We start from the raw sequence: 57671 nt of genomic DNA on the forward strand, positions 1-57671 counted from the left end.
GATTTGACACGACAATTTCTAGCTGGAAAGGGTTCAATTTTCTAGGGATTATAGTTATTGGACTAAAAAAATTTATGAAAATCAAAAAAGTCTAGATGACTTCAATAACAAAAAAGGATCGAACAACAAACTGCTCGATCCTTAAAATTATATATTCGTATTTAGTATTCTTCATTAAGCTTTTACGCCATCGTCTTTCACTACACCCTCTTTAATTGCTTCCACAATTGAAGGGTCCAGTAATGTCGAAGTATCACCGAAGTTGTCAGTCTGACCTTCAGCAACTTTTCTTAAAATACGACGCATAATTTTACCTGATCTTGTCTTAGGTAAACCTCTTACGATTTGTACCTTATCAGGTCGTGCGATCTTACCGATTTTGTCAATTACGACTTCGAGAATTTGCTCTTTCAGTTCTGTAATTGTGCTTACCTCAAGTTCTGCTGAGTCACAAACTACATAAGCGTAGATACCTTGACCTTTGATATCGTGAGGATAACCCACTACTGCAGATTCTACTACTGCATTGTGCATGTTGATGGCATTTTCTACTTCTGCAGTTCCTAATCTGTGACCTGATACGTTCATTACATCATCCACACGACCGAGAATTCTGTAGTAACCGTCCTCATCACGACGACAGCCATCACCTGTGAAGTACAAACCTTTGAAAGTAGAGAAGTAAGTCGACTTACAACGTTCGTGATCACCCCAAGTGGTTCTCAACATTGAAGGCCAAGGGTATTTCACACAAAGGTTTCCTTCTACACCTTTTCCTTCAATCTCATTACCTTCGCCATCCACTAATACAGGCTGAATACCCGGCAATGGAAGAGTTGCGTAAGTAGGTTTGGTCGGAATAACGCCTGCTATAGGTGATATCATGATTCCACCCGTTTCAGTTTGCCACCATGTATCTACAATCGGGCATCTTCCTTTACCAATATGTTGATGATACCACTCCCAAGCTTCACGGTTGATAGGTTCCCCTACTGTACCTAAAACTCTGAGGCTATCTAATTTATATAATTCTACATATTCCAAACCTTGTGCCATCAGTGCTCTGATTGCAGTAGGTGCAGTGTAGAAGATGTTTACTTTTAATCGATCTACGACTCTCCAAAAACGGCCTGCATCCGGGAAAGTAGGAATACCTTCAAACATTACTGAAGTCGCACCTTCTAACAGTGGGCCATATACAATATAAGAGTGACCTGTAATCCAACCGATATCGGCAGTACACCAATACACATCATTTTCTTGGTATTGGAATACATTTCTGAAGGAATACCAAGTATAAACCATGTAGCCACCCGTTGAGTGCACTACACCTTTTGGTTTACCGGTAGAACCTGATGTATAAAGGATAAATAGTGGATCTTCTGAATCCATTACTTCTGGATCACAAACTGAAGGAACCGACTTGATTTCATCATGCCAGTATACATCGCGTTCTGGATCCATTTTTACATCACCACCCGTACGTTGATAAACAATCACTTTGTCCACTTCAGGACATTGAAATAAAGCTTCGTCAGCGATTTGCTTTAGCTCTACTACTTTGTTACCACGAGGTCCTTGATCTGCAGTGATTAAGATTTTTGCACCAGCGTCATTGATTCTGTCTGCTAATGCTTGAGCCGAGAAACCACCAAAAATTACAGAGTGAATGGCTCCTACTCTAGCACATGCCAATACAGCAATCGCTAATTCTGGTACCATAGGCATGTAAAGACAAACTCTGTCACCTTTCCCAACGCCATTTCTCTTTAATACATTGGCAAAAAGACATACTTGCTCATGTAATTCACGATAAGAAAAGATTCTGTCTTTCTCATGGGGATCATTTGCTACCCAGTGGATAGCTGTTTTATCACCTCTCGAAAGCAGGTGACGATCCAAGCAGTTTTCGGTAATGTTAAGTTTACCATTTGTAAACCAACTCACATTGTAATTGTCGAAATCATATTCGACAGTTTTGTCCCATTTTTTTCTCCAGACAAATTGTTCTGCTACTTCTGACCAAAAACGTTCAGGTTCGCTCACGCTTCGCCTATAGGCTACAGCGTAGTCTTCCAAGTTGTTAATTCTGCTAATCATTAGTGTCGTAAAGTTTGAGTAATAGACAGTGTATCAAGCATCAATTCAGCTTAAATACATTACTATTAAAGTCTTAAGTGTTTAAAATATTACTGAAGTTTTCGAATTTGAATATAGATACTGAGAAATAAAAAAAAGAGATTTAACTATACTTACGCTAATTTAGTATAGTTATTTTTTCATTTGCCATGAGATGACCATATACTTATCTCCCACTTGTGTAATGACGGAGGAAGATGTTTTCAGATTTTCCCTATTGATAATATAGGTCAATAATTCACTGTGATTCATCAATTGATAAGAAGGTGCGTAGGCATCTGTTTCTAAACGCGGAATATTATATTTCTTCACCCAGTTCATCACTGAGACATGACTAACCCCTAAAATTCTTTCAATCTCTCTATAACTCACCCCTTCTAAATACAATTGCAATGCTTTGATCACATACTTCCGCTCTACCTCCCTTCCTTTTTTGGCAACGGAAAAATTATAGTGACAGTTCTTGCATTTATAACGTTGCTTTCCTTTCACAAAGCCACTCTTTATAAAGCTATTACTTTCACATTTCGGACAGGATAATTCTGATATTGTCATAAAAATGAATAAGTACTTCTGTATTTCTGATAAATAGAATAGTGCAATAAAGTATACTTAATTAGCATATATATACCTAATTACCAATATTCATGTAATAAATACACTTTTTCTGTATTTTTAACAAATTTAAACGTATAAATAGCACTTACACCACAATAGGTATTTGAAAGGAATTTTAGATAGAAAAATAGTTCAAGTGTAAAAAAAGCTTAAATTTACGATTCAATCACATTTAAATATGAAGTCTCCTTTACTAATAAATTTACTGTTACTCGTACTTCTTGTATCATGCGGTTTTGACCCTAATGATTTTAATGATATTGGTGTAAAGCCTTTGGAATCAAAATCTGTGGCTGTTCCTTTACTGGATGGAAATGTAGAATTACAAGATTTGCTGTCAAAAACAGATCAATCGCATCTGCATACTGATCAAGTTCCTTGGTATCTGGAATATAAATCATGGGAAACTCAAGCTCAGAAAGACACGGTAACTCCTCTTGTGACAGGGACTGAAATTTTAAATGATGAGTACTTCAAACTACAAACAGGATTGCAAGTTCCTCTTCTTACTTCATTTGAGAATATAATCATCAACAAAGAGGTTGTACTTCCCATAAATACTGTCAATCCTTTTTTCGATGTGAACATCCTAACAGTCTCTGATGGACAGTTTAACGCTACCTTCAGGAATAAAGGACTATTTGTATCTTCTTTCATGATGGAACTGATTCAATACAATAACAGTGATACGACTGTTCTCCAAAGAGAAGAATTTCAATTACAACCGAATAATAATAGCTCACTCACTTTTCAAATTACAAATGCTGTAATACACAGTTCTAATAATCGAAAGACAGCACTACGATTCAAAAATACAATAAGAGGTAATAATGCTCCTTATACTATTGAACCTTCCCCTGCACAAGGCATCAGTATTAATGAAGTAGGTGGTATACATTTCACTCCCTTTGTAGATGTTGACTTGAATATCCCTTTCGATGAAAAATTTATGAACATCAGTATTTTTGATAATACACTAGAAGACGGCGGTGTTACCTTATCTGATTTTCAATTGGATGTGGTATCCTATAATACTTTCGGATTGGATATTTTTGCAGGAGAAATTGAAGTTTTTGCTCAAAGTTCAATTGACAGTTCACTTACACCTATTGTGTTTACATCCACACAGATCGGTCGTCCTCGTAATCAATTTAATGAAAAGGTAGATACATTATCAGTCTTAAAACCTGAAGCCGCATTATCTCTTAAGCCTAATAAATTAATCATGAAAGGTAATCTTCAAATAAAAATGCGAAAAGGTGTTGATTATTTTATTGAAGCTGATTCCTATATCAAAGAACAGTTTGTACTTCAAATTCCTTTTAAATTAGGGATGGATAATGTGACTTTCTCTACCACCATCGTAAGACAGCAGGACGTGCAGGAGAGTATAGACATATTGGATTCTGCTACGGTCCGAATCGCAATTAATAACTATTTCCCTATGGATGGCATACTGTCTATTTACACCAAAAACGAGATGGAAGATATAGCGCCCTATCAGATTGATTTAAGTTCAGAAGCCAATCAAAATGATTTTGTATTTATGAAAGCGGCTGTCCTTGATGAAAATGATCTAGTTACTGCACCCACTATGCTTCAAAATACTTTTAGAATAACTAGAGATGATGCACGAAGAATCCTTCAAGCCAATTATATTTATGTTGAAGGAAGGTTCAGTACACCTGACGGGAAGGTGATTCCTTTTGTTCCTGGACATCGCTTATTAATAAAAGCAGGTATTTTTGCATCTGTAACCCTATCTCCTGATGATTTGTAATTTCAAGAAATATATTTTTTTAATCTCCTGTTTTTTAAGTGCTTTTACATGTTTCGGTCAGCAGGAAACCATGCTTTATTTTATGAAAGACATGCCTCAGTCTTTACAGCTCAACCCTGCCCATAAAAGCGTTTATAAAACTTCTATCATTCTGCCTTCGGTTTACTTGAATGCAGAATCGACCACTTTTTCATATAATAATATTTTTACAGAGGATCTAGACGGAACGAACATTGACTTGGAGAAATTTTTTGAGAAGCTTCAGGATCAAAATATAATGGAATCAACAGCGGTTGTTGATCTTGTAGGGTTAACAATTACTTCAGACAAGATCAGTTTCAGCTTGTTTGTTAGAGAAAGGATTTCTAGTGTAATGCAAATCAAAGAGGATGTGGGTGAATTGTTTGCAAAGGGTACTGCGCATCCTGATAACTTGAATAAAGAATTTAATGTGGCTCCTGAGTTTAACTTAAGTCATTATAGAGAATATGGTTTTGGATTCAATTATAATATCAAGGATCGATGGACGTTTGGACTTAATGCCAAATACCTGTCTGGTCTGATGAATATCAGTATGAAAAATGCCAAAATCACTTTACAGACGGAAGATGCCGCCAATTACCCCATCACAATTGCTATGGGTGATGCACCTATCAGAACAGCGGGTTTTAATAAGCTACTGACTTCCGACAAAGAATTTACAACGGCTGAACTTGGTTCTTATCTGGCTGGTGGTGCAGGCAATGGATTTGCCTTTGATTTAGGTTTAACATTTCAGCTTACTGATAGAATATTACTGGAATTTGCTGCGACTAATATCGGACAAATCATCTGGAGTAATTCAAGACAAGACTATCAGCTTGGTGCCGAAAATTACAATACCGTAGTACTTACAGGTTCTAATCCTCAAGACGTTTTCAACAGTGAAAATTTTGACGAGCCTAATCCTCAATACGACTCTTTAGTAAAATTATTTGATTTTCAAGAGCTCCCAAGTGATGGAGGTACTTACACAACCACTCTCCCAATGTATACCAACGTAGCGGCGAGTATTAATTTAGGCCACAAGTTTATTATTGGATGTACAGCTGGCTTTAGTTACTTAGACGGTTATTTCAATCCTAGAGCTTCATTCAGTATGAATAAAAGGTTTGCTGATTTCCTTGGGATTGGAGTCAATTACACTGCCGATAAAAGTGGAATATCCCGTTTTGGTGGAGCTGTATCCATTGGTTTTCCAGGCATTAAAGTATATGCTATTTCTGATGACCTTGTAAAAAACATTACCAATTGGAAAGATTCTCAATCATTAGGTGTGAGAGTAGGTGTAAACCTCAACTTTGGTTATGTCAAGCAAAACTATCTTAATAAAAAACAAACTAGGTCAAGTCAGATTATGGAATGGGAAAGGTAAATACATTGTAATCTAAATTACCATAAACTTTCAATCGATTTTTCTGCAAGCTTTTTATGTTCTTCTTCCAAGCTTACTTCCTCTTCATTTTTCCATTGATGAAAAACGAAGCAAAAAATCTAGGCATTGAAGGCTAAAGTTAAATTCCATTCCTTTCGCATCAATGATTTTAAACTCGCTAAGGCTCAAACAAAAAATCATTTTCAACGGCTCAATACATGAAATTCTTAACGCTTTTCCCTTCAAGGCCGGGATAGCACTTCCAAACGAATTAAGTAAAAAATCTACTGACGCGCATGTTATGTGTTTGTGTCATTCGTGCCTTACTGATCATCTGAAATCTCCTGACTTCTAAATACTATAAATGATGAAAACTTAGTTTACGATATAGTAAATCAACAAAGTGCGTCATTATGGAGCACTTTGTTACTTTCAAATACATTCTCTATTCAATCAAAACTCAAAAATAAACACCTAACTAACTCATATACAAGACAAAACACATCTACGGCTTATTCTTTTCATTAATAATGGTGCGTCACACAAAAAAGCATCAAAATGGACAGAATAATTACAAAAGAAGAAAAACTAAAAGATACAAAGAAGAAATACTTCAGAATCGGTACAGGAATTATTTTCGGGTTAGGTATACTCTATTTGGTAAACGGTTATCTGACAAAGAAAATTGACCGAAAAGATATTTCAATTGGAATTGTAGAAAAAGGCAATGTTGCCTTGACCATCTCAGGAAGTGGTAAAATTGAACCTACATTACAAAAAGCCATTACCTCTCCTTTTTCATCGTTTATTGAAGCTACGCACAAAGGCATCGGTGATGAAGTGAAAAGTGATGAATCTTTACTTCAAATCAATGTAGCAGAAGCGGAAAACACCCTTTCTTCTATGAAGGATGAAGCGGAAATGAAACGTGTGGAAATCAACAAGGAAAAGCTAAGACTGAATAAAGAACTTTTCAACCTGAAAAAAGAAACTCAAATCAATGCTCTTCAATTAAAAAGCAGAGAGGAAGCACTGAAAAGTGAAACAAAGCTTTTGGAAATTGGTGGTTCTACGGAAGAAAAAGTAAAGCAAGCGAAAACGTTATTAGAAATTGAAAATCTGAAGCAGGAACAATTAACACATGATTTAAAAATCAAAGAACAAGGTATTCTTCAGGAAATCAAGTCGCTAGAATTGTCATTATCCATTCAGCTTAAAAGTATTCAAGAGCAAGAAAGAAAACTGGAAAAAGCGAAAACCAAAACTGGAATGGATGGTGTGATCACTTTTATAAAAGATAAAGTAGGTGCTTCTATTGCTGAAGGTGAAGTACTGGCTAGAGTGGCAAATATGGATCAGTTTAGAATTCGTGGTAAAGTATCAGAGCAGTATGTCGCTTCTCTTTCTATTGGAATGGATGTATTGGCAAAAACATCAAAAGCAACATATAGTGGAAGTGTAACCAGTATTTCTCCTTCATCAGAAAACGGAATGATTACGGTTTTAGTGCAAATTGATGAACAAGAGGGATTGCATTTGCTTCGCCCAGATATGATCGTTGACCTGTCCATTATCAGAGAACAGCATGAAAATGTATTGAGAGTTAAAAATAGAGGTGCTTTTAAAGGAGTAAAAGGTGAGAAGTTATTTATGATCAAAAATGGTATAGCCGAAAAAGTGACAATACAGACCGGCTTTAGAAATTCAGAGTGGGTAGAACTGAAGAGTAATGTGCAAGAAGGTGATTCTATTATCATCTCCCCTACTGATAAATTTATCAACTCACCTCATATCGAATTAAAATAATTTTTGACAGATAAATGAATTTCAAGATGAAAAAACTATCATTATTGCCCCTTCTACTTTTTGTAACATCTTCTTTATTTGGTCAAAAAGTATTGAGCCTAAAACAAGCTATCAACCTAGCACAAGCGAATTCAAACTACGTGCAGATTGCAGGTAAAACATTAGAAATTGAAAGAGCAAATTTCAAGTCTTTCCAAACCGATTTACGTCCTCAAATGGTATTGAAAGGCACTCCGACTTCTTATGGTAAAAACTACAATCCTATTACTCAACCCGATGGTAGTGTGGTGTATCAGGCTGTGGAGCAAAACAATATCAATATGCAGTTGAATCTTACACAACAGATTGCCGCTACTGGCGGTTCTATTTTCATAGGCAGTCAAATCAATCGTTTTGATAATTTCCAGGCGTCCAATCATCAATACCAAGCTCAGCCTTTTTATATCGGTTACAATCAGCCCATCTTTCAATACAATCAATTGAAATGGCAGAAAAAACTAGCGCCACTTCAACTACAGGAAGCTGAAAAACAATTTATTGAAGATATGGAATGGATTGCCGTTCAAACTACTCAGTTCTATTTCGACGCTCTTGTATCACAATTGAACAGCAACATTGCACTTCAAAACGTGGAAGACAATAAGAAAATTGTAAAAATCACCAAAGCTAAAAAGGAAATGGGCAGGGCTTCTGAAAGTGAGGTCTTACAAGTAGAACTAAATGTGATTACTGCTGAACAAACCTATGCTTCTGCTAATTTGAGTTATAGAACTGCGATGAGAGCTTTATTGAATTACCTTCAAGTAAGTGATTATGATGAATCCATCATTCAATTATTGGTTCCTTCTAACTTCAACCTTAGTGAAATTAACACTGATCAGGCTTGGGAGTATGCTAAAAGAAATCGTAAGGATTTTATCAATTACCAAAGAAGAATGATGGAAGGAGAATCACAAATTGCGAAAGCGAAAAGAGACAACCGTTTTCAAGCCAATGTGGAAGTTGCATTTGGTTTAAGCAATCAATCTCAAGACATTACTCAAGCTTACAGCAACAATATTCAATCACAGCAATTTAATGTAACATTGGCAGTACCGATTTTGGATTGGGGAAGAGCGAAGGCTAGAATAAATGCAGCTGTAACTAGTTATGAATTGACTCAAGCCCAAATTGAGCAAGACAAGTTGGATTTTCAAAGGGAAGTCATCAACGCCAGTGAACAATTGGAAACAATGGCAGAACAGGTGAATTATATTCAAAAGGCAGATGAGGTAGCTCAGAAAAAGTACTCTATCGCTTTGCAACGCTATGAACTGGGCGATATCAATATCCGTGAGTTGGTTTGGTCAACCGATGAAAAAGATCAGGCAAAAAATGCATATATCAATACTTTAAAATCGTATTGGGTGAGTTATTATCAGTTGAGAACAATTACGTTGTATGATTTTGAGGAGAGAGAGAATATACGTTATGTTATACAATAGTCAGAAAGGGTAATCTAATTTATGGTTATCCTTTTTGATTAAAAATACTTAATCCACTTTGAAGTACTCCTTCTTTTATAGTCAGAAAATTTCTTAGTTGGGATATATAACACTAATGACAGTAAAACCATACACAGCCATATTTGCCAAAGATGATCGAAACCGAAGTATTCTCCTTGGTTTGTTCCGTAGATATTTACCAAGATTTTATAGGCTATTAAAAGTACATATAGATGAAGGATATAAAAGAACATAGGCGCTGATCCATACGTTCTTAAAAACTCAGTCAAACGGTTTTGTACTTTTTCAAAAAGGCATAATAAGAAACATCCGATTCCAATCGTCAAAAGAATAAAATCCAATGAAGGAGGATACTTTTTAAAGTTCAAAAATGACATCACTGACTGAATAAAAGTATCTTGGATCTTCCAAGGTAGAGTCTCTCCATAGATATTAAACCCTCTTATCAACATCAGTAAACTCAAACAACTTAAACCAATTTTAACTAAAGCTTTCAGTCTAGCCTCAGCACTGAATTTCTCTCCAAAAAGAGGCCCTGTAAAATACCCCAACAAAATTACTCCAATCCAAGGCAAAACAGGGTAAGAAGCTTTTATAGCGATAAAATCATTTGGAAGGATAAATCCTCTCTGATATAAAACTGTCCATAATGTATAACCAATTTGATCTTCATTGAGATGAATTGAAGTCAGTAAGTTGTGACCAAAAACAATTAAAAAGCCTAACACTCCAACCCACTTGTGATTCAACTTGCTTAAGAATGCAAGGCTAATCATACTCACACCAATAGCCCAAATCACTTGTAAATAGAGCGTCTGATAATTCCCAAACCAAGAAAAATTAATCAATGTGATTTCAATTAGAATAAGAAATAAACCTCTTTTCCATAAAAAACTACTTGCAGATCGTGATGGCTTTCCTTTAGGGTGAGCATACAACCATGCCGACAACCCCGTTAAAAACACAAATATTGGAGCACACAAGTGAGCCAAAATCCTAGAAAAAAATAATCCAGTGGATGTATCATCAATATTAATAGGGTCTGATACGGGCATATGATAATAGAATCTTTCTCTCACATGATCCAACAACATTATTAGCATTACTAGACCTCTTAATATATCAATGGAAGATATTCTCTTTTTAGCAGTGGGGTTCAATTGGTTTGTACTCATTTTTATTTTTTTAAAACGCGACATAATCGCATTTGTATTTTCAATCAAAAATAGGAAACAACACTCATTTAAGATCGTAATTGTACGGTAATAATTATTAATACTTTTTCAGCTGAAGTAAGAATAAATAGTTACCCTCTAGCCACGTAGCCATGCTTCGTGTTGGTATTTAGAGATTATTATAAATGTTTTTAATAAAATTCTGAAGCCCCTTTGTATCCCACGAGTGTAGTAAGATTATGTCGTTACAAAGTACCGATAAGATCACCTATTCACAAAGTGCTACAAAACGGAACACTTTGCAATTAATCGAATCATTCCTAATCTACTCAAAATACCTAAAACACAACTCAAATACCTATTAATCAGCATTTTAATTATTTTTGAACACTTTTTTCATAAGTAATAGTGAACTTTGGTACAGTTCGTTTGAGTTTTCTACTCGTGTCAAATTAAAAACTAAAAGTCTACCATCATGATCGAATTAAAAAATATCAGTAAAGTATTTAAAACAGATGCCGTTGAGACATGGGCATTAGAGAATATATCATTGAAGATTGAGAAAGGTGAATTTATTTCTATCATGGGGCCTTCAGGTTGTGGCAAGTCAACACTCTTAAGTATTATGGGTCTGTTGGATCTACCTTCTGATGGAACAATTGAGATTAATGGAAATAACCCATTACAACTATCGGATAAGAAACTGGCTAAATTTAGAAACGAACATTTAGGTTTTGTATTCCAATCTTTCCACTTAATCAACGATTTGAGTGTAAGAGAAAACGTTGCAATGCCTTTATTATATAGAAGTATCTCTTCTAAAGAAACAAAGAAAAGAGTGGAAGAAGCGTTGGAGCGTGTGGGTTTATCGCACCGTATGGACCATAAACCTACTCAACTTTCTGGTGGTCAACGTCAAAGAGTGGCAATTGCAAGAGCTATTGTTGGAAACCCTTCGATCATCTTTGCCGATGAACCTACTGGTAACTTAGACTCTGTAATGGGTGAAGAAGTAATGCAAATGCTGATGAAACTAAACAAAGAAGGAGCAACAATCGTGATGGTTACACACGACGAGCAACAAGCAAAAATGACGGATAGAATTGTAAGAATTTTTGATGGTCGTCAAGTATCTGTTCAAGCTAAAAACTCATTTGAAACTGCATAATTATGGTAACGTATATAAAACTCGCTTGGTACTCTTTGAAGAAAAATCCCTTCTTCTCTTTTATCATCCTTTTTGGTATCAGTATTACGATTATGATGGTAATGTTTATCGGGTCTATTTTGGATACCTCTTATGGCCCAAATGGCACCTATATAAATACAGATAGAACATTAATCGCTAACAATATAAAAGTCAACAGAATTGAAGGACATGGTTATTCCAATAGTTCATTATCATACTATGCTTACAAGGAATATTTTTCTAAAATGAAATCTTTTGAGGTTTCAACCATTACAATGAATCACTGGTTTAGTAATGTGTATTACAAAAACTTAGCTAAAAAAATAAAACGTCTGGATATTGATGAAAAATTCACTCAGATCTATCCATTGGAATTTATTAAAGGAAGACCTTTCAATTTTGAAGATCTTAATGAAAGAAGAAAAATCACCATCATCACTGATAAGTTAGCAAAAGATCTATTTGGAGAAGAAGACCCACTTGGAAAAAAAATCAAGACCGACTCTGAAATGTTTGAAGTAATAGGAGTAGTAAAGGCTGTAAATAAATTAAGAAAAAATGCTGCTGCTGACATTTACACACCTTACAATATTCATAAAAAAGTAGATACTGACTGGCACCTTGTATTAGGTAGTTCACATGTTTTTATGAAGTTTAAAGATAAAGACGCTTTGATTAGAGGTCAGGAAGAATATCAAGAAGTTTTATCTTCTATTCCGATTGATGCATCAAAAAATGAAGTAAGCTTAGAAAGTAGAGCGATGACCGAAAAAGTAAATATTTTTTATAACATGCTTGATGTAGAAGATGAAAAAATGTACTACGTATACTTGTATGTAATTGTACTGATCATCATGGCTATTCCTGCTTTGAGTCTTATCAATCTCAATATTACAAGAATTGCTGAACGAACATCAGAAATGGGAATTAGAAAAGCATTTGGTGCTTCATCTTCTGACTTACTAAAACAGCTTTTAGTGGAAAATGTATTTACCACTTTAATCGGTGGAATGATGGGAATCTTATTTTCCTTCATTATGGTTTATCTCTTTAATGCATTCAGTTGGATGGGCGAAGGTGAAACATTAGAAATCAATTACTGGCTTCTAGTATTCGGGTTGAGCTGTACACTTTTCTTCAGTATACTATCAGGCTTCTACCCTGCCCTTAAAGTTTCCAATTTCGGTATTATCAACTCACTTAAATCAGACAAGCAATGATCAAGCATTCATTATATATATTGTGGACCAGAAAAAGTAAAAATGCTTTAATGGTCGCAGAAATCGCCATCTCTTTTATCATTCTGTTTTTATTATTTACGTTGCTTTTCAACAAGTATAAAAACTTTGCACACCCTATTGGTTTCAATACTGAAAACATTATGATTTTGAAACTCAACGGTAGTAGGATGTCAGAAGAGGATAAAAAAGCAGACAAACAAGATGCTCTTTATGATGCCATTTTTCAAACTATCCATCAACAAGAAGAAGTCCTCAGAGCAACTGAGATAGATTATTCTCACCCTTATACTTACTCTAGAAATACTGGTCGTATTGTGATGGACGGAGGGATTGAGTTTGAACCCACTGATCAAAGATTTAGACCTTCAGTATTTGACGTGTTAGAGATTGAATTTATCAAAGGTAGAGCTTTTACTAAAGAAGATGCTCAACATAGCTATATACCAATTGTAGTTAATAATCAATTCTATCAGAAATTAAAACCTTATTTGAGTGATGATGAAACTTTTGTGGAAGACGATAGAGAGTTTAAAATCTTTGGTGTGATGGCACATTACAACAAAGAAAGTGATTATAAAGATGAGGAAGATATAATGATTCAATCAGCGGATTTTCTACACTGGTTGAAAGACAGTCATCAATCAACAATCTTTGTCAAAACTAAAAATGATCCAAGAAAAATTGAAGCTCAATTAGTCAGTGCTATCGAAAGAATCAACCCTAAGTTGGGAGTAAGTGTAGATTATTTTGATAGCATGCAAGAAGGTAGAAATAAATGGGAATTGCTGCCCCTATTCTTGATCTCATTTGTGGCACTTTTCTTAGTCATAAATATTGCATTAGGATTGTACGGAGTATTGTGGTACAACATCAGTAAAAGAAAAAGTGAAATCGGTATTCGTAGAGCAATGGGTGCCTCAGAGGGTGATATTTTCATTCAAATGCTAACCGAGGTTTTTATTTTAGCTTTCTTCGGAATTCTAATTGGTGGAATTTTCGCAATACAGTTCCCTATTCTAGGAGCATTTAATTACACTACATTAGAATACATGACAGGTGCTTTGCTGTCCTTGACTTTCGTATTACTAATCACAATCGCTTGTGGATATTACCCTAGCAAACTTGCAACAAAAGTGACGCCGAATGAGGCTTTACATGAACTATAAAAAATCAATTATGAAATTATCTAACATCAAGTTACTCCTATTTTTATTCCCATTTTTTGTTTCTTGTACAGCAACAAAAAATCAACCATCAAACGAAAAACTAATAGTTAAAACTAAAACTGGTGAATTGGCCATCTTAATTAATGAAGGATCGAATAGACATTTCAGTTGGAGAGATATAAAACCTTCTCAAAATAAATTGAAATGGGATTTAAGTTTCTATGAAACTTCTGAAAAAGTGATCGTCAAATCGGATATCGATAGTGTAGAATTCATTATGAAAAATCACTCTTCAAAAATGGTACAATTTGATTTCGGAAATGACTCTACAGTTGATGTTCAATTTATTTCTGATGACTTTAAAACTCAAGAAATTCAGTTTGATTCAAATAATGGTATAGGATATCAAGTGAAATATCAGGAAACGCCAAGTAAATATTTGAAAGAACTTGAAAAGAAATATCCTATGGACTTGAAAGGTGAAAATAAATCTGATACAGAAACAGTTCTCGAAGTCCTACATTGGGTGGGTTCGAGATGGAAACATAACGGAAGTAATTCACCATCAAAAAGTGATGCTATTACTATATTGGATGAAGTCAATGAAGGCCAACGTTTTCCTTGTTTTGCATTTGCAATCGTTCTTCGAGATCAGCTTAGTGTATTAGGCTATAAGGCTAGAACTATCTATTTAAAAACAGCTGATGCCGCTACGAGTAATTACCCATCAGGACATGTAGCTACAGAAGTTTATTTAGACGATTTAGAAAAGTGGGCATACGTAGATGGTCAGTTTAATGCTATGCCAATGGTAAATGATATTCCTCTTAATGCTGTAGAATTTCAAACAGCACTTACTAATAATTATAAGAATGTAATTGTAAAAACATTAAATACAGAGCCTGTATATAAAAACAATTTTAATGACTTTATATATCCTTATTTATACTATATCGAAACCTCATTAGATAATCGTTACGAAAAAGATAAAAGATTTAAAATCGATGGAAAACGTAATATGATGCTTGTTCCATTAGGAGCTGATAATCTAAAGAAAACGAAATTTTATGGATCTAACATCGATTACTGTGTATACACAAATTCATTAGAAGACTTCTACGCAAAGCCAAATATCGAGAATAAGGATATATAGATTATAAATAATTTATTTAGCGAAACTCTAAGTATTAGTATTAGGACAATAGTAAACGGACATTTTATCCTTTCTTCTGTCCTAGTACTGAAAGTATTTAATATATAATTCCAGTGTCAAATATTTGAGAGCAAAAGTTCTTCTTCATTAAAATGCAATACCTATGAAAACTACATTAATTTCTTTCATCGCTATGGCAGCACTTACTTCATGTGCTCCAACAGCTTCACTTATTTCAGGAGCGAATTATAGAAACGTCAAATTAAGTCAAACGGATGAAGCCATCAATATGAAGTTTAAGTCCTTTTCAGGAAAAGACAATTTCAAAATCAATTGTAGTGAAGGGACAACTGCATTAATACTGAAATCTTCTCATTCAAAAGGAGAATTTAATGTTGTCATTAAGAATGAAAATGGTCAGATAATCAAACAAACTGACAATTCTGAATATGTTGAACAAAAAATTAACCTGGATGGAACAAAGCAGGTAGCAATAGAAATCCAAGGCAAAGAAAGCAGTGGTGACCTCAACTGTTCTTGCATTTAATTACATAAATCTAGTTTCAAATGAGGGGCTAATTATAAAGAGTAAGTCACGATTACGAAAAATTAAAAAACGATAAATCATATTCTTAATATAGTTTAAAACAAAGATCTACTCTATCTTTAAAGATTAACAAATTTTCAAGATGACCAATTCCTATATACTAATTATTGACGACGACGAGGCAGTTCGTAAATCCATCGGTTTATTTCTAAAAATGAATGGTTTCAAACCTATTCTGGCACCTCATCCCAAAGAGGCTTATCCTCTGCTTTCTGAGTTCAAATTTTCATGTGTTCTATTGGATATGAACTTCAAAGTGGAAACTACGGGTGATGAAGGCCTTACTGCCTTGAAAAAAATAAAGAAGACCACCCCTAGCCTTCCTGTTATTCTATTCACAGGTTGGGGAAGTATGCAATTGGCCATTGAAGGAATGAAATTAGGGGCTTCTGATTTTATCAATAAACCGTGGGATAATGACAACTTACTAAAATGTATCAAAGATGCCATTGCGGTCGAAAAGAATAAATTGAAAGCTCAGCCAATAGAGAAATCTCCTACGCGTAAGAAACTGGAAGAGCAATACAATATTTCTAACATTATTGGGCAAGATCCTAAGTTACTGCAAGTATTGGAGACAGTTGGCAGGGTAGCCAAAACCAATGCTCCTATTTTGATTATGGGTGAAAGCGGTACAGGTAAAGAACTGATTGCGGAAGCGGTACATAATAATAGCCCTAGGAATGAAAAGGAATTTGTAAAGGTCAACTTAGGAGGTATTTCACAATCTTTGTTTGAGTCTGAAATGTTTGGGCACAAGAAAGGTTCCTTTACTGGAGCTTACACTGACCGTGAAGGACGTTTTGCAGTTGCTGATCAAGGAAGTATTTTTCTGGATGAAATGGGAGAATTGGATCTTTCCTCTCAGGTGAAACTATTGAGAGTTTTGCAAGAAAGAAAGTTTGAACCTTTAGGATCTTCTAAAACACAAACGGCAGATTTCAGAGTAATATCGGCAACCAATAAGACTTTACCGGAATTGGTAAAAGAAGGAAAATTCAGAGAAGACCTTTTCTTTAGAATTAATTTGATCACGGTAGTACTTCCTCCTTTGAGAGAACGTAAAGGCGATATTCCATTATTGGCACAGCATTTCTTAGATCAATTGGAAACTTCCTATGGAATCACAGGTAAAGCATTTGCTCCTGACACTTTGAAATGGCTACAAAAACAACCGCTCAAAGGAAATATCAGAGAGTTGAAAAACTGGGTGGAAAGTTCTGTTTTGATGAGTACAAGTGATGTACTCCAAATCAGTGATTTTGAAAACAACCCCACTAATATTCACGCTTTCCAGAATGATGAAATCAAAGAAGAGATCGTTCCTAATGGAATGACACTTGAGGAAATGGAAATTTTGATGATCAAAAATGCTTTGGAAGATAACCGTTATAAAATTGCACCATCTGCAAAACAATTGGGAATCTCAAGAAATGCACTTTATAGAAAAATAGAAAAATACGAAATTACGGATGCTCAAGATTGAATATAGCTTACTATCGTTACTTATCGTTGGAACACTTTTAGGCGTTACTTATACAAACAGACTAGAGAGTCCTTTACTTTTTTTGACTGCTGAAGTGGTATCAGTCATTGTGGTATTATGGCTGATCAGACTCTATTTATTTGTGAGCAAACCCCTCAAAGAGCTAAATAATGCCTTAAGGCTACTCACCAACAACGATTTTCAATCAAGACTGCTTCCAACTCCTCATCCTATTGTCAATAAATTAGTGACTGTATTTAACAAGATGATCGATAGAATTCATCAAGAGAGGGTGGAACAGAGAGAACAAAGCTATTTTTTAGAGCATTTAATTAAAGCTACTCCTCATGGCATAATTATACTTGACTACGATCAAAAAATCATCAAATCTAATCCTACTGCTGTTAATATGCTGGAGATGGATTTTGGACAACTTCAAAATAAAGGTTTAGATGAAATTGATGCTCCACTTTTGAATGCAATCCATCAATTACCGCTGGAAGTCGCCCAAGATATTCAGTTTTCAGGGGGTAGAAAGTACAGATGTCACAAATCCTCTTTTATCTTCCAAGGATTTCAACAGCAATTTATCATCATTCAAGACCTTTATTTAGAAGATATTAAAAAGGAGAAACAAGCCTACAGTAAGGTGATCCGAATGATGAGTCATGAGGTCAACAATTCAGTGGGGGCAATTAACTCTTTTGTCGATACATTGAAAATGTTTGCTCCTCAAGAGGATGAAATTAAAGAAGATTATCTAGACGCTTTGAGCATTATTAAAGATAGAAATGAGGCGATGGCTCTTTTTATGAAAAACTTTGCCTCTGTGGTAAAAGTACCTGAACCTGATTTCCAAAAGGTTGATTTATCAGAACTACTCGAAAACCTCACGGACCTATATCAAGCAGACTTAAAACAACATCAGATTGCTATTTCATTAAGCATACCATCGAATACTCATGTTGAAGCAGATAAAAGTCTTCTCGAACAGCTTTTTATCAACATCATTAAGAATGCAAAAGAGGCATTATTAGAGGTGGAAAGTGACAGAAGTATCAAAATTGATTTCAATTCGACAGAGAAAAAACTTCAAATCTGGAATTCCGGACCTGCGATATCAAAAGAAGTAGAAGAAAAACTCTTTACGCCGTTTTACAGCAGTAAGCCTACAGGTCAGGGAATCGGTTTGATGCTCTGCAGAGATATTTTAGTAAAACACAAATGGGATTTTGCATTATTCAGTGATGCAAAAGGTGGGGCTACTTTTGAAATAAAACAGATAAAATAGTTATAAAACGTCTAAAAACATACGCTTAGCAATATTCCAATATCGATTATTCATTTTTTTAATAAATTACCCTAACCCTACGTAAGTATAACTTTACCAATATAATAGTGCATTATATTAGATTGTGAATTTGAAATGAAATTAATTTTGTTTAGATTTTTAAAACATTACACGCTGAAACACTCCAATTCACATCTATAACCCACAAAACTCTATGCACGATATTGATCAGATTACGAATTTAAAATCAGAACTTACCCACGTTCAAAATTTACTCAAACAGAAAGAAATTATCTTTGACAGTATTCTAGAAGGCACGATGGCAGGCTTCTGGGATTGGTATATACAAGACAATTATGAGTACTTAAGTCCTACCTTTAAAAAAATGTTTGGCTATGAAGACCATGAAATGGATAATTCCCCAGAATCATGGATGAAAATTATACATCCTGAAGACTTGGAAATGGTAAAAGTCAACTTTAATAATTACATCAAAACAAGAGGCAAAGATCCTTATGTTAGCGAAGTAAGGTATTTTCATAAAGATGGCTCTTTGATATGGGTACATTGTGAAGGTAAGGTAATCGAATGGGATGAAGATTGGAATCCTATCCGTATGGTGGGGTATCATATTGATATTACAAAAAGGAAAAAAATGCAAGAAGCTGAAACATATACTCATCAGCTTGAAAAGAAAAACCAAGAATTAGAAAAGTTCGCCTACGTTGCCTCCCATGATCTCCAAGAACCCATTAACAGCATTAAAAGTTTTGCAGATTTATTGAGTGCAGACAAAGCCAATGAACTATCAGAGTCTTCAAAGGAGATGCTGGGATTTATTTCTAAGTCTGCTGACCGTATGGGAAAACTAATTTTAGGCCTTTTAGAGCATTCCAACATAGGATTAGACCGTAAAATAGAGATAGTAGATTGCAACTCACTGGTACAAGATGCTTTAAAAGATCTAGATAAAATAATTCATGACACCGGTACCACTTTCACTATAGATGCATTACCTAAAAGGCTCAACGGAAATGCTACAGAATTAAGGTTATTGTTTCAAAATTTGATCAGTAACGGTATCAAATTCCAAACAAAAGGACACGCCCCACACATTACTATTTCATGTAATTCTCTCCCCGAACATTTTCTCTTTGAATTTGTAGACAATGGAATAGGTATAGAAAAGAGAAACTTCGAAAAAATATTCGACATTTTCACTAAGCTCAATATTTATAGAAAATACGAAGGCACCGGTATTGGCTTGGCACACTGCAAAAAAATTGTAGACCTACATCAAGGCAAAATATGGCTTGATTCTACTCAAGGTGAAGGAACAACATTTTATATTAAATTACCCAAATAAGAATGAACGATTTAAAAAAAGTAATGCTTATCGATGATGAAGAGATGTCCATCTTCCTAAACAAAATGATTTTGAATAAAATGGAAGATGTGGACAAAAATATCATAGTTTTTAATGAAGCTAAAAGTGCTCTTTTCTATTTAATGAATGCTGATAAAGAGGAACATATACCAGATATCATACTGTTGGACATCAATATGCCTGACATGAATGGATGGGAATTTACGGAAAGCTACGAGGCTATTCATTTTGATTCAAAACGTCCTCAACTCGCTATTCTCACCACCTCATTAAACCCTAAAGACAAGGAAAAAGCGGACAATCTCATGATTGTTGATTTCTTTATTAACAAGCCTCTAAATCCTGGTAAAATATTAACGTTGCTGGAAGGAGTAAAGGTTTAGAATACTAATCTTTTATTATTGTAAACATAGATACGCTGTTGGTACCTAAACTCTTTCGGTGATTACATTGTTATGACCAAATTTTAAAGTTGATAAACTTCATTAAGTTTTACTGTCAAAAAACAGCACAATAAATTCCTTAGAAAGCCTATATTTGTAGCCAATACAATTATTTAATTCATTATATCAAATAGAGATATGAGTTTAAAACTACGTCTTACCATAATGAACTTTTTACAGTTCTTTATTTGGGGAGCATGGTTGATTACTATCGGAGGCTACTGGTTCAAAACAAAACAGTGGTCCGGAACTGAATTCGGGGCTATCTTTTCCACAATGGGTATTGCATCCATATTTATGCCTGCCCTTACTGGCATCATCGCTGACAGATATATAAGTGCTGAAAAATTAATGGGTATGTTCCATATTATTGGAGCCGGAGTTTTATGTTACTTACCTCAAGTAAATGATCCTTCTACCTTCTTTGTAGTCATGCTGATCAATATGATTTTCTACATGCCTACCATTTCTTTATCAATTACAGTGGCTTACTCTGCCCTTCAGAAAGCAAACTTAGATATTGTAAAAGTCTACCCTCCTATCAGGGTTTGGAGTACAATTGGATTTATCGTAGCAATGTGGATGGTAAGTTTATTGAAAATAGAAACTTCACCAGCACAATTTTATGTGGCTGCAGCCGCCTCTCTCGGATTAGGACTTTACGCATTTACATTACCGAAGTGCGATATCAATAAAGGTGAAAATAATAAAACATGGATTGAAGCTCTAGGTTTAGATGCTTTCAAACTTTTCAAGCAGAGCAAAATGGCTTTGTTCTTTATCTTCTCAATGCTTTTGGGTGCTGCATTACAGCTAACCAACGCCTACGGAGATATTTTCTTACATGAATTCGACAGCAATCCTTTATTCGCTGACAGTATTGCGGTGCAATATCCAGCCATTATTATGTCGATTTCTCAAGTATCTGAAACCTTATTTATCTTGGCTATCCCATTTTTCTTAAAACGTTTTGGTATTAAAAATGTGATGCTGATGAGTATGTTTGCATGGGTGCTTCGTTTCGGTTTATTCGGTATCGGTGACCCAGGATCAGGTTTGGTATGGATTATCATTTCATGTATCGTATACGGTATGGCTTTCGATTTCTTCAATATCTCGGGTTCACTTTACGTAGAATCACAGACAGATGAAAAAATAAGAGCATCAGGTCAAGGTTTATTTATGATGATGACCAATGGTTTTGGTGCTGTGTTAGGTTCGGCAGTATCGGGTGTGATGATTGATCAGTTCTTTACAAGTGCTGATGGTGTAAGAGACTGGCCAAATATATGGTTTGCATTTGCAGCTTACTCTTTAGTGGTTGCTTTATTGTTTGCTGTATCTTTCAAGCATAAACACGATCCTCAAGAAGTGGAGAACTTCAAACACTAAAAAACAATCACCCTCTGGGGAATTAAATATATAATTATTTAAGGAAAACACTACTAGGTAAAATGATACTTAGTAGTGTTTTTGTTTAAAAAAATAATTACTTTTTCAAACAGTTTAATTTTAATTCAAAATTGTATAAAATAAGGTTAAACCAAAAAGTTCATGTTTTAAAAACATTTTATTGTACTCTCATAACAATCTGAATAAATATTTTTATCCTAAGTTTAAAAAACTAATTTTCGTTTTTATCTTCGATAAGTATCAATTTATCATAAACCCTTAAACAATAAATATGTCACGCTTTTTACACCTGATTCTATAAATCCCATACCCAACATAAGTTTCTTTTCACCTATTCTTGTTACCATAACAAAAAAATCACCCTGAATTTTATTTACTAACTCCATAGCATTAAAGAAAACTTATTACGAGGTACTACATTATATTGATTCTGTGTATAAAAAGAGACAGCTTTTCAATAATTTTATTGATACCGACCATCAAATTTGACCCAAAATAACAAAGTTCAACGAATCGAGAAAAGTAAAAAAAGTATTTAATTTTAATATACAAATGGTATTATATTCCAGAGTAAATAAAATTGACAAGAGCCTCTCAAGTATAACTAAGGCACTACTTAATAAAGAGTTAGTATACGCTTCTTTTAATGAAGATCTATTTTTATTTAGCTGTACAGATATGTTTTCAGCTAAATACAATATCACTAGGGATTATAGTCTTTACCTTTTTGATCTTTTCCCTATTGAATTAAACAAAGAATTAGAAAATGCAATCCTTAAGCGCAAAACTAGAGCAATTTTGGAATGTAAAATTCTAGCACCCGACAACAATATTTACTCCTCAAGTTTAGGAATATCTTTTATTAACAATAGAATTCAAATTGCTATTTATGATGACCCACAACTATGATATCATCCTAGTGGATGATGATGCTATTGCCAACCAAATCTCTAAAATCAATCTCCAAAGGTGTAACAAAAATGTCAGTATTCAAGAGTTTGACAAAAGCGTTAACTTCCTCAAGTTTCTGAGACAGAATCGTGAATCAAACAACATCTTACTTGACTTGGACATGCCTTTAGTCAGCGGATGGGATATTTTGGAAGAAATTGACATTGTAGGGTTAAGTGATGTATACAATATCATTGTACTGAGCACTTCAGACCTAGTACAAGATCGTATCCGCTCCAAATCATATGATTCTGTAAAAGCCTATATTTCAAAACCTTTAAATAAGAATAAAACACAGAAAATTTTCCAAATTTTTGAGAACTGCAGGAAAGATCTTCCTAATAAGAATGCTTCTTAATCGAATAAATTAAAATCAGCCTTTTATCCAAAATACTAGTGTCGCTTTATATTTTTTCAAAAATGAAATGAACTTATTTTTCCAATTTTTGAACAAATATTCCAATAGTTTCCTTTTCTGATCACTGATCTTTGTATCATATCAATTACTAAAAACACATTCTATTATGGAAACTATTACATTAAAGTCTGATCTTAAAAAACCTGTAGCATTACGTATCATCATGGTTTCTTTCTTACTGAAAGTATTTATTGCCTTTGGACTTTACTTTGCGATCAGTACTGGAAAATTGGAAATCCCAAATGCAAATCCACAGTATATTCTTTATACGGCAGGTATTTATGTAGTTAATTTAATTGGGTTAATCTACACGGCCCTAAATGGGAAACTCAACCTTTATAGAACGATCATACTATTTGATTTCATTGCTTCTATTCCTGCAAAAGCAATCATCGGATTTATAGTTGCAGGCTATTCTTTATTATTGAGTTTTCATCCTAAAGTGAAAGAGTTTATCAACTCAAAAGCATAGGCCGTAGGATTATTATTGAATAATAATGAAATTGTAAAATACTCAGGAGCCATAACTTCTGAGTTTTTCACTTTCAAAAATTATTCTCAATGAAACCAATTTTATTATTCGGCTTTTTAAGTGTCTTATTCTTCTCTTGTAATTCTGACAAAAACGAAGAGGAAGAGAAAGATATTTATGTTTCACATCAATTAGTCATAAGGCCACTCACTGAACATGTCTATCTGCATACCTCTTTTCTAGAAACTCAAAGTTATGGAAGAGTTCCATGCAATGGCATTGTAGTGATGGACGACGGCGAGGCTATAATTATTGACTCACCTACAACCGAAGAAAGCTCCATTGAACTATTAGATTGGTTAAAGAAAGAAAAAGTAAAGGTGAAAGGTGTTGTGCCTACTCATTTTCATGTAGACTGTGTTGCTGGATTAGAATACTTTCATAAAGAAAATATAAAATCATATGGTTCTCAACACACCGCACATCTTACTGACTCTATCCATTTTACAGCTCCAAAAATTGTATTTAAAGATACATTGACCCTAAACGTAGACGATCATAAAATACTTTTGAAATTTGAAGGAGCCGGTCATACGCATGACAATATTGTGGCTTACATCCCTTCTGATAAAGTGCTATTTGGAGGTTGTTTAGTGAAGGCAAAAGGATGGGGTAAAGGTAATCTTGAGGATGCTGATACTACTGAGTGGGCTAACTCTGTTATGAAAACAATGCTGGATTTTCCGGAGGTTGAAATAGTAGTACCTGGCCATGGTGGTGTCGGGGACATTTCACTTCTTGAAAACACGATCAAGATGTTTAAACAATAACGCTTTATTGTGATCTTTTATCAGAATTATCCTCTATTACTTTTTTATAATAATTATTCTCTTCAATCAAATCCTTTAATTTCTCCATCAGTTCTTTATGCTGTTTATGCAATTCATTCATCTCTATTTTACTTAAAAACAAATTGTCATGAAGACGATCGAAATAAGGCAATAGTTTTTTGTAAAGAATTTTCATATCCTTTTTAAGGATATAACCTGAGGCACCTGCCAAAATGGTATCAGCGGCCAATTCTTCGTCATGAATTTGTCCGGTAATAAAGATTAATGGAGCTCGGTATTTGCTCTTTTTCAAGAAATCCAAAACCTCTAAGCCTGAAAACCCATCCAAATGATAGTCACAAAATATTATATTAGGCAGAAAATCATAAAGTAGCTCTTTTATCTCCGAAAGATCATTTGACACTTTAAAAACTGCCAAAGGTACAATCTTCTGTATATTATATTTAATAAGACGGATATCTGCAGGATTATTCTCAATCAATAATACATTAATTTTCTCCTTTATCATTCTTTTTCTATTTTTAGAATAGATTATTCTGACAATAAATTTATTGAAAAGGGAATTAAATCAAACACTACGTATAGGAAAAGTAAAAAAATACGTTTATAAAATTACATATCACTAACTTTTACTAGCTTCCATTTTTTAATTATTGGATAAAAAAACGAATTGGAATTAGGGTAAAGCATTTAACTTGATGATGACAGAAAAGATAGACAAGAAATTAGATAAAGTATTAATTGTTGATGATTCTGCGGCTGACATTTTTATTATGAAAAGGGTCATCGATAGAGCCGAAGTTACGAATGAAATCGTTGTGAAACACGGTGTTAAAGAAGCACTTGATTATCTTTCTACTAAAGAAAATAATGAATATCCAAATCCTAATATCATCTTCCTTGACATCAATATGCCTAACAAAACAGGTTGGGATTTTCTGGACGAATATGAAACGCTGGACAAGGACATGAGAGCAGATGTGATCATCTGCATGGTTACTACCTCAAAAGATCCTTCTGAAAGAGAGCGAGCTAAAAAGTTTAATGTTGTCGGTGATTTCACAAACAAACCGTTGACCAAGGAAAAGATATTTGAAATCATCGAAGAAAATTTCTTGAATTAAAAGAGAATCAAAAACATATTTGTAAACAGAGCAACTCAGTTCTTTATAAGCTACCTACTACAGATCCTTCGCTATTGTAAAATAAATTTCACTTCCTTCATTCTCTTTAGATTTTATCCAAATTTCCCCACCATGCATATCAATGATTTTTTTACAAAAAGCTAATCCAATCCCACTACCCTCGTATTCTTCAGATCGGTGTATTTTGGTAAACATTTGGAATACAGATTCTAGATTGCTTTCGTGGATACCTATACCATTATCAGCAACACAAAACTGCCAGAAACCTCCCTTTTCTTCACAACTAATTTCAATTTTAGGGTTAGAATCAGGCTTCTGAAATTTAATAGCATTTGAAATGAGATTTTGGAAAAGCTGTTGAAGATATAATGAATGACAGTTTATTTCAGGTAAAGCTGTCTTTTGAATATTCACATGATTTTCTTTTATCAAGAAACTAAGGTCTCTTTCTACTAAACTTATTATAGATGAGATATTACAGTTTTGGAAATTTAATTCTCGACCTATTTTTGAATAAGATAAAAGACTATCAATCATAGTATGCATTCTTGATGATGCGTCTTCAATAAAAGTAAAATACACATTAAGGTCTTCATTTTTAGGGTCATGGTATTCCTCTTTTATAATATCAATGAAGCTGTCCATTGTACGAACAGGTTCATTTAAATTATGTGAGGCTATATATGCAAAGTGATTAAGTTCCTTATTTAAATGTTCTAATTGCTCTTTTTGGGCTGTAGTTTCATAAATAAAGTTATCTATTTTATCATTGAAAAATTTTATCATCACAAAAAGTAAAATCACAGCCATCGGCCCCATGACTACGGCCATTAACATTCGGGTTTTCTCATCCATCTGAATGGTAAAACTCGTTTGGTAGTTTTGATAGCCAATGATCATCATAATAATACAGACCACTAAGTAGAGGTAACTGAAATGGGGAGATTTTTCGGGTTTTATGAGATATGACAATGCTATTACCACAAAAAAGAACATTTCAACACCTACTCCGCTTCCTAAAAAAAGAAGGAAGTAAAAGATGCCTGAAATAAACCCAATCATCAAAAAATGCCTTGCTGCAGTAATTTTCCCTAGATATGAACAATACATACCAATAGGGTAGATCAAAAGAGGGAATAGAAAACCCCAACTTTTCTTCAAGATGGAAACATCAATGATATAGAAAGAAATGAAATAAAAAGGTACTGCACTAAACATGATTACCAAAAAAACATTCGTCAACTGAACTTTCGATTGTTCAGATTTCGACAAAGATGGATTCACTCCAAAGTGGAGAACTTTATTAATAATATGCATTTCAAATACCCTTGTTGGGTTAATTGATATAAGTTAGACTTGGATTTTCTGAAGGAGAATGAACTTTTCAATGAGATTTAAAACAATAAACTTTAATTGGTTAAACTTTTATCTCTTTTATTTTCTGTTGCATCTGATCCGCAATAGATTTCAGTTCTTCTGATGATAATTTTGCTTGAGGAAAAAGCTTTGAAACCCCTTCTTTACTTTTCAAAGCGACAAAAAGATGAAAACCATATCGTTTGCTCGTCATTTGATATAATAAGGGATCAATCATATTATCTACCCAACTTTCACTTTTTTCAATGATAGTCAGTGACTTTAAATCGGAAATTTCAAATTCAAAATCTTCTTTATATCCCAGACTTCTGTTTTTAACAATCACTTTGTCATGATCAATAACAATATCAGAATACCCATTTTTTGCTTTCAAAAGGTTCCATAAAGAAAGCAAAGAGGCAAATCCTCCAACTATAGTCAGTAAACTGTAAGAAAATTTAATATTCGTATTTAATCCATTTGCACCGTTAAAAAGATAAGCAAGAACAGAAGTAAATAGAACGGACAAACCTAAATAGATACCATTGGTAATTATATCTTTAGTACCCCATTTTATTGTAATTGTCGATGCCATCAGTTGAAAAAATTAAAGTCTTTATTAAAACAAACCCATCATCCGTTACATTATAAACTGATGATGGGTCTAAATATATTAAGTTTCAAGTGTTATTTCTAACAAACACTCCAAACAGTTTTTTAAACAATTACCAAGCTTCAATCAAATCCACTAATCTGAAATACACTTCTTTTGAAATAGTAGGGAAGTTGGCAATACGTACTTGAGTCGCTTTATTAGGACCATATCCAGTACTGACTTCCAAACCTTGCTCTGAAAGATACGCCATTAAATCTTTAGCGTCACGTCCTTCTTTTACTTCAATAACAATCACTGTTTTCGAACGAACTCTTTCTTCTTTTACAGCATAGTCCAAATCTTTATGAGCACCAACTGCGGCATAAAGTAACGAAGATTTGTAATCTGATTCACTTCTGATAATCTTCATTTCTCTGCGGATCATATCTTCACATACTTTACCTAAAGTATAGATGGCAATAGCATTAGGAGTAGCAGGTGTCATGTTTTTTGAAGCATTTTTCAACAACGTAAACATGTCATGGTAACCACCCATCAATCTTCCTTCTGCTTTCAGAGATTTGGCTCTGTCAACACATTTTTCGTTGAAGATCCAAACACCCAAACCTGCAGGGCAACCCATTCCTTTTTGAACAGAAAAATATAAACTATCGATTTTTGTAAAATCAATATCCAGATAAGGAATAGAAGAAACTGCGTCAATAGTAATCAAAGCATCAGGATTCTCTTCTCTGATTTTGTAAATATCTTCTACAGGAAACTGAACCCCTGTACTTGTCTCATTTTGAGTAATAGAGATCAAGTCTACATCTGCATCAATTTTATGATCTGCTTCAGAAAAACCTTCACCTAATGGTTTCTCGATTTTTTGAGTTTGATGTCCCCAAGCTTCCGCAAAAGCATGAAAACGTTCTGAAAAGGAGCCATTTACAAAATGAGCACTTTTTTTAGCAATGCAGTCCTGCGCTAGTCTTTCCCATACTTCTGTTGCCGAACCTGTGAAAACCACATGGTAATCTTCTGGTACGCCCAACATTTCTTTCACCTGCTTTACTGTAAAAGCAAAGATCTCTTGAAATGCACCACTACGGTGGGAGATGACAGCAACATTATCTTTTAAAGCTTGTTGAATATGCTGCTCTACAGTAAAATACAGCTCACTTGGTCCTGCTGTTAGATGAAACTTCTTCATATTTGTCTGTTTAGTTAGGTTTTAAGTACAAAGACAAGTACTTATGCCTCTTTTTTTTTCCAATCGGAAATGAGTAATTCGTTTGTATCAATATCCATTGAACACTTGAAGTGACCTTTTGGACATTTTTTATGACCGTGTATACCACAAGGTCTGCAATCGAGTTTTTCTTTGATTTCCACAATTCTCGAGTTGGAGGATAAAGGTCCAAAACCAAATTCTGGAATAGTAGAACAAAAAATGGCCGTGACAGGGGCGTTCATAGAAGAAGCCATATGCTGAGGAGCGGAATCATTGACATAATTCATCACTGCTCCTTTCATCAGTGCGGCAGACTGCAGAAAAGATAGCTTACCAGCCCAATTGCACAAATTACCTCGATCTACTTTTTCTACAATCTCATCACAAAGATCTCTGTCTCCAGGTCCTCCGATCAGAATAATAGCTGTATCTTCTGGCACCTTATTGATAAACTCTACCCATTTATCTTTGTGATGCTGTTTTGTGTACCATACAGAACTAGGACCCATTGTGACATATTTCCCTTCGAATTTGGCTTTATCATAATCAATTTCTCTAGGATATAATTTTGGTCCCACAAATTCAGCATCCGTTATATCTTCTATCAAAGACAAATAACGGCTCACTTCGTGATGTTCTCTTTCTCTCCCCACTCCCACTTCGTACGACTGCTTAATTGAAAAGAACGTACTAAAAGGATTTTTGTCGAAACCTGCAGTAGATTTTGCAGAAGACAAAAAAGTCATCAAGCCTGTGGAAAAAAAGCGTTGCAAATTGATCACACGATCATATTTACGGCGTCTTATTTCCGCAGCGACCTTCAGAAGGTTTTTATTTTTATCTACTTTCTTATTCCAAATAATAACTTCGTTGATATGAGGATTGTTTCTCAATAATCCTTCATTCCCATTTCTTACCACAAAATCGATAGACGACTCAGGGTAAAATTTTATCAACTTCTCCACAACGGCAGTTGCCATAATGACATCTCCGATAAATGCCGTTTGGATCACTAAGAATTTTTTCATGCCGTAAAAATCTCATTTCATAATGAATATTGCAATAAATGAAGTCTTAATCTGCAAAAAATATGGTCAGTTATCCTCTACAATAATTGTTCAATTATTAAGCTCAAAAAGAATAGGTTAATAATCAGCGTTATAAAACTTCTTTTTAAATCCTTTTTTACTCCCTATCTTCATACTTGATTTAGGTAAAAGTAAGTGCCCATTCATGAAATCATTCGAAGAGTTTAAAAGTCATTTCAAAGAAAATATTGCCGATCAGCTAGATCAGATTGAAGACAAAAGGTATTATATGCACAATAAACGTCTACAGTTTGGAGGCTTGACAATGCTGTTGATTTCCTTTGCTTTGATGCTGATGTATCTAGATCAGATAAACGAATACGGGGTATACTTTATGTGTATTTTCGCTCCACTTACTTCCATGAATTATTTTAAGAATAATTTCCATGATGACAGCATTGAAGTTGAATATAAGGAAGTGGTAGTCAGAGAAATGATCCGCTTTATGGACAACAGTTTAAGGTACTCTCCTCAAGGTTTCATTCCTCTAAAACAATGGATTGAAAGCGGTGTAAATCCTACAATACCTGACGATTACGATGGTGATGACTTAATTGAAGGCTCTATAGAAGGCACTTCACTTCAGATGTCGGAAGTAATGGTTCGTCATCTATTACCTCCGACAAAGAAATGGTATGTCAACAAAAAAAAGAAGCAGAAGGAAAAATACCAGAAAGAATTCCATGGCTTTTTCATGATCATTGAGCTCGACAACCCTCCTGATACAGATATTTATATTTTTGAAGATCATATTCAAAAGAACTGGGGACATGTAGGCCGGCTGATCGAGGAAAAAGACGACCGCTATGGAAGGTACATTCCAATTAAGGACCCTGAATTCAGAAAATTCTTTAAAGTATACGCCAATAACAGAGCTGCTGCAGAGAAATCGTTAAAAGATGATTTTATAAAAAGGCTCTATAAAATCAGAAAACATTTTAAAGCGAAGGTGAACTGCGTAATGAAGGGGGGAAAACTTTATGTTTTTCTTGATATCCGAAAAGAATTATTCAAGGTAGACACTACACATTCCCTCAAAAGGTCATTTATTCTAAAAGAGCTTTACCGTGATATGGAAATGATTTTGACAGTAGCACAGACACTCAATGATCCCATTCCTGAAGAAGCTCCTCCAACACAGATCAATAACAACTTTGGTGATTCTACTGAAGATGATCATGTTTATGATGACGCTCCTGTTCAAGATGAAGCAATTATACACGACAGTGAATCTTTCCTTGAAGAAGAAGAACAGTTTGGTGAAGACCCTGATGAAGAGTATGAAGAAGAGTTTGGTGAGGATTACACAGCCTCACAACAACAACTTTTCGGAGCCAGCAGTGACGGTGAAACCCCTCAATTCAATTTAGACGACTTTGAAAATGAGGATTATTATGAAGAGGATGACGACTAAACCTCATTTTATGTATGGCATCTCTTATTTTTTTCCGAAATTTGCACAATACGAAAGTATAAAAAGCCTCTCACCCTACTTTTCTTAGTTTATGAGGCTTTAAAATAAATTAGATCACAAGGAAAATGGACAGTAAAAGACAACATAAATTTTCTCGTTTAATCCAGAAAGATCTAGGCGAAATTTTTCAACAGAATTCAGTTTCTATGTTCGGAGGTGCTTTTATCTCTGTTACACACGTTGAAATTTCTCCTGACTTAGGTTTGGCGAAAGTATATTTAAGCTTTTTGTTAACGAAAGATCCTGAAGGAAAAGTTGAGGAGATTGAGGAACAAAATAAATCAATTCGTAACCTATTGGCACAACGTATCCGTCATCAGGCAAGAGTAATTCCTGAATTACGCTTCTACTATGACAATACTGCTGAGGAAGCAGAGAAAATTGATAAGTTATTTGAAAACATCGACATTCCTGAGAAAAAAGAGGATGACGATGATGACGATATCTACACACGTTAATTTTTGAAGAGCATGTTTGAGCGGCTTCACTGTTCAGACATGCTCTTTGTGTTGTAATCTCAATAGCAACACCTACTTTTTTTTGAATTTATAGGATATACTTAGCAGAAAATGCTGTCATTTTTTAAGATCAACGACCCCTTACGGTTAATCATTCTTTTGTTCCTTATGATCATCATCCGCCTTCCAATTTGGATGGGTGATATTCCTTTGCTTTCTGACGAAATTCATTGGTTTACACTGGGCGACAAACTTGCCGAAGGGAATAGTATGTATGTAGACGTGTGGGACAATATCGCCCCGCTGTCAGCAGGTTTTTACTGGGTGATCGCCTCTTTATTTGGCACATCACAAGCGATCTTTTTTGGTTTTGCTGCGTTTCTGACCTTAATACAATCCTATCTATTCAACTTGATGATGAACAGAAGTGAAGCCTATAAACAAAAAACGTTTATTCCGGGCCTTATGTATCTGCTCTTCTCCAACCTCAGCTACGATTTCATGACCCTTTCCCCAACACTCATCTCTCTGACCTTTCTCCTGTTTGGTTTGAGAAATTTACTGAGAATGGAAAGGACTGATGTCGAGCAAAGTATTTTAAATACGGGTATTTTCTTTGGATTAGCCTCTTTGGCTTATATGCCCTCCTTCTCTTTTCTTTTGATGGGTATTTTTGCATTAGCCACATTCAGGGTGTCCTCATTTAATAGGCTTTTCCTTGCCTTCGTAGGTTTTACAATTGTGTGGGGAAGTTATTTAGTATACCTGTACTATATTGACGGGCTAGAAGAGTTTGTAAACCTCTGCATGATTGCCATCCCAGATTTAAAGCATGACTTCCAATTGACATGGGAACAGATGCTGATGCTCGCTGTCATTCCTGCAGTGATTTTATTATTAGGAATGTTCAAAACCTTCAGCTACAATGCTTTCATTAATTCTCAGCAAAACATCCAACAACTGATGCTGATTTGGGTGATTACAGCCACTTTGAGTATTGTATTCTCTTCTTTCACTATTTCTTATCAACTGATTTTATACGTTCCCGCACTTAGCTTTTTCAGTGCTCATGAACTATTGATCATCCGTAAAAAACTATTAGCAGAAATCACTCTCTGGACGTATTCTCTATTGTTTTTAACCCTCATGATAGGAACAGCCTTCGATATTTTACCAAAGAAAATTGCATCTCCTTACCAAAATGCATGGGCTACAAACGTTCCCGACCTCAAAGAATATGGCGATAAATTACTTGTTTTCGGTATGGACTACAAGTACTATAAAGATCATAAACTCGCAACACCTTACCTTAATTATAATGTAAGCCGTCAATTCTTCAAGAAAATTGACAATTATGATGAAATCCGAACGATCTACAATGCTTTTGAAAAAGATATGCCTGATGTAATTGTAGATACTAATGGAGATGGACAAAAACTACTGGATTATATCACTATCATTCAGAAACAATATGAAAAAGTAGAACTTGAAAATGGTTTAATTATATTCTCAAAAATAAAATAGTCACATTTTATTTATCAAAGTAAAATACAATCAACCTTTTACTTCATATTAAAGTAATAAACAGCAGGAATTTAAACTACCATAACATCCTCATAAAGAGTAAAATACCCTTCTATTTCCACACTCTTCTTGATAAAAGTTTTTGATTGAAGAAACTAATTTTCGTTAGCTCAAATTGAGGGTTATTTCCTTTCAAATTCTATTCATTTTATCATAACAGTATTCTATTCTGTAATGCTAATTTCCTCAATTACTTCTCGTTTAAGAGAAGAAAATCACTCTTTTCATTTAGTATTCATATATAAATTCCTCATTCATTAATGATTTATCTTTATTGATTTAACGAATTATATATTACTTTGCACACAGTTTCTAAATAAGAACTCTCTTTTCACATTACGATCTAAATAATTTTAAAAAACCAATTAAATAATTCCAGCGAAATTTTTTTATCATCATACCTGTGAGGGAGAGGTAGATAATGGAAACCTAATAAAACTATATATTTCAAACACAACAATGAGAAATTTTCTATTACGCTCAATCTGTATTGCTACGTCAATACTGTTCGGGATTTCTTTGGCTTCTTATGCCTACACAGAAAAATACCGTCTTACACTAAGAGACAATCCAGCTACAACAATCACAATTGGATGGAACCAAGTTTCAGGCAGTAACCCAGTTGTTTACTATGGCACAACGGATTACGGCACTAATTACAGCTACTATTCAAACAGTAAAACAGTGGACAGATCCGTGTATTACAAAGGAATGAACAACCAATTTGCTCGTCTCACAGGACTAAAACCTAACACAGCGTACTACTTTGTAATTAGAGATAGTCAAGGTACAAGTAAGCGTTACTGGTTTAAAACTGCACCTTCCTCTTCTTCCGAGAAGCTTTCTTTCGTGGCAGGAGGTGATTCTAGAAACAACCGTACACCCCGTCAAAATGCCAATAGGATTGTGGCAAGACTTCGTCCTCATGCGGTATTATTTGGAGGTGATATGACATCTTCGGGTACAGAATCAGAATGGCAAGACTGGTTTGATGACTGGCAACTGACCATTGGCAGTGATGGACGAATGATTCCAATCATCGCCGCTCGTGGTAACCACGAAAGTTCTAACAGCATGGTTTACACCTTATTTGATACTCCATCAAGCGATGTTTATTATGCCATCACTTTCGGTACAGATCTTTTCAGAGCCTATACGCTTAATACTGAAATGTCAATCAGTGGTAATCAGACATCGTGGCTTGCTGATGACCTGGCTAGAAATTCCAATGTCACTTGGAAATCTGCTCAGTACCACAAACCAATGCGCCCGCATGTAAGCAGTAAGTCTGAAGGAAACACACAATACAGTAGCTGGGCCAATTTATTTTATCAGAACAATGTAAAGCTTGTAGTGGAATGTGATGCTCACACTGTAAAAACAACATGGCCAGTTAGACCATCTACAAGCAGTGGAAGCGATGAAGGTTTCGTTAGAGACGATGTAAATGGTACAGTATATACCGGTGAAGGATGTTGGGGTGCTCCTTTACGTTCTAACAACGATAACAAAGCGTGGACAAGAAACAGTGGTATGTTCAATCAAGTCAAATGGATATTCATTGAAAAATCAAAAATTGAAATCAGAACCATCAGAGTAGACAACGCCTATTACGTTGGCACTGTAAGTGATAATAATATTTTTACCGCACCATCTAACCTTGATATCTGGTCTCCATCAAATGGCTCAGTGGTCACTATCCGTAATGCTAATGCGGGCCTTCCTGATATTGGTTTGATTTCACCTGCTGATCAACAATACTACACTTCTCCACAAACTATTACGCTTAGTGCTTCAGCAAGTGACAGTGATGGTAGTATTTCTAGCGTTCGATTTTATATCAATGGAAATTACGTAGGACAAGATTACTCTACTCCTTACCAAGTAAATTATGCTATTCCTGCAGATGGAAATTATACATTTACTGCCATTGCAGAGGACAACGAGGGTAATTCTAAAACTTCTGAAACGAGAACATTTAATGTTGGCGTAGTTCAAAATACAATCAACGTCCGTATCAGTTCTGGAGATGATGACGTTGAAGAAAGCAGTGGAGGAACTATGTATACTAACAGTTCAGATATTGAACTTGTATACGACGGAAGTAATCAAACTGTCGGTTTACGTTTCCAAGATTTAGCTATTCCACAAGGTGCTACGATTAACACGGCCTACATTCAATTCACTACAGATGAAACGGGCGGGTCTTCTGGAACACTAACAATAAGAGCAGAAGATGTTAGTAATTCTTCAGCATTTAGTACTTCAAGCTACAATGTTTCTGGCAGGTCAAAAACATCAGCATCTGTCAATTGGTCTCCTTCAAGCTGGTCTTCTGTTGGTCAGTCAAGTACTTCTCAACGTACTCCAAATTTAAAAACATTAATACAAGAAGTCGTGGACCGCTCTGGATGGTCAAGTGGTAACAACATGACTTTTATCATTAATGGTAATGGGGAAAGAACTGCAGAAGCTTATGAAGGATCAAGTTCTAGTGCAGCACTTTTAACAGTAAGCTACACTTATGGTAATACAACTACTCCTCCGGACTTCCATACTCTTTCTATAAGTGCATCCAACGGCATTGTTTCAAAATCACCTAATCAAAACAGTTTTGAAGATGGAACAAATGTGACTTTATCTGCTACTCCAAATAACGGTTATGAATTTATTGGATGGTCAGGAAGTTTATCAGGAAGTCAAAATCCTGTTACGGTGACAATGAATGCTTACAAATCAATAACAGCCAACTTCAGAGCAATTGATAATGATACAGACCCTGTAGAAGTTACTATTTCAAAACGAGTAATTTCTAGTTATGATGATGCAGAAGAAGCTGAAAACGGTACAATGTACCTCAACAGTTCAGATTTGGAATTAGTTTATGATTCTCATAATTCTGCTGGTTATCAAAAAGTAGGCATCCGTTTCCAATCACTTAATATTCCAAATGGAGCAAATATCACGGGTGCTTATATTCAATTCACAGTCGATGAGAATATCAATAACTCTGGTACACTTAGCATTTATGCTCAAGACCAAAGTAATGCAGGTTATTTTTCTTCATCTAGTTATGATATTTCATACAGACCAAAAACATCTGCTTATGTCAACTGGAACCCATCAACTTGGTCAACAGTAGGTAGTTCTGGTTCAGCACAGAGAACTCCTGATCTAAAATCGTTGGTACAAGAAGTCGTTAACCGTTCAGCTTGGACAGCAGGTAATCCAATGGCATTCATTATTGAAGGATATGGCAGAAGAGTAGCAGAATCATATGATGGTTCATCGAGTACTGCACCATTACTTGTGGTTACCTATGAAAGTGTTCCAGGTTCAAATGCTAGAAAATTTGTAGAATTTGAAGAAGCGAAGGAGTTCATAGCTTATCCAAACCCAATGAGCCATATCTTAAACTTAGAGTTTGAAGCCATAATTCCAGGTCAGGTTCAAATCTCATTCTTTGATGCTTCAGGCAAACTTGTCAAAAATCATGGGGCAACAATTACAGTGGGGCACAATAAGGTCAAAGTGGTAACAGAAGGTTTGAAAGCAGGTACTTATACTGCTCAAATCATCGGGGCTGGAATTTCTAAAACTATCAAGTTGATAAAATAGAAATCACCATAATGTAATTCTCCATCTCTGAGGGAATCATTTCAAATGCTTTTCTCGGAGATAGTCATTGTTTTTTAAATAGACATATGAAATCGAAAATAAATATTTATATCGCTATAAGTGCTTTTTGTGTTTTCCTTGGAAGAGCAATACAGCACTTAGTTTGGGATGCTCCTTTTAGAACATTGCTTTGGGACGAACAATTATTGAAAGGCCCTGTGGAAAATATATTGGGTATTAATTGGTTTGATTACGTTACAAGTCCTATTGCTGACCAATGGATCAATGCTAGTGTTACTGCTTTTGGAATACTTTATCTATTGGCTGCTTCCTCTATCTTACTACTTCATAAAGGTGGTTTTTTCAAAAGCGTTAGCTTAAAACTTCAAATTGTCGGTGCAATAGGCCTTCTCTTTTTGGCTTTTTTATATTCAAAAGAAAAGTTCATGCAAATTGGACAATTGCTGGAATATTCAGCACAGTTTACAGCTCCTGTTTTTCTTTGGTATGTGATTTCTAATAAAGAAAAAGAGTTTCCAGTATTCTTTGCAAAATGTGTTATTGCTCTGACTTTTATTTGTCATGGATTATATGCGGTTGGCTTTTACCCAGTTCCTGGAAAATTTATTGATATGACCATCGCTACACTTGGGGTAACAGAAAATAGAGCAAAAGATTTATTATTAATAGCAGGCATCCTTGATTTTATTGTTGCCTTTGGGATATTCATTCCAAGAATTGCAAAACCAATGTTAGTATACATGATCATTTGGGGAGCATTGACATCTTTAGCAAGACTTACAGGACATTTCCATATTGACTTTCTTGGAAATACACTTTTACAATGGGTACCTGCAGTGATATTTAGAGCTCCACACTTTTTGCTTCCTCTTATAATTCTAACACATTTAAAAGAAACAAATGGAAAGCATTCTGTGGAGATCACAATACCAACACTAAATCGTAAAGTAGGTTTTGCAAATTCATAATTACCTAAGTACTGTGACAGAAGAGAAGGGATGATTTTAGTTTAATATTTTTTATTCTAATCAAGGCAGATTTGCAGAGCATAGCCTTAGTTACGCGATAAAAATCTAACGAAGAGTAGGATAAAAAAGATAAGATAAAGTGTACCTTTACTTTTGTCACAGTACTTAAGTACTAGGACAAAAGTAAACGAGTGCTTCTTGCACCATAGTTAAACTATGGGCAGGTGATAGGGCAACCTAATCAAAACTAAAGTCTTGAAGGTTAGCAACGTAGACAACACTTTAGCCTTGTTGTAGTCAATATCACTAGCCCATTACTTCAATCACGGTGCACGTTATTATTGTCCCATTCCTAAAACTTAACTACCTGTTTTACAAGTCAATTGCAAAAAACAGGTGGTTTTTTATTTAATGATATAACAAAACTTTTTTTTAATAGTATCATTTTCCTAATTTCTTCTTATTTCAAAATAATTCACTTTTTTCTTTGCCTAAAAAAATTCATTTGTATATTTGCACTACCAATAAACGTATTTTTTACATTTATATTTAATAAGACCAAACATTACCAATTTAAACACATGAAAAACATCCTTGAGAAGCTTTGGGATCAATATGTAGAAATCACACCTTCTGCAGCTAAGATCCAGTCCATTTTTGAGGACAAAGGCGAAAAAATCGAAAACGATCATATTGCTATTCGTACTTTCAACAATCCATTAGTGAATGTTGAGCGTCTCTCTGAACCTTTTATCCGTATGGGGTATGAAAAAAAAGGCGAATATATCTTTGAGGCCAAAAAACTAAAAGCGGCACACTTCCAACACCGTAGCGACAAAGACGCTCCTAAAATTTTCATTTCAGAATTACGCCTTGAGTTATGCAGTGAATTTCTGCAAGATGTAGCTGATTCTGTTATTGCAGCATCTGGAGTAGAAGATATGGAAATTGACCAATTGCTATTAAGTGGTTGTGTTTGGTCAAAGCCTTCTTATAAAATCTACCAGCGTCTTGTTGAAGAATCTGAATATGCTGGATGGATGTATGTATTTGGTTTCAGAGCGAATCACTTTACAATTCACTGCAATAAGCTGAATAATTTTGAAACACTAGAAGATGTAAATCAATTTTTAAAAGACAATGGTTTTAAGATGAATACATCTGGCGGAGAGATCAAAGGAAGCAAAGAACAACTACTAGAACAATCTAGTATTCTTGCTGATAAGGTAAAAATCGATTTCCAAGAAGGCGAATACGAAGTGCCATCTTGTTATTATGAATTCGCAAAAAGATACGAAGACAGTACAGGAGCACTTTTCGAAGGTTTTATCGCTTCATCTGCTGATAAAATATTTGAAAGCACAGATACCGTTCTTTCAAAATAAAACTCTCAATCAAAAAATATGAAACTTTCTAAAGTTATACGTTATACAATATTTCAACGACTATCGGACACCTTTTTCTAACCAATTCAGGATTATCTAGAACTTTTATTATTATACTAAGGAACTCTGCAATATTGTAGAGTTTCTTTTTTTATAGTGGTTGTGCAACATAAAACCACTATTTTTGTAAAAAATAGCTTATGAATTCAAGAAATATCATTCGGTTTGACTGGGCAATCAAGAGGCTCTTGAGAAATAAAGCAGATTATACTGTTTTAGAAGGTTTTTTGACTGAACTACTCAAAGAAAAAATTGAAATTGAGGATATTTTAGAGAGTGAGAGTAATCAAATTTCTGAAGAAGACAAATTCAACCGTGTAGATATCTTAGTCAAAAATTCAAAAGGGGAATTTGTAATCATTGAAATTCAAAATCAAAAAGAATATGATTACTTCCATAGGATGCTTTATGGAACATCAAAAGTCATTGCTGAATACTTAAAATTAGGTCAACCTTATAGAGATGTCAAAAAAGTTTATTCTGTAAATATTGTTTATTTTGATTTAGGACAAGGCGATGATTATGTTTACCATGGTAAAACTGATTTTCATGGAATTCATCAAAATGACAAACTTACATTATCCCCAAAACAGAAGGAATTACTAACTGACAAGTCCTACCCTTATCAGTTATTTCCTGAATTTTATGTCATCAAAGTAAATCAATTTGATAATCATGCTAAAGACACCTTAGATCAGTGGATCTATTATTTCAAAAATGATGATATAAAGGAAGAATTTACTGCTAAAGGTATAGGAGAGGCTAGAAAATTATGGAGAGTGGATCGTCTTTCTGAAGAGGAAAAGAAAAACTATGTTCGACATATGGAAAACCTAAGCTATAAAGCTAGCATTGAATGGACAATGAAAATTGATGCTGAAGATAAAGTCAGGAAAGATGAGAAAGTTCAAATTGCAAAATCGCTAAAAGAAAATGGAGCAGACATTGAACTAATAATGAAATCAACCGGACTCTCTAGAGATGAAATTGAAAATCTTTAATATGAAAAAGCCAGATTCCACATAACGATGAATCTGGCTTTTTCCTTTAACTGCATAATTTTTAGATGAAAAACATCCCTAAAATGCCTGCCACCATATAGTACTTTATAAAAGAACTTATCTTTCCATAATCTTTACTAGATACCGCCTTCACTAATTTGTAAATCATCATGAAGGCTGGAAGTGATAGAATAAAGAAATAATACTGTATGTAGGGTTCCTCCATTTCATAAACAATGACAAAAGAAATGGCAATGAACAAAGAGAACAAAAGGTAAATCAGCTTTTTGGTTTTTGCATCACCCCATATAATTGGTAACGTTTTACACCCAAATTTCACATCCCCTTCCTTGTCTTCTAAATCTTTGATAATCTCACGAATAAGCGACACGAAGAAAGAGAAAATTCCAAACTCGTATACAGCTCTATTGTGATCAGCAAAGTAAATATTAATCAAGAAAATGGAGAATGCTGTGATCGCTGCCACACTTACATTTCCTATAAAAGCTCTTCTTTTCAGTTCATTTGAATACAGCCAAAGCCAAAAGGAAGCGATAAAACACACAATTCCAACTTCTTTTGAGAGGTAAAACCCAATAAAAATACCCGTAAAATTAAATACGGTATGCGTTAGAATCGCTACCCTCCTTTTCATTACTTTACCTACCACCTGCTTGTTAGGTCGGTTGACAGCATCAATTTTTATATCATAATAATCATTGATGATATATCCGGAGGCTGCTATCAGTACTGTTGCCAAAGTCAACAACCAAAAAGAAACATCCTGTAAAAGGAATTTCCATTCGGTACTAGGACCTACCAAAAAGATCCTTCCCATCCATTGTGTGAACAATATGATAAGAAGGTTGTTGGCTCTGATAAGACTCAAAAAGTCTTTTATGTTGATAAAAAAAGTTTGTTCTGTTTGTGGTTTACTCATTCTATTAATGGGCTTCTAACCAATTTATACCTTTACCTACTTCCACTTCTAAAGGAACACCGATGTCGTAAGCACTTTCCATCATTTCCTTTATTTTGGAAGTCATTAATTCTAATTCATCGTTATGCACATCAAAGATCAATTCGTCATGCACTTGAAGTATCATTTTTGATTTTAAGTTCTGAGAATTCATCCATTCTTGAATCTCAATCATGGCTTTCTTGATGATATCAGCAGCAGTACCTTGAATTGGTGCATTAATAGCGTTTCGTTCCGCCATACCTCTCACCGTGAAGTTTCTAGAATTGATATCTCTTAAATATCTTCTTCTTCCCATCAATGTTTCTACATACTCATTATCTCTTGCTTTCGCAATCACATCGTCCATGTATTTTTTGATAGCAGGAAATTCCACAAAATAGTTATCAATCAACTCTTTTGCCTCACTTCTTGCAATATTCAATTGCTGAGAAAGTCCAAAAGCAGATACACCATAGATAATACCGAAGTTAGCCGTCTTTGCTCTTCTTCTCATTTCTGGCTCAACATCTGCTTCCGCTACTTTAAATACTTTTGCAGCAGTCGCTGTATGAATATCTCTTCCTTCCTTAAAGGCGTTGAGCATTTCTTCATCTTTACTGAAAGCCGCCATAATTCTCAATTCCACTTGAGAGTAATCCACGGCTACAAAAGTGTAGTTTTCATCTCTTGCCACAAAAGCTTTTCTGATCTCTCTACCTCTTGAAGTTTTAATTGGAATATTCTGCAAGTTTGGATCTGTTGAACTCAAACGACCTGTTGCGGCTACAGCTTGATTGTACGTTGTATGCACTCTACCATCTGCCTTGATAAGTTTAGGAAGAGCATCTACATAAGTACTTTTCAGCTTCGCCAGTTGTCTGAAATCTAAAATCTTCTCAACAATTTCATGCTGTTTCAAACCTTGAAGAATCTCTTCACCTGTAGCATATTGACCCGTTTTGGTCTTTTTTGGTTTATCTACCAACTTCATTTTTTCAAAAAGAATCACACCCAGCTGTTTTGGAGATGAAATTGTAAACTCCTCTCCCGCCAAGGCATAAATATCTTTTTCCAGCTGCTCTACTTCCTTCCCAATCTGTACAGAATATTGCTCCAATGAAGGTACGTCTAAATTAACACCTTCTTTTTCCATTTCTCTCAACGTCTCAAGCAATGGCATTTCAAGGTTTTCAAATAATTCTTTTAGACCTTTCTCCTCTAAAATTGGTAAGAACTGCTCTTTCAACTGAAGAGTAACATCCGCATCTTCACAAGCATATTCATATATTTCAGAAGCTGGCAAGTCTTTCATATTCTTCTGCTTCTTCCCTTTTTTGCCCAATACTGTTTCAATAGAAACTGGAATATAGTTGAGGTAAGTTTCAGAAAGGCTGTCCATACCATGACGTTTGTCTGGCTCAATTAAGTAGTGTGCCAACATGGTATCAAAGAAAGGACCTTTCACCTTTACTCCTGCCGTATCCATTACTTGCAAGTCATACTTCAGATTCTGGCCAATCTTAAGAATTGACTCATTTTCAAACAATGGTTTGAAGTGCTCTAACACTTTATCGGCTTCCTCTTTGTCTAAAGGTACAGGCACATAATAAGCTTCATCCTTTTGAGCAGAAAATGACATTCCTACGATTTGAGCTTCTAAAGCATCCAAAGAAGATGTTTCTGTATCAAAAGCAAATTCTTTTTGTTTTGAGAGGTAAGTAATCAATTCTTGATAACGCTCCTCTGTATCAATCATCCTGTAGTTTTTATCTACAGTACCAATTGAATCAGGCCCGCTCAACTCTTCCTCTTCAACAACTTCCTCTACTGTTTCAGTCTTTGCTGATGGTGCTGGAGCTCCAAATAATGATGCTTGTTCACCAGCTTTCACTACTTTTTTAGCAGGGGCAGGTTTCGCATCTGGGAATAATCGTCCTAATAATGTTTTGAATTCAAGGTCATTGAAAATCTTTACGATCTCTTCCTTGTTCGGTTCCTGTACTTTAAGTTTTTCTTCCTCAAAAGCAATTGGAACATCTATTTTAATTGTTGCTAACTCTTTTGAAAGAATCGCCTGTTCTTTGTTTCCTTCTACTCTTTCCTTCAGTTTCCCTTTTAATTCTGAAGAATGCTCAAGAATACCTTCTACTGTGCTGTATTGTTTCAACAATTTCACAGCCGTTTTAGGACCAACTCCTGGAATACCTGGGATATTATCCACCGCATCACCTTGAAGTCCTAGCAAGTCAATCACTTGGTCAATTCTATCCAAGTCAAATTTTTCCAGTACTTCTTTTTCTCCTAGAATCTCGATCCCCCCTTTAGTCGATGGTCTATACAAAAATGTATTTTCATCTACTAATTGAGCATAATCCTTATCGGGAGTCATCATAAAAGTCTGAAAACCTTGCTTTGACGCTTCTTTGGCCAATGTACCAATCACATCATCAGCTTCGTAACCTTCCACTTCTAATCTTGGGATATTAAAAGCATCCACAATTTTCTTTACGATGGGAATAGCAATAGAAATATCTTCCGGTGTTTCTTGTCTGTTGGCTTTGTACTCTTCAAACATCTCATGTCTGAAAGTTGGGCCCGGCAAATCAAATGAAACACCAATATGTGTAGGATTCTGCTTTTTAAGTATTTCCAATAAAGAGTTCACAAACCCCATTGGAGCACTTGTATTCACTCCTTTAGAATTGATACGCGGATTACGTATTAGGGCAAAATGGGCACGGAAAATAAGGGCCATGCCATCAAGCAGAAATAATTTCTTCATAATTTAGTTGGTCTTTAAGACACTCTATACAGTTTCTATTCTAAAAAATCATGTCATCAATCATAGAGGGAATCCTTCACCTGCACTTCATGATTTTGTAGTTATATCTTAATTTTTTTACGAATATACTAATCGGATTTCGAAGATTTATATTCTTGTTGTACGTTTGCAATAATATTTGCAATTCAATTGACAATTTGAGGCAGATGATGAATCAAAACCCTATTTTAATGAACTTTTGATTTTATGAAATTTCATAATAGACAAAATTCTGCTTTTAGGTTCACCGATTCATCTGTTCTATTTTGAACTTAAAAAAGTAAAGAGGTTTGGTAGGAGAAGCGATACAAAACTTACAACAGCAACTTTTATATGCTGGAAATTATAAATCACAGATTCAGGAAAACAGTACTGAATTGATCAAAGTCTTTAAAAAGTCTTTCTTTCCCACATTTGAGGTAGAAGACCTTTTAAAGTTTGTCAGTGAACACATTGTAAGTAAGCATATCCTCTCCATTTTAATTGAAAAAGAGCGTCAGGAAGAGGTCTTGAATGACTCTATTTATAATGCATTCGAAGAGCTGACTTCTAAAAGCATTGATAATGAACTGATTCAAAGAAGTTATCAATCCATTTCTGAAAACATCACTCATCTTTTAGTAGAACAAAATAATAAGGAAGCACTTTTCACGACTTTAATGGGTAGAGAAGAAGGTGAACCCTTACCTAATTATTTTCTTGGGATGTTCAGATCGCTAATGAAAAAGCATTTGAATAACTCGGGCACCAATGCTCAGTATTTATACCCTTCCTTTACTTTACCTCCTTTTCTTGATATTGAAGCAAAATCCAATACGATCGTTTGTTACGATTTACTCGCCTATTACTGGAGTGCCGTAATTATTCCTGCTAGCACCCGCTCTTTTGGCAATAGCTTATGTTTTGTCAATATCAAGCCTCAAGGACAAAAGCACTTGGATTTCATTGAAAGTGACAGTAACCTTAATAAACTGATCAACCTGAATAGAGATCCAGTACAAATTGTTTTCGGTACTATTCAACAGATGTCTCTTGGGAACAGAACAGCTCACAAAGATTGGGTAAATAAAGTCAAAAAGACATTCAGAAATGATTCTTACAGAAATCCAGTCTCTTACTGGTTTTTATGGGCAAAAGAAAGACTAGGCAATAATGGTATTTTAGTGATTAGAGGGGATCACTCTCTGGCGGCTGCTCCGGAGTACAAAAATTGGAGAAAAACCGTTTCAAATATTTGTCAAAGAGTCTATATTCAAGCCCAACAATATTCTTCGCAGGTGGTTTACTGCTTTATTTTCAGTAAAGAAGAAGAAAAAGAAGGTGTTTTTTATGCTCCGAGTTATCTAGAGGATTTTGCGCATGTCCATGAAGATTCTGACGATTGGATCACGTTATCTTCTGATGAGTATAAAAACTTCCTCTGCTTAATTTCAGACAAAGAAAAAAGCATCTTCAATCAGTCTTTGCCAACTTTGAACCTGAAGAATAGATCGTGGCATACAGATTTTAATAAGAAACAATTGATTGACAAAGTCAATCTTTATTATAAAAACCAACAGCAAAAAGAAACGCTAGGGTTAGATAAGAAAACGGTAGTAACGGATACGAATTTAAGTCGAATTTACGTCAAGCCGTTTTTAAAGAAATGGGCCTATGTTTCAAACAGAGATACTGATAACTGGGATACTTTACAGCACCATGGTTTTCAAATTGAAAATCCTACTTTTGCCCTATCCATGCATAAGGACTTAGGATTGGAAGTCACACCTTCAAATCAGGCACTTCTCTCTACTTATTATAGTAGAAACCAATTTTCAACAATATTGCCGTTGAATATTTATAAAGAAGATCATTCTTACAGCAGCAACATCAGTGACTGGGCGTTGGATCGTTTCAAGCAATATTACGTTTCGAGGCTTCCAAAAGTAGAATTAAACAATTCGGTTGGGTCAATTCAAGAGTTGCTTGTAAGTGAAATCAAAATAATTGAAAGATATACCAACAGACTTCCTGTCCTTCATAAATTCACTAAACAACTTTCTGATTTAGCAGAAGATAAAGAGAACAACCTAGAGGATGTCACTAAACTTTTACATCAGTTGACTCAAAAAATGCATCAGCTTTTTAGAGGATCAACGGAGAAAAAAGTGATGATGCAGGAGATCAATAAGTCTTCCAAAAAAATAATCAACACCATCGGTGAATTAGAGAAAGGAAAAATAGAAAATGAAACTAAAGTGAAAGCTTTGTCCAAAGAGAACATTTTCTATTACTGCTTTGCTATTCTAAATCATCCTTTATATCAAAATGATTTTGAAAAAGAACTGAAAGCATTACCTCCTAGAATTCCATTATTAAATGATTTCTGGACTTGGTCTAAAATGGGTAAAGAGATCTTCTTGTCTGGCACCACTTCTATTGATGTCATTCACTTCACTTTCAATGAAATAACAGAAGAAAGTGAAGATACGGACATTAACATCAATAATACACAGAAAATCAGTGGACTAACGGATGAACAAAAAACAGGAGAATGGGATAAACAAAAGGTTTTCCAACTCATACTTCAAGAGTATAGAGAAAGAAAACCTCTCAATAAAGATTTGCAAAAATACTATAAGTCTGAAATAGCGATCATCAATAGATTAGACCTATTGAAAAGTATTCAACTTCAAGCGCAGTACTACTTGAAAGTAAAAAACACTCTACCAGATCAGCTATTTGAAAATTCAGGGCAAAAGTTTCGATTAAAACGTAGAAATTAACGGCAAAATGAATTATCAATAGTATTTAGGTAGCCTCTTCGTAATTGTAATTCCAAATGCGAAAGAGCACTTTCTTCTGGTCAGGTGCTGAAGGATCCACCTCAACGAGTTCGGCTTCGATTACTTCTTCACTTTCCAGTTTTTCAGCAATAGATTTACTCACTTCTCTAGGAACATAGCCGATCATTTTATCACCTGCAAAAACTGCCGTTGCAAACTCATCGTATTCATTGGCAGTATTTCTGATTAATTTGATTGGTTGTCGCATAATTCCCCATTCTGTATCTTTATCCGAATAGTATTGAAATCCTGCAACATAGCCCTCAAAGAGAAGCGTTTTACTTAGATTAGATAGTAAATCTTTTTCTTCGCTGTGAGTAAAAGGTTTAACCATAGAATCATTATTATTATTTAGTAATTATTAGCAATATACAATAATTTATAATTATATTCCTATAAAACTAAACTTGGTTTTATTTTTTCTTAAAAAAGTTATATATTTATTATATTAAAAAAGGTCTCAAAATAACATTATGAAACTGTCTCAAATCATAAAAATTGCTTTATTTGCCCTAATAGCCGTGGTCATTGTTTACACTTATTTATCTTCTAACTCAAACTTGGAGCAGGGTAAATATCTTGAAAAAATGAATATTGAAAGAGCGGAGAAAAATGAGGAATTCAAAAACGAACAAACTTCACCACTTAAAAAAGAAGAGATTGACGCTTTTAAAAGCCTAAACTATTACACACCTGACAAGAAATTTATTGTCAATGCCTCCTTAGAATGGGCTGACAAACCCTCAACTATAAAAATTGCCTCTACGAACGGAGACCCTAGAACGTATAAAAAAGTAGCTTGGGCAACTTTCAAAATTGGAAATCAAGAACAAAAATTAGTACTGCTTCAAAATGCACTGCCAAACCCTCTGACAAAAGGCTTAACAATGGTACTTTTCCGTGATCAAACTTCAGGAAAAACCACTTATGGTGCAGGAAGATATATTGAACTAAGGGGCTTGAAAAAAGGAGCTATGCAAACTGTGATCGATTTTAATAAAGCTTATAATCCTTATTGTGCTTACAATGACAGCTATGATTGTCCTTTGCCTCCTTTAGAAAATCAAATGACGATAGAGATTAACGCAGGGGAGAAAAAATATCACCTGTAATAGAGTGATGAATGACAAAATCTATCATTACTATCAATTTTAAGGGGTATTCATTTCAATCCAGCTGTCCTATTAGGGATAGTTAAAAATTAATGGTAATTTGTAGGTTAGGTAGTTGACACATTACACTTTTTATTGCTCAATGTCATTTGATAAAATTATTAATAAACTCGCAACCACAGATAATAAACGTGCTTATTTAGAGTTGCACTTTTGGATATTGTGTTCTAGTACAATTCCAATTATTAATATCTATATATCCTTGTCCTCAGTTGAAATTGTTTTTTTAAGAACAATGACTGCATTTGTGATGATATTTATCTTTTTAAGCATCAAGAAAATATCACTCAAGGTCAAGACTTCTCATATACTTTTATTGGTATTTACCGGAATGCTCACCTCGATTTATTGGGTTTTGTTCGTTATAGCAGCTAAAACCTCCAATACATCTGTAACCTTGGTGGGAATGGCCACAACGCCTGTGTGGGTAAGTTTTGTTTACCCAATTTTCTCTAAGAAAAAACCCACATTCAATGAATTAATGACAGGTTTGTCTGCATTGTTTGGTGTTTATATGATTTTCAGTTCCAGTTTTGCCTACAGCGAAGGAATGTTTACAGCCATTCTAGCCGCCTTTTTCGCTGCTTTGGTTACAATTCTTACCTCAAAATCTTCTAGACAGTACCACTACTTAGTTATTACGTTCTATCAAATGCTTGGTGCTTTTCTTGCCACAGCGGCGGTACTACCATATTATTTGAAATTCATCAAACAGGGTCCTTTTGCTATCCCTACACTTGTTGATGTTGTTTTGATCATCGTTTTGGCCATTGTTTTCTCTATCATTGCTTATTCATCTATTGTTAGAGTAATGCAGAAAATCACCCCCTTCAGCATATCACTGGCTAATAACTTAGCCCCTATTTATGGTGGTGTGATGGCCTATTTTTTCTTTGGTGAAAGTGAAATTATGGATTTATATTTCTATGGAGGAGCGTTTATCATCGCCTTTGCAATCCTAGCGATGCCACTTGCCAAGTTAATTTTCAAACTCGATAAAGTTGCTCCTGAAAAAGCTTAAGGAGTTCTACGATAAAAAAGAAAATCCCAAGGTAAAAGTAATGATAGCATTCTTTCACCTTGGGATTTTTGTATATCTAAACTTAAACTTCAAAAGGTTATTTCATCTTACTCAGTAATTCATGAGAGGTTAAACTAAGTACTAGGAGTACACTGATGGAAAGCGTACCAAAAATGACCGAAAGCCACCTACTGTAGGACATCCAATCATCTTTTTTCTTCTTTGCCTCGTTATACATTTTCTGAGAAAGATTGATGATATCCTCTGTGTTTTTCTGAAGGTTCAATGTCAAGCCTTTATCTCCTCTAAAACCAATCGTTAAATCTACATTTACAATTTTCAAAAGAGTTGAGTTATATCTTTTCAAGTTGTTCAAAAGGGTATATCTATGACTCTCAGCCATAGGTATATTTTTTATTTCCTTTTGCATATGATGGTTTAGCTCTCTGATTTTATAAAACTCTGAAGTATCAGCAGAAAGAAGGTAACTCTTCTCCAGTAATTTCATTCTTTCTAATGACACAATGTTTACATAAGGATCACTAGCTAAAGCTTTCGTTCTTTTTTGTAAGTCACCGATCATCCCTGAATTACGAGAACCTCTATACTTGAGCTGTGTTATGATCTTGGAAAATGTTTTTCTGTGGGTTTTCAATAAAAGAAAAAATGCATCCAAATCATTTTCGTATTCTACTTTCCAAGAGGAATTGGAACCAAGAATTGAAGAGATGTAAAGTTCTAAGTTTTTATCAATTTTATGGTATTCCTTCATGATAGGAGTCGCTTCTCTTGACTTATGAAAGTCTTCGTAGTGTGCTTCATAAGAAAGGAATTCCTGTGCTGCTAGTGTCATTCTCATGGACTTCTGTCGAATATCCAACACCTTCTCAAGCACAGCATCATGATCTTCAATCTGCCTGAAGGAGCTAAAATTTCCTACTGCAATTAAAAAACAGGCTACAAAGTAGACGTAGAACCAACGAATCACTTTTCTCCATGTATATGCAACAGTAGGATTTTTCACTTCTTGTTTAATGATTTAAATTTGTAATTGGAATAGGTGCAATAAATATTCCATTCAGCTAATATTACAACAAATATGGTAATAGTCTCCCTCTTAAAGTGTAATTATAAAAAAATACAAGAGTTTAAATACAATAGATTTAAAAAAAAAGGAGACGTACGCCTCCTTTCCATATTATAAGAGAATATTTTCTTAGTGTTGTACTAAAACAGCACTTTGTTCATCTTGATTTCTTCCAATCTTTTTAAAGTTTTCTAAGTAAACTTTAGCTTGATCTTGGTACTTCAATGAACCGTATACAACACTGTATACTTGCTTGCCATTTTGCTCTGTTACTTTCACGTAAGTCTTCCACATTTTGTAGTGGTTTTCAAACTTTTCAGCATACCCTTGTGCATCACATAAGTCGGCAGTAGAATAAACTTGAACACCCCATCCGTGTGAAATAATTTGACTGCTTAAGTCAACAAAGTAAGTGCGGTTATTTTGCAATTTACCTTGACGGCTTGAACATTGACCAGAGTTGGAAGGCATATTATTACCAGCTGTTGCTACGTTTCCACCACTACCAGATGTTGCATATGAAGCTAATTTCTCTTCATAAGCCTCATTAGACTCAGATAATGCATTTACCTCATTTTGCAATGCTGCGTTTTTTTGTTGAAGTGAATTAATATCAGCTTTTAAACCTTCTACCTCATACTTCATCTGATCATTCATTGTCTGCAATGAATTTGACTTCTTCTCTAGTTCCGTCTTGCTTTTTCTTAATTCAGTATTTTCAGTCGTTAACTGAGCATTCATTTGCTTCAATTTTTTCTTACTTTGAGCAAAAGAATCCGGTGCTAACATGAATGAAAAAATAACAAGTGCAATAGGTAAAATTTGATTTTTCATTATATCCAAGGATCGTTTCAGGAGAATAAAATTGTAATTAAATTTATCTTTCAATTGTATTACAGTATCAATCAAAACCAGTCTTAAAAGGACTAATCTGAAACCAATAGTAGTGATACAATTCCAATTCTTATTATAAAGCTAATCAATCATGAGTAAATTTCCATTTTTAGTCTAAAAAAATAATTAGTGAGACATAAAAAAAACTCATCTTACAATACAAAGTATCACTATTCGAAGTAAATTCTGTATTATAAAATGAGTTTGGATATTTGTACTACAATGATGAAGTAATCATTACTGATTATTATTCAATTGATTTTTCAATTTATCCAATTCAGACTCTCCCTGAGGGGCAGATGCTCCACCTGATGCGGCTTCACTTCCAGCAGAAGCTCCTCCTGCTCCAAGTCTCATTTTTTCTTTTAACTGATCAAGTGCCAATGAAGAAGTACCGCTTCCTGGTCCAATTGCTTTATTGATTTCATCATCAATCGTTACATTTGTATCTGCAATATCACCATAAGATTCAGCCAATGCTTCTGTCTCCTCCACTTTATTCTTCATTCTCTCTAGCATAGCTACAGTACTGCTTGAGTCGATACTAGCCAGTTGCTTGTTGATTTTAGAAGAAGCTTCACTTACTTTAGCTCTTGCTTTCAATGTCTTCGCCTCATTTTCCCATTGCGAAATCTGAGATTTTAGACGTTGGATGTTTTGCTCCATTTTGTTCACCTGAGCTTCGTTTTGAACAACCATCTTTTCATGTGTCTGCGCTGCAGCCGCTGCTTGTTCTTTCTTGCTCAAAGCTTCTGTTGCCAAGCGATCTGCTTCTGCAACATCAATTTGTCCTGAGTTTGCTTTTTGTAGTAACAATACAGCTTTTCTTTCCCAATCTACAGCTGCTTGTTTATGTTGTTCGTATTCTTTTCTTGATCTGATTGCAATAGCTTTCACTTGAGCCAACCCTTGCAAACTTTTATCCAAGTCCGTCTTCAATTCACGTATACCTTGATCCGTCATTTTGATAGGATCTTCTAATTTGTCCATCGCGGCATGTGATTCTGCGGACATCCAACCGAATACTCTCTTAAAGAATGACATATTTTTCTGTTTAGTTTTGTGCGTAATTTAATAAAAGGTCGAAGTTCTCACTGATCATTAGTTTAAATGCGTTCAGTGTTCCTTCTATTTCGTTCTCATCCAGATTTTCCAGCTCTAATGTGTCTCTGAATAGCACTCTGTTTCCTTCAGCATCAATTACAAATGCTCCGTGTACGCTGCTACGGTTTTTCTCAAGTAGGGTTCTGTAGAATTCAGGGTCGTTGTTGTTAAGCTCTAGGATATGCATTTCTACAATTAGGATTGGGTCCTCACAGTCGACAATAACATTAATCAGCCCTTCTTCTTCATCAGAAATGATAAAAAGTTCCTCCTCTAGGTCCTCACTTTTTATATCATAACCGAGGTTTAGCAAATAGCCCTTTACTTTATTAAAGTAACTCATTGTGTTGTAATTTAATTTATTAATAACTGATAATACGAATATAACCAGAATTTGGATACTTAAAAGACAAGAAATAATTAATATTTTATAAAAATGCAGTATAAAACTCACGTTATCAATAAAAAAATATTTTTTTGGATATTTTTTATGGCGTATGAAAAATTTTTAGAAAAAGGAATAGTATATTTGATGCAATCGGTTGAAGCAAATTTCAATGATAAAATAAACTACCAAATTCTATATGCCAAAAAATAATCATCTTAAAGATTCCCCCCTTTTAATTGAAGGAGCATGGGAAGTGTGTAACCAAGTAGGCGGGATCTATACAGTAATCAAGTCAAAAATATTAAACGTTCTCTCTTCTTTTGGAGATGATAACTATTGTTTAGTAGGTCCTTATGTGAATAGTAATGTATCCGCGATTTTTGAACCAATTTCTGATGAAGGTAACGATCTGGTTTCCAGAACTGTTCGTTCTTTACGTGCTCGTGGATATGAAGTTTCTTACGGTAGATGGTTAGTTTCGGGTCGCCCAAGAGTGGTACTTTTCAATCCATACAACGAAGCTTGGAAACTTACTGATATTAAAAAATCTAATTGGGAAAGTCATAATATTCCATCATTTGATGGAGATGAACTTTTTGATCAAACCATCATGTTAGCAAGTCAAATCACTGACTTCTTCCAAGAATTACACGATCAAAACCAGCATCAGCAAAATATTATCGCACATATGCACGAATGGATGGCAGGTATACCGATTCCTGAAATCCGCAGAAGAAATTTAGATATCAAGTGTGTATTTACTACCCATGCTACATTATTAGGTAGATACTTAGCAATGAACGACCCTAGTTTCTATGATAATTTAGAGAAAGGGATTTATGATTGGGAAAAAGAAGCTACTCACTTTAATATACTCCCACAAGTTGCTATCGAAAGATCAGCGGCACATGGAGCACATACCTTCAGTACTGTAAGTAGGTTGACTGCTATTGAATGTAAATATTTACTAGGAAGAGATATTGATGCTATTGTACCTAATGGTATTAATATCAATCGTTTTGAAGCGCTTCACGAGTCACAAAACCTACACCAGATATATAAAGAAAAGATTCACGAGTTTGTAATGGGACACTTCTTCCAATCTTACTCTTTTGATCTTGATAATACATTATACTTCTTTACTTCGGGTAGATACGAATTCAAGAACAAAGGTTTTGATTTAACATTAGAAGCATTAGCTCGTTTAAATCACAAACTTCGCGTCAACAATATTAATAAAACGGTGGTCACTTTCTTTATCACCAAGAAAGAATACAATTCCATCAACCCTATTGAATTAGAATCAAGAGCAGTTTTAGGAGAAATTAGAAAAATCTGTGATGCTATGGAGCGTTCCGTAGGTGAAAGGTTATTCTATATGGCTTCTAAAGGTGATACTTATTCTACACCTTCTATTGAGGACCTTATTCCTGAAAGCTTAAGACTTCAATTAAGAAGAACTGTACAATCTTGGAAAACAGACCGTTTGCCATTTATTACAACGCACAATCTTCAAGATGACAGCAAGGACGACATCTTAAACTTTGCTCGTTCTTCTGGGTTATTGAACTTTGAGGGAGACAGAGTGAAATTGGTATACCATCCTGATTTCGTTTCTTCAATGAACCCGCTGTTCGGTATTGATTATGATGATTTTGTAAGAGGATGCCACTTAGGGGTATTCCCTTCATATTATGAGCCATGGGGTTATACACCTATGGAATGTGTAGCAAGAGGTATTCCTGCTGTCACTTCTGATTTGGCAGGTTTCGGTGATTTTGTGATCAATGACTTGAAGAGAACACGTATAGATGGTATTGAAGTAATCCATAGAAAGAATAGCGATTATTCTCACTCTGCTGAGGAGTTAGCTAACTATATGTATGACTTTGTAACTTCTGAAAGAAGAGACAGAATTTCTCAAAGAAGTGCGGCAGAACAAAGCTCTATCCACTTTGACTGGGATGCTTTATATGATTATTATATCAAAGCTTACCAAATTACATTGGAACGTTAATTTTTAGATTAACCTTAAAATATAAAAGCCGGTCAATTTCGCTGACCGGCTTTCTTTTTATGAGGCGTTTTAATAATTAAGTACTAAGCCAAAAATAAATGATAATTAATTCTTAGTTATTTTTTGTGAATACAACGCTCAAAAGTGTATAAATAGTGGTTCTATTTAAAGTTTTTGAAAGGCAGTAATCGGAAAAAATAATATGAATTAGTGTTATATAATTTTGACTTAGTACTTAAGAACGGAAGATTTGGATTTTAATTGATCAACTGCTTAATCTTTTAAAATACTTCTTGAAATTACTATTTTCTGAATCTCAGAAGTACCTTCATAAATCTGTGTAATTTTAGCATCACGCATCAAACGCTCTACATGGTATTCTTTCACATATCCGTAACCACCATGTACTTGAACGGCCTCCACTGTTACATCCATTGCTACTTCAGATGCGTATAATTTAGCCATAGCAGAAGCCTCACTATAATCTTCTCCTTCATCTTTCAGCCACGCTGCCTTATAAACTAAATGTCTTGCTGCTTCTATTTTCGTTGCCATATCTGCTAACTTAAAAGCGATTGCCTGATGTTCACTGATTGGCTTTCCAAATGTCTTGCGTTCTTTAGAGTATTTCAAGGCAAGTTCATAAGCACCTGCCGCAATACCCAATGCTTGAGCAGCAATACCTATTCGTCCCCCATTAAGGGTTCCCATAGCGAACTTAAAACCAAAACCATCTTCCCCTACTCTATTTTCCTTTGGCACTTTTACATCTGTAAAACTCAACATATGTGTATCTGAACCTCGAATACCTAGTTTATCTTCTTTTTTCCCTACCACAAAACCTTCCATACCTTTCTCGACAATCAGACAGTTAATACCTCTGTGTCCTTTTTCACGGTCGGTTTGAGCGATCACAAGGTAGATTGAAGCTGAGTTACCATTTGTAATCCAGTTTTTAGTACCATTCAGTAAGTAATGATCTCCTTTATCTATAGCCTCAGTGACTTGAGATGTTGCATCACTTCCTGCCTCAGGTTCAGAAAGGCAAAAGGCTCCAATAGCTTCACCAGAACAAAGTCTTGGCAAGTATTTCTGTTTTTGTTCTTCTGAGCCGAATTTCTCAAGTCCCCAACAAACTAAAGAGTTGTTGACCGACATAGAAACGGAAGCTGAAGCATCAATTTTGGAAATTTCTTCCATAGCGAGAACGTAAGAGATTGTATCCATACCGCCTCCGCCATATTTGGGATCAACCATCATGGACATAAAGCCCAACTCTCCCATCTGACGAACTTGCTGTGCAGGAAATCGTTGCTCAGTATCCCTTTCAATTACTCCCTCCAACAATTCAGACTGAGCGAAATCACGAGCAGCGTCTTTTACCGCTTGCTGCTCTTCTGTTAGTTTAAAATTCATGTGTGTAAATTGGTAAATTTAGGTTGTGTTTATTGTGAATGAATGCTCAAATATACAAAGCTTCGTTGAAAGAAAAAGTTTTTAAGTGTATAATAAACATTTCAATATTAAATTAATGAGAATAGATAGGTTCAAATTAGAATAATACAATAAATCACTAAGAGCATGTTTGGAATATATGTTTTAGAAGTAAAAATTTTCCATTTTAGGTTGTGGGGCAATTAATTTCAGAGAAAATAGTGGTTCTATAGTTGATGAAATTAATAAACTCACGTTCTGAAAGGGCGAATTTTTACTAAAATAGATGTTTCATACATGCTCTAAGCACCAAGAATCTTTATAACAAAAAAAAAGCCTCCCGATGTAGGAGGCTTTCTTATCTATAATATATCGTTTATTATCTCAACTGTTGACCAATTGTGAAGTGGAATTGGCTACCACTGATATCTCTCTGGCCAGGAGGTGCATCGAAACCATATGCCCAGTCAATACCTAGCATACCGAATGCCGGCATGAAGATACGAGCACCAAAACCTGCTGATTTATAAAGGTCGAATGGGTTAAATTCATCAAATGAAGCCCAGTTATTACCACCTTCCATAAAGCCTAGTACATAGATTGTTGCTGATGGGTTTAATGAAACTGGATATCTTAATTCCATTACAAATTTGTTGTAAACCACACCACCTAGACCATTGGTCTCATAAGGTACGATTGAGTTGTTTTGATAACCTCTCAAACCAATCGTTTCTGTACCTAATAAGGCAAATTGTTGTGTTAAACCATCACCACCCATAATGAAACGTTCAAATGGACCTAATCCTTTTGCATCATTATAAGCATTCAAGAAGCCCATATGAGCTCTGGTTGCTAATACTAAATCACCAATGATTGCTTGATACCATGCATTGTCAAACATCCATTTGTTGTATTCCACCCATCTATATCTCTCTTCATCTGTAATATCAGGAGATGAGAAATCTTTGTCTTGGAATAATGAATAAGGAGGTGTTAAACTAATACTCAATGAAACTTGCGATCCTCTACGTGGATAAGTAGGCTGGTCAATACTGTTTCTTGAGATCGTTGTATTAAATGTGAAGTTATAAGACTTACCATTATTATAATCACCAAAACCTGTGGCAAACCAGTTGTTCAAGTCATATACCATAAATGATAATGAATTGGACATTGTAAACCAGTCATCCGGCCATTTCAAACGACGACCTAATGCTACTGTAGCAGCATTAATACCTAAACTACCAATCTTTGTATTACCACTGTAAGAGTTCTGATTTGAGTAGTTATAACTTACAGTCAATGAGTTCGGCTTTCTACCACCTAACCAAGGTTCTGTAAATGAAACGGAGTAAGTCTGATACTGAATACCAGAAGCTTGAACCCTTAATTGTAATCTTTGTCCGTCACCTGCAGGAAGAGGTCTCCATTTAGAGAAGTCACCTACGTTTCTCA

46 protein-coding genes (1 of these 46 running past the window's edge) are annotated in these 57671 nt (G+C 34.8%); 29 read left to right on the forward strand and 17 right to left on the reverse strand.

Annotated elements, in window-relative coordinates; all coding sequences use genetic code 11:
- Positions 1-174: 174 nt before the first annotated feature.
- Both acs and HHU12_RS06125 read right to left on the reverse strand, forming a co-directional pair.
- Complete coding sequence (gene acs / locus HHU12_RS06120; protein WP_169655873.1) at positions 175-2100, reverse strand: acetate--CoA ligase; 1926 nt, start codon at positions 2098-2100, stop codon at positions 175-177.
- A 171-nt stretch (positions 2101-2271) separates the two neighbouring features.
- A complete protein-coding gene (locus HHU12_RS06125) occupies positions 2272-2694 on the reverse strand; it encodes an IS1/IS1595 family N-terminal zinc-binding domain-containing protein (protein ID WP_157491116.1) in 423 nt (140 codons plus the stop codon).
- Positions 2695-2935: 241 nt separating this feature from the next.
- Here HHU12_RS06125 and HHU12_RS06130 point away from each other — a divergent pair, with 241 nt between their 5' ends.
- The 4 genes from HHU12_RS06130 to HHU12_RS06145 all read left to right on the forward strand — a co-directional run bounded on the left by HHU12_RS06130 (position 2936) and on the right by HHU12_RS06145 (position 9241).
- Positions 2936-4537: a hypothetical protein gene (locus HHU12_RS06130; RefSeq protein WP_169655874.1), complete on the forward strand. Its 1602-nt coding sequence runs from the start codon at positions 2936-2938 to the stop codon at positions 4535-4537.
- Positions 4527-5951, forward strand: a complete 1425-nt coding sequence (locus HHU12_RS06135; protein WP_205959795.1) for a DUF5723 family protein — start codon at positions 4527-4529, stop codon at positions 5949-5951. The genes HHU12_RS06130 and HHU12_RS06135 overlap by 11 nt, the downstream gene beginning before the upstream one ends.
- A gap of 558 nt (positions 5952-6509) precedes the next feature.
- A complete protein-coding gene (locus tag HHU12_RS06140) occupies positions 6510-7757 on the forward strand; it encodes an efflux RND transporter periplasmic adaptor subunit (RefSeq protein WP_169655876.1) in 1248 nt (415 codons plus the stop codon).
- 26 nt (positions 7758-7783) lie between these two features.
- Positions 7784-9241: a TolC family protein gene (locus HHU12_RS06145; RefSeq protein ID WP_169655877.1), complete on the forward strand. Its 1458-nt coding sequence runs from the start codon at positions 7784-7786 to the stop codon at positions 9239-9241.
- 38 nt (positions 9242-9279) lie between these two features.
- Here HHU12_RS06145 and HHU12_RS06150 read toward each other — a convergent pair whose 3' ends face one another.
- On the reverse strand, positions 9280-10437 hold the full coding sequence (locus tag HHU12_RS06150; RefSeq protein ID WP_169655878.1) for a DUF1624 domain-containing protein: 1158 nt from the start codon (positions 10435-10437) through the stop codon (positions 9280-9282).
- A 475-nt stretch (positions 10438-10912) separates the two neighbouring features.
- Between HHU12_RS06150 and HHU12_RS06155 the strand changes: the two genes are divergently transcribed.
- From HHU12_RS06155 to bla, 13 genes are all read left to right on the forward strand, one after another.
- Positions 10913-11605, forward strand: a complete 693-nt coding sequence (locus tag HHU12_RS06155) for an ABC transporter ATP-binding protein (protein ID WP_169655879.1) — start codon at positions 10913-10915, stop codon at positions 11603-11605.
- Positions 11606-11607: 2 nt separating this feature from the next.
- Positions 11608-12846 carry an ABC transporter permease gene (locus tag HHU12_RS06160; RefSeq protein WP_169655880.1) on the forward strand — a complete coding sequence of 413 codons (1239 nt, stop codon included), beginning with the start codon at positions 11608-11610 and terminating at the stop codon, positions 12844-12846.
- The gene (locus HHU12_RS06165) at positions 12843-14033 is read left to right on the forward strand and encodes an ABC transporter permease (protein ID WP_169655881.1); all 1191 of its coding nucleotides are present in this window, start codon (positions 12843-12845) and stop codon (positions 14031-14033) included. Before HHU12_RS06160 ends, HHU12_RS06165 begins: the two co-directional genes overlap by 4 nt.
- Before the next feature lie 10 nt (positions 14034-14043).
- Positions 14044-15186, forward strand: a complete 1143-nt coding sequence (locus HHU12_RS06170) for a transglutaminase domain-containing protein (protein ID WP_169655882.1) — start codon at positions 14044-14046, stop codon at positions 15184-15186.
- A gap of 163 nt (positions 15187-15349) precedes the next feature.
- The gene (locus HHU12_RS06175) at positions 15350-15733 is read left to right on the forward strand and encodes a hypothetical protein (RefSeq protein ID WP_169655883.1); all 384 of its coding nucleotides are present in this window, start codon (positions 15350-15352) and stop codon (positions 15731-15733) included.
- A 142-nt stretch (positions 15734-15875) separates the two neighbouring features.
- Positions 15876-17279, forward strand: a complete 1404-nt coding sequence (locus HHU12_RS06180; RefSeq protein WP_169655884.1) for a sigma-54-dependent transcriptional regulator — start codon at positions 15876-15878, stop codon at positions 17277-17279.
- Positions 17266-18570 carry a sensor histidine kinase gene (locus tag HHU12_RS06185; RefSeq protein WP_169655885.1) on the forward strand — a complete coding sequence of 435 codons (1305 nt, stop codon included), beginning with the start codon at positions 17266-17268 and terminating at the stop codon, positions 18568-18570. The genes HHU12_RS06180 and HHU12_RS06185 overlap by 14 nt, the downstream gene beginning before the upstream one ends.
- Positions 18571-18784: 214 nt before the next feature.
- Positions 18785-19936, forward strand: coding sequence for a sensor histidine kinase (locus tag HHU12_RS06190; protein WP_169655886.1), 1152 nt, complete (start codon positions 18785-18787; stop codon positions 19934-19936).
- 2 nt (positions 19937-19938) lie between these two features.
- Complete coding sequence (locus HHU12_RS06195) at positions 19939-20340, forward strand: response regulator (RefSeq protein ID WP_169655887.1); 402 nt, start codon at positions 19939-19941, stop codon at positions 20338-20340.
- Between the two features lie 198 nt (positions 20341-20538).
- Positions 20539-21792: a nucleoside permease gene (locus HHU12_RS06200; protein ID WP_169655888.1), complete on the forward strand. Its 1254-nt coding sequence runs from the start codon at positions 20539-20541 to the stop codon at positions 21790-21792.
- Between the two features lie 910 nt (positions 21793-22702).
- Positions 22703-23122, forward strand: a complete 420-nt coding sequence (locus HHU12_RS06205; RefSeq protein WP_169655889.1) for a response regulator — start codon at positions 22703-22705, stop codon at positions 23120-23122.
- Between the two features lie 166 nt (positions 23123-23288).
- Positions 23289-23654 (forward strand): hypothetical protein, encoded by a 366-nt coding sequence (locus tag HHU12_RS06210; RefSeq protein WP_169655890.1) that lies wholly within the window; start codon positions 23289-23291, stop codon positions 23652-23654.
- Between the two features lie 89 nt (positions 23655-23743).
- On the forward strand, positions 23744-24484 hold the full coding sequence (gene bla / locus HHU12_RS06215) for a subclass B1 metallo-beta-lactamase (protein ID WP_169655891.1): 741 nt from the start codon (positions 23744-23746) through the stop codon (positions 24482-24484).
- Between the two features lie 4 nt (positions 24485-24488).
- Here bla and HHU12_RS06220 read toward each other — a convergent pair whose 3' ends face one another.
- Complete coding sequence (locus tag HHU12_RS06220) at positions 24489-25013, reverse strand: response regulator (RefSeq protein ID WP_169655892.1); 525 nt, start codon at positions 25011-25013, stop codon at positions 24489-24491.
- Between the two features lie 193 nt (positions 25014-25206).
- On the opposite strand from HHU12_RS06220, the gene HHU12_RS06225 reads away from it, so the two are divergent.
- On the forward strand, positions 25207-25629 hold the full coding sequence (locus HHU12_RS06225) for a response regulator (protein ID WP_169655893.1): 423 nt from the start codon (positions 25207-25209) through the stop codon (positions 25627-25629).
- Positions 25630-25686: 57 nt separating this feature from the next.
- On the opposite strand, the gene HHU12_RS06230 is transcribed toward HHU12_RS06225, so the two are convergent.
- The 4 genes from HHU12_RS06230 to HHU12_RS06245 all read right to left on the reverse strand — a co-directional run bounded on the left by HHU12_RS06230 (position 25687) and on the right by HHU12_RS06245 (position 29863).
- Positions 25687-26967: an ATP-binding protein gene (locus HHU12_RS06230; RefSeq protein ID WP_169655894.1), complete on the reverse strand. Its 1281-nt coding sequence runs from the start codon at positions 26965-26967 to the stop codon at positions 25687-25689.
- A 100-nt stretch (positions 26968-27067) separates the two neighbouring features.
- Positions 27068-27601 (reverse strand): hypothetical protein, encoded by a 534-nt coding sequence (locus HHU12_RS06235; RefSeq protein ID WP_169655895.1) that lies wholly within the window; start codon positions 27599-27601, stop codon positions 27068-27070.
- 130 nt (positions 27602-27731) lie between these two features.
- On the reverse strand, positions 27732-28814 hold the full coding sequence (locus HHU12_RS06240) for an aminotransferase class V-fold PLP-dependent enzyme (protein ID WP_169655896.1): 1083 nt from the start codon (positions 28812-28814) through the stop codon (positions 27732-27734).
- 41 nt (positions 28815-28855) lie between these two features.
- Positions 28856-29863 (reverse strand): glycosyltransferase family 9 protein, encoded by a 1008-nt coding sequence (locus tag HHU12_RS06245; RefSeq protein ID WP_169655897.1) that lies wholly within the window; start codon positions 29861-29863, stop codon positions 28856-28858.
- 205 nt (positions 29864-30068) lie between these two features.
- Here HHU12_RS06245 and HHU12_RS06250 point away from each other — a divergent pair, with 205 nt between their 5' ends.
- The 7 genes from HHU12_RS06250 (at position 30069) to HHU12_RS06280 (ending at position 40492) form a co-directional block, all read left to right on the forward strand.
- A complete protein-coding gene (locus HHU12_RS06250; RefSeq protein WP_169655898.1) occupies positions 30069-31337 on the forward strand; it encodes a DUF3137 domain-containing protein in 1269 nt (422 codons plus the stop codon).
- A 125-nt stretch (positions 31338-31462) separates the two neighbouring features.
- Complete coding sequence (rbfA, locus tag HHU12_RS06255) at positions 31463-31855, forward strand: 30S ribosome-binding factor RbfA (protein WP_169655899.1); 393 nt, start codon at positions 31463-31465, stop codon at positions 31853-31855.
- Between the two features lie 168 nt (positions 31856-32023).
- Positions 32024-33379, forward strand: coding sequence for a hypothetical protein (locus HHU12_RS06260; protein ID WP_169655900.1), 1356 nt, complete (start codon positions 32024-32026; stop codon positions 33377-33379).
- Positions 33380-33898: 519 nt separating this feature from the next.
- Complete coding sequence (locus tag HHU12_RS06265; protein ID WP_169655901.1) at positions 33899-37057, forward strand: Ig-like domain-containing protein; 3159 nt, start codon at positions 33899-33901, stop codon at positions 37055-37057.
- 86 nt (positions 37058-37143) lie between these two features.
- Positions 37144-38046: a hypothetical protein gene (locus HHU12_RS06270; RefSeq protein ID WP_169655902.1), complete on the forward strand. Its 903-nt coding sequence runs from the start codon at positions 37144-37146 to the stop codon at positions 38044-38046.
- Between the two features lie 581 nt (positions 38047-38627).
- Complete coding sequence (locus HHU12_RS06275; protein ID WP_169655903.1) at positions 38628-39431, forward strand: DUF1338 domain-containing protein; 804 nt, start codon at positions 38628-38630, stop codon at positions 39429-39431.
- A gap of 200 nt (positions 39432-39631) precedes the next feature.
- The gene (locus HHU12_RS06280; protein WP_169655904.1) at positions 39632-40492 is read left to right on the forward strand and encodes an Rpn family recombination-promoting nuclease/putative transposase; all 861 of its coding nucleotides are present in this window, start codon (positions 39632-39634) and stop codon (positions 40490-40492) included.
- A gap of 61 nt (positions 40493-40553) precedes the next feature.
- Here the strand turns inward: HHU12_RS06280 and HHU12_RS06285 are convergent, their stop codons facing one another.
- A complete protein-coding gene (locus tag HHU12_RS06285; RefSeq protein ID WP_169655905.1) occupies positions 40554-41432 on the reverse strand; it encodes a geranylgeranylglycerol-phosphate geranylgeranyltransferase in 879 nt (292 codons plus the stop codon).
- Between the two features lie 4 nt (positions 41433-41436).
- Entirely contained in the window at positions 41437-44235 is a 2799-nt protein-coding gene (gene polA, locus HHU12_RS06290; RefSeq protein WP_169655906.1) for a DNA polymerase I, read from the reverse strand.
- Between the two features lie 329 nt (positions 44236-44564).
- On the opposite strand from polA, the gene HHU12_RS06295 reads away from it, so the two are divergent.
- Positions 44565-47039, forward strand: coding sequence for a type ISP restriction/modification enzyme (locus tag HHU12_RS06295; protein WP_169655907.1), 2475 nt, complete (start codon positions 44565-44567; stop codon positions 47037-47039).
- 25 nt (positions 47040-47064) lie between these two features.
- Here the strand turns inward: HHU12_RS06295 and HHU12_RS06300 are convergent, their stop codons facing one another.
- A complete protein-coding gene (locus HHU12_RS06300; RefSeq protein WP_169655908.1) occupies positions 47065-47433 on the reverse strand; it encodes an HIRAN domain-containing protein in 369 nt (122 codons plus the stop codon).
- A 139-nt stretch (positions 47434-47572) separates the two neighbouring features.
- Between HHU12_RS06300 and HHU12_RS06305 the strand changes: the two genes are divergently transcribed.
- Positions 47573-48211: a DUF1684 domain-containing protein gene (locus HHU12_RS06305; RefSeq protein ID WP_169655909.1), complete on the forward strand. Its 639-nt coding sequence runs from the start codon at positions 47573-47575 to the stop codon at positions 48209-48211.
- Positions 48212-48353: 142 nt separating this feature from the next.
- Entirely contained in the window at positions 48354-49292 is a 939-nt protein-coding gene (locus HHU12_RS06310) for a DMT family transporter (protein WP_169655910.1), read from the forward strand.
- A gap of 97 nt (positions 49293-49389) precedes the next feature.
- On the opposite strand, the gene HHU12_RS06315 is transcribed toward HHU12_RS06310, so the two are convergent.
- The 4 genes from HHU12_RS06315 to HHU12_RS06330 all read right to left on the reverse strand — a co-directional run bounded on the left by HHU12_RS06315 (position 49390) and on the right by HHU12_RS06330 (position 52720).
- Entirely contained in the window at positions 49390-50316 is a 927-nt protein-coding gene (locus HHU12_RS06315) for a hypothetical protein (RefSeq protein ID WP_169655911.1), read from the reverse strand.
- Between the two features lie 192 nt (positions 50317-50508).
- Positions 50509-51213 carry an SPOR domain-containing protein gene (locus tag HHU12_RS06320; protein ID WP_169655912.1) on the reverse strand — a complete coding sequence of 235 codons (705 nt, stop codon included), beginning with the start codon at positions 51211-51213 and terminating at the stop codon, positions 50509-50511.
- A 297-nt stretch (positions 51214-51510) separates the two neighbouring features.
- Entirely contained in the window at positions 51511-52317 is an 807-nt protein-coding gene (locus HHU12_RS06325) for a PspA/IM30 family protein (RefSeq protein ID WP_169655913.1), read from the reverse strand.
- Positions 52318-52327: 10 nt separating this feature from the next.
- Positions 52328-52720, reverse strand: coding sequence for a CesT family type III secretion system chaperone (locus HHU12_RS06330; RefSeq protein WP_169655914.1), 393 nt, complete (start codon positions 52718-52720; stop codon positions 52328-52330).
- Positions 52721-52961: 241 nt separating this feature from the next.
- On the opposite strand from HHU12_RS06330, the gene HHU12_RS06335 reads away from it, so the two are divergent.
- Positions 52962-54782 (forward strand): glycosyltransferase, encoded by a 1821-nt coding sequence (locus tag HHU12_RS06335; RefSeq protein WP_169655915.1) that lies wholly within the window; start codon positions 52962-52964, stop codon positions 54780-54782.
- Between the two features lie 273 nt (positions 54783-55055).
- On the opposite strand, the gene HHU12_RS06340 is transcribed toward HHU12_RS06335, so the two are convergent.
- Together HHU12_RS06340 and bamA are read right to left on the reverse strand one after the other, a co-directional pair.
- The gene (locus HHU12_RS06340; protein ID WP_169655916.1) at positions 55056-56198 is read right to left on the reverse strand and encodes an acyl-CoA dehydrogenase; all 1143 of its coding nucleotides are present in this window, start codon (positions 56196-56198) and stop codon (positions 55056-55058) included.
- 397 nt (positions 56199-56595) lie between these two features.
- Positions 56596-57671, reverse strand: partial view of an outer membrane protein assembly factor BamA gene (gene bamA, locus HHU12_RS06345; RefSeq protein WP_169655917.1) — the final stretch only. Its footprint extends 1462 nt past the window's final position; only the last 1076 of its 2538 coding nucleotides appear in the window; the start codon falls outside the window, past its right edge; it ends in the stop codon at positions 56596-56598.

Origin of the sequence: Flammeovirga aprica JL-4 (assembly GCF_012844305.1) — a bacterium.
Lineage (GTDB): Bacteria > Bacteroidota > Bacteroidia > Cytophagales > Flammeovirgaceae > Flammeovirga > Flammeovirga aprica.

Bases quoted from the DNA above. Each gene is read 5' to 3' on its own strand.
- acs (WP_169655873.1), bottom strand. From the start codon at position 2,100: ATGATTAGCAGAATTAACAACTTGGAAGACTACGCTGTAGCCTATAGG.
- HHU12_RS06125 (WP_157491116.1), bottom strand. From the start codon at position 2,694: ATGACAATATCAGAATTATCCTGTCCGAAATGTGAAAGTAATAGCTTT.
- HHU12_RS06130 (WP_169655874.1), top strand. From the start codon at position 2,936: ATGAAGTCTCCTTTACTAATAAATTTACTGTTACTCGTACTTCTTGTA.
- HHU12_RS06135 (WP_205959795.1), top strand. From the start codon at position 4,527: ATGATTTGTAATTTCAAGAAATATATTTTTTTAATCTCCTGTTTTTTA.
- HHU12_RS06140 (WP_169655876.1), top strand. From the start codon at position 6,510: ATGGACAGAATAATTACAAAAGAAGAAAAACTAAAAGATACAAAGAAG.
- HHU12_RS06145 (WP_169655877.1), top strand. From the start codon at position 7,784: ATGAAAAAACTATCATTATTGCCCCTTCTACTTTTTGTAACATCTTCT.
- HHU12_RS06150 (WP_169655878.1), bottom strand. From the start codon at position 10,437: ATGAGTACAAACCAATTGAACCCCACTGCTAAAAAGAGAATATCTTCC.
- HHU12_RS06155 (WP_169655879.1), top strand. From the start codon at position 10,913: ATGATCGAATTAAAAAATATCAGTAAAGTATTTAAAACAGATGCCGTT.
- HHU12_RS06160 (WP_169655880.1), top strand. From the start codon at position 11,608: ATGGTAACGTATATAAAACTCGCTTGGTACTCTTTGAAGAAAAATCCC.
- HHU12_RS06165 (WP_169655881.1), top strand. From the start codon at position 12,843: ATGATCAAGCATTCATTATATATATTGTGGACCAGAAAAAGTAAAAAT.
- HHU12_RS06170 (WP_169655882.1), top strand. From the start codon at position 14,044: ATGAAATTATCTAACATCAAGTTACTCCTATTTTTATTCCCATTTTTT.
- HHU12_RS06175 (WP_169655883.1), top strand. From the start codon at position 15,350: ATGAAAACTACATTAATTTCTTTCATCGCTATGGCAGCACTTACTTCA.
- HHU12_RS06180 (WP_169655884.1), top strand. From the start codon at position 15,876: ATGACCAATTCCTATATACTAATTATTGACGACGACGAGGCAGTTCGT.
- HHU12_RS06185 (WP_169655885.1), top strand. From the start codon at position 17,266: ATGCTCAAGATTGAATATAGCTTACTATCGTTACTTATCGTTGGAACA.
- HHU12_RS06190 (WP_169655886.1), top strand. From the start codon at position 18,785: ATGCACGATATTGATCAGATTACGAATTTAAAATCAGAACTTACCCAC.
- HHU12_RS06195 (WP_169655887.1), top strand. From the start codon at position 19,939: ATGAACGATTTAAAAAAAGTAATGCTTATCGATGATGAAGAGATGTCC.
- HHU12_RS06200 (WP_169655888.1), top strand. From the start codon at position 20,539: ATGAGTTTAAAACTACGTCTTACCATAATGAACTTTTTACAGTTCTTT.
- HHU12_RS06205 (WP_169655889.1), top strand. From the start codon at position 22,703: ATGATGACCCACAACTATGATATCATCCTAGTGGATGATGATGCTATT.
- HHU12_RS06210 (WP_169655890.1), top strand. From the start codon at position 23,289: ATGGAAACTATTACATTAAAGTCTGATCTTAAAAAACCTGTAGCATTA.
- bla (WP_169655891.1), top strand. From the start codon at position 23,744: ATGAAACCAATTTTATTATTCGGCTTTTTAAGTGTCTTATTCTTCTCT.
- HHU12_RS06220 (WP_169655892.1), bottom strand. From the start codon at position 25,013: ATGATAAAGGAGAAAATTAATGTATTATTGATTGAGAATAATCCTGCA.
- HHU12_RS06225 (WP_169655893.1), top strand. From the start codon at position 25,207: ATGACAGAAAAGATAGACAAGAAATTAGATAAAGTATTAATTGTTGAT.
- HHU12_RS06230 (WP_169655894.1), bottom strand. From the start codon at position 26,967: ATGCATATTATTAATAAAGTTCTCCACTTTGGAGTGAATCCATCTTTG.
- HHU12_RS06235 (WP_169655895.1), bottom strand. From the start codon at position 27,601: ATGGCATCGACAATTACAATAAAATGGGGTACTAAAGATATAATTACC.
- HHU12_RS06240 (WP_169655896.1), bottom strand. From the start codon at position 28,814: ATGAAGAAGTTTCATCTAACAGCAGGACCAAGTGAGCTGTATTTTACT.
- HHU12_RS06245 (WP_169655897.1), bottom strand. From the start codon at position 29,863: ATGAAAAAATTCTTAGTGATCCAAACGGCATTTATCGGAGATGTCATT.
- HHU12_RS06250 (WP_169655898.1), top strand. From the start codon at position 30,069: ATGAAATCATTCGAAGAGTTTAAAAGTCATTTCAAAGAAAATATTGCC.
- rbfA (WP_169655899.1), top strand. From the start codon at position 31,463: ATGGACAGTAAAAGACAACATAAATTTTCTCGTTTAATCCAGAAAGAT.
- HHU12_RS06260 (WP_169655900.1), top strand. From the start codon at position 32,024: ATGATCATCATCCGCCTTCCAATTTGGATGGGTGATATTCCTTTGCTT.
- HHU12_RS06265 (WP_169655901.1), top strand. From the start codon at position 33,899: ATGAGAAATTTTCTATTACGCTCAATCTGTATTGCTACGTCAATACTG.
- HHU12_RS06270 (WP_169655902.1), top strand. From the start codon at position 37,144: ATGAAATCGAAAATAAATATTTATATCGCTATAAGTGCTTTTTGTGTT.
- HHU12_RS06275 (WP_169655903.1), top strand. From the start codon at position 38,628: ATGAAAAACATCCTTGAGAAGCTTTGGGATCAATATGTAGAAATCACA.
- HHU12_RS06280 (WP_169655904.1), top strand. From the start codon at position 39,632: ATGAATTCAAGAAATATCATTCGGTTTGACTGGGCAATCAAGAGGCTC.
- HHU12_RS06285 (WP_169655905.1), bottom strand. From the start codon at position 41,432: ATGAGTAAACCACAAACAGAACAAACTTTTTTTATCAACATAAAAGAC.
- polA (WP_169655906.1), bottom strand. From the start codon at position 44,235: ATGAAGAAATTATTTCTGCTTGATGGCATGGCCCTTATTTTCCGTGCC.
- HHU12_RS06300 (WP_169655908.1), bottom strand. From the start codon at position 47,433: ATGGTTAAACCTTTTACTCACAGCGAAGAAAAAGATTTACTATCTAAT.
- HHU12_RS06305 (WP_169655909.1), top strand. From the start codon at position 47,573: ATGAAACTGTCTCAAATCATAAAAATTGCTTTATTTGCCCTAATAGCC.
- HHU12_RS06310 (WP_169655910.1), top strand. From the start codon at position 48,354: ATGTCATTTGATAAAATTATTAATAAACTCGCAACCACAGATAATAAA.
- HHU12_RS06320 (WP_169655912.1), bottom strand. From the start codon at position 51,213: ATGAAAAATCAAATTTTACCTATTGCACTTGTTATTTTTTCATTCATG.
- HHU12_RS06325 (WP_169655913.1), bottom strand. From the start codon at position 52,317: ATGTCATTCTTTAAGAGAGTATTCGGTTGGATGTCCGCAGAATCACAT.
- HHU12_RS06330 (WP_169655914.1), bottom strand. From the start codon at position 52,720: ATGAGTTACTTTAATAAAGTAAAGGGCTATTTGCTAAACCTCGGTTAT.
- HHU12_RS06335 (WP_169655915.1), top strand. From the start codon at position 52,962: ATGCCAAAAAATAATCATCTTAAAGATTCCCCCCTTTTAATTGAAGGA.
- HHU12_RS06340 (WP_169655916.1), bottom strand. From the start codon at position 56,198: ATGAATTTTAAACTAACAGAAGAGCAGCAAGCGGTAAAAGACGCTGCT.